We start from the raw sequence: 42,309 nt of genomic DNA on the forward strand, positions 1-42,309 counted from the left end.
GGGGGGGGGGGGGGGGGGGGGGCCGGGCGGGGGGGGGCCGCCGGGGGGGGGGGGGGGGGGGGGGGGGGGGGGGGGGGGGGGGGGGGCCCCCCCCCCCACCACCTTCTGTCGACAGTTGATCAAGTTCGCGATCTCGGGGCAGGCGGCTTGGTGATCTTCGTCGACCAAGGAGGGCGTCTCACCACCGTGACCACACCCACACGCCGAATACGCCCCCAGGACCGCCGACGGACCTTCGACCTGCGCGCGACGGCCGTGTTCTTCGGCCTTCTCGCGCTCCTGCTGAGCGGCGCCGGCTTCGCCGTCCGTTCGGCGGCCGGTGCCCTGCGGCACCGCCCGGTATGGGTGGTCGTGCTCTGCCTCGTCGTGACAGCGACCGTTCTGGTCCTCCGCAGGCGCACGGCACGGCGCAGGTTCTCCGCGAGGCGGACCGCGCAGCGCGCGGCCGCAGCGCTCGAGGAGGCCACGCACACAGCTCTCGACTCGTTGGAGACGACGGCCGCCCCCATCGCGGTGACACAGACCGCGGCCGGCTCGTTGTCGACCGGTTGCCCGGTGACGCTCGAGCGCCCCGGCGCCGACACCGAAGCGCAGCCATCGGTACCGCTCAATGCCTCCTGGAATGCCGCCGGTTGCGAAGCCGTGGACCACGCGACCGGCCCCACGGTGGCGCCTGAGACGGTGGCACCCGGGGACACCGAGGACACGCTCGACTACGAGGCATTGGACGCCGACGAGTTCGAGCGGGCGATCGCCGGGCTGTGCGAGCGGGACGGATGCTCTTCGGTGGAGGTGGTCGGGGCGCGGGGGACCTCGGCGCCGACGTCCTCGCCGTCACGCCGGACGGACGGCGCGTCGTCATCCAGTGCAAGCGCTACTGCGACAGCAACCGCTGCGGCTCCCAGGAACTGCAGCGCTTCGGCGGCACCTGTTACACCGTCCACGAAGCGGATGTCGCCGTCGTCGTCACGACAAGCGACTTCACTGCCCCGGCCGTCGAGTACGCCGAGCAGAGCGGAATCGTCTGCCTCAACGGCGAGGCCCTTCGGGGCTGGAGCAACGGCATCGGACCGGCTCCCTGGAACGTGGCGCCCCCGGGGCACTGGCACTGAACCCGCCAGGCACGGCCTGCCCGGGCACACTACGCAGGTGCCGACCGCGTGATGGCCACCGCAGAGGATCGCGGCACGTCTGGCCGGGCCGCGCGACGGGGCCGGGGCGCGCCGCCCCTGAGATGTCCCCCATCTGTCCCTGATATGTGTCAGGAATCTTTGACAGGTACCCACGGGTACTGTCAGCTTCTTCTGACAGGTACGACGGGAAGGGGCCACGATGCCCGACGTCCCGCCTCCGGCAGCGACGGGCGACGAATTGCTGAAGGTGCTGTCCGCGCTGGGCAACCCGCACCGGATGCGGATCGTCGCCGCGTTGCTGGAGCGCCGGAACTACGTCAGTGCGCTGGCTCGGGAGATCGGCATCAGCCGCCCGCTGCTCCACATGCATCTGCAGCGCCTGGAAGCGGCGGGACTGGTCGTCGGCACCCTCGAACTCGCCGAGGACGGCAAGTCGATGAAGTACTTCGACGTCACGCCGTTCGCCTACGAGTTGACACCCGATGTCGTGGCCCGCGCGGCCACCACGCTCACCGAGGCCGCGAAGACCGGGGCCGAGAAAGAGGAAGCGAAGTGAATGGGGAACAGGTGACGCTCGCCGAGAGCGCCGACACGTTCGGCGCTCTGGTCGGAGCCGTCGGCGCGGCCGGGGTCTTCACCCTGCTCATCGTGATCGTGTGGCAGGTCGCCGCCACCTGGCGGGCCCGGATGCTGGCCGCGCGGGAGGAGCAGTACAAGGACCTCGCGGCGAGGTACGCCCGGCTCCTGGAGGACACCGTGGAGTTGCAGCGCCGGACGGCCGAGGAGCAGCGGCAGGCTCTGGACGAGCTGACGAAGACCCGGCTCGCGGTGTCCTCGATGGAGAAGATGATGCGCGAGATCGAATAGCGCCGCGCGGGCACCGAGAACAGACGTACGGCCGGGAGCGGCAACTCCCGGCCGTACCGGGAAGAACACACCGTTCGAACACACCAACCCGCACGTCACGGCAGGTCCTCACACCTGCAAGCGCCGTGATGCGGGTCCCGTGCGCCCCGACGCCGGACGTCGAGACGGACCGGCGGCGCGCTTTCCCTACGTGAGGAGACTACTCATGCGTGCACTGCTCCAGCGTGTCGCCCGCGCGCCGGGCGGCCGACGCGGCAAGTGGCTGGTCCTGCTGGCCTGGCTGATCCTCGCCGTCGCCCTCGGTCCCCTGGCCGGCAAGCTAGGCGAGGTCGAGGATTCCGGGCCCAACGCCTTCCTTCCGCGCGGCGCCGAGTCCGCCCGGGTCAACACAGAGCTGCAGAAGTTCCGTACGGACACGGTGATGCCTGCCGTGGTCGTCTATACAGGTGACGGGGACACCCAGGCTGCGGCGGCGGCCGATCGGGGCGCCTTCGCGCGCCATGTGCCCGCGGGCCTGGCGGTCTCCGCGCCGATCCCGTCCGAGGACGGCAAGGCGCTGATGACGGTCGTCCCGCTGAACCTCGACGACGACCTCACCGGCACGGTCGACCGGCTGCGTCAGGTGGCCGGCGCCAACGCGCCGCCCGGAGTGGACGTGCGGGTCGGCGGCCCGGCGGGCTCCCTCACCGACGCGGTGGCGGTCTTCGACGGCCTCGACACGACGCTGCTGCTCGCCACCGGCCTGGTGGTGGCCGTTCTGCTGCTGCTCACCTACCGCAGCCCGGTCCTGTGGCTGCTGCCCCTGCTGTCGGTGGGCTTCGCGGCCGTCCTCACGCAAGCCATCACGTACCTGCTGGCCCGGCACGCCGGACTTCCGGTCGACCCACAGAGCGCGGGCGTGCTCATGGTCCTGGTCTTCGGCGTCGGAACGGACTACGCCCTGCTCCTCATCGCCCGCTACCGCGAGGAGTTGCACCGCCACAAGGACCGTCACGAGGCGATGCGGATCGCGCTGCGCCGCTCGGGTCCCGCCGTACTGGCCTCCGCCGCGACCATCGCGGTCGGCCTGTCCTGCCTGGCGTTCGCCGACATCAACTCCTCCCGCTCGCTGGGGCTGGTCGGCGCGGTCGGTGTCGTGTGCGGCTTGCTCGCGATGGTGACGGTGCTTCCGGCGCTGCTCGTCGTCACGGGCCGCTGGGTGTTCTGGCCGTTCGTCCCGCGCCACGGGACACCCACCCGCCACGCGCGCACGGTCTGGTCCCGGCTCGCGGCCGCGGTCGCCCTGCGCCCGCGCCGGTCCTGGCTGATGTCGGTCGCCGTCACCGGCGTCCTCGCGATCAGCGCGCTGGGCATCACCATGGGCCTGACACAAGCGGAGACGTTCCACACCAAGCCCGAGTCGGTCGTGGCGCAGGAGAGGATCTCGGCACACTATCCCTCGGGCGCCTCCGACCCGGCCGACGTCGTCACTCGCACCGAGCGGGCCGCCGAGGTCAGGGCGGCCGCGGCGGCCGTGGACGGGGTGGCCCGCGTCGAGAACGACACCGAGCACACACCGGACGGCGACCTCACCGCGATGTCCGTGGTGCTGCGGGACGCGCCCGACAGCCGGGCGGCCAAGGAAACGATCGACGAGCTGCGCGAGGCGGTGAACCCGCTCGGCGCCCTGGTCGGCGGCACCACGGCGGAGAGTCTCGACACCCAGCGGGCCGCGGACCGTGACCTGACGACGGTCGTCCCGATCGTGCTCCTGGTCGTCCTTGCCGTCCTGATCGTGCTGCTGCGGGCCCTCGTCGCCCCGCTGTTGCTCCTGGGCACGGTGGTGCTGTCGTACTTCGCGGCACTCGGCGCGTCGAACCTGCTGTTCGAGCACCTGCTCGGCTTCGCGGGTGTCGACTGGTCCCTGCCGCTGATGGGCTTCGTGTTCCTGGTCGCCCTCGGCATCGACTACAACATCTTCCTCATGCACCGCGTGAGGGAGGAGACCGGGCGGCTGGGGCATGAACGGGGCGTCGTGGAAGGCCTGATCAGCACCGGCGGCGTCATCACCTCGGCGGGTGTCGTCCTGGCCGCGACCTTCGCGATCTTCGCGGTGCTGCCGCTGGTGACGATGGCCCAGCTGGGCGTGCTCGTGGGCATCGGCGTCCTGCTGGACACCTTCCTCGTACGGACGGTCCTGGTTCCCGCCCTCGCCCTGGACCTGGGCCGCCGCTTCTGGTGGCCGGGCCGCCTGTCCCGCGCCCTGCCCCGCATCGACGGGGACGGCCCCGTGGGCGCCTCCTGCACGGGGCCGCGGGAACGCCGCCACGAGGTCGCGTAGTGCGATCACGGAACCCGGCAGGCGGCTCTCCTCGGCCTCGGACGGGACGCCACCAGGCCCATCTTTCAGAGCGTCAGGCCGGCTCCGCCGCGGCTCGTCACCTGCGGCCGTGGAGTCCGTGACCGGTGGCGCCGACGCGTGTCACGGCCTCGGCGGGGCCGCCCGCGGACGGGATCGGTCGGCATCCGTTGCCGGAGCGCGGGCGTCGGCGGAAGGACCCGCCGCCCGGAAAGGGCCAGTCATCCGTCGGCGGAGCCGGCCTCGAAGTCCGCCTCGCCGATGGGGCGCATCCCGAAGGCAAGTGGCGGCGGCTGTCGGGACGAGGTCCAGGCACCCGCCGCGGCGGGTGCCCCTTGCCCTCGCGCTCACCCGGAGCCGAGGCACAGCGGAACCTTCGGCTGCGTGTCGGACTTCTTGAAGAACGATGTGAGGCTCTCGCTCTCCGCTTCGACTTTCGCACCGGCCGGCAGGAGCTTGCGAAGCGCCTTGAGCACCTCGGACGAGATCGACAGACCCACCCCTGCGCCGACCTTGGCCTCCAGCTTCGCCGATCTGCAGCGCGCCAGCGGGGCGCCGAACGCCGAGCCGTTGGTCACGCCCGCGTCCACGACGAATTTGGCATAGGGCCCGGCGAACGCCGCGGGGATGCCGAGGCCGAGCTGGAACTTGGCCTCGACCGCGGCGGCGACACCGCTGGCGCCCACGGAGACCCCGCTGATCGAGTCCATGATGGACTTCTCCACGGTCATGCTCGGTGTCACCGTCCTGCCGTCGACGATGCCGAGCGGGCCGTCCAGCCGCCACCGACCGCCCGCGGTCACGGTCGTGTTGTCGCCGCTCAGCGCGGTGGCGACGACGAACTTCCAGCTGTTGCTGTACATCAGCGGCTCGCCCGGCAGCACGGGAACCGTCAGCTCGACGGGGATCTCCACCCGGATCCTCTTGTTGTTGTCCGCACCGTCGGCGGCCCCCGCGGCGATGTCGAGGGAGAAGGCGTCGACTCCCTCGACCACGAAGGTGGAGCCGGACCCGAGCCTGCCGTTCGCTATCGAGACGTCGGAACGGACGCGCAGGTCGCCGGTGTGCAGCGCGAAGTCGATGAACAGCTTGAGGCCGGCGCCGACCTCGTGAACGATCTTCAGTCCCAGTTCTCCCGGTGATGCCACCGGCTGCACCTCCCAGTCCCCGTAGCTCCAGGTGACGTTGTCCTCCCGGGCGGGCGGCAGGCCGGCCCCGTCGGCCGACGCGATCCGGGGCCGTCCCACGGTGACGACCGCACCCGACCGCCGGGACGTGAAGGCGGGTCGTGCCAGGGAGGAGGCCGGGTCGGTCGAGGGGGACGCCGCGCCCTCGCCGCCCGGCGGGACCGAAACGGCCCCGGGACGGTCCGGTACCTCCTGGTACAGCGTCTCGCTCTGCTCGATCCTGCGGTCGGTGTGGAAGCGCGCGTCGCGGAAGACCTCGGTGAGCGTGACCGGCGCCAGCGTCACGGCGAGATCGTCGCCTGCCGGCCGCACCTCTACGACCCGCCCGGCCGCCCTGCTGCTGGCGTACATGACCTTGCCGACCTCGATGCCGGCCGCGCCGCCCGCCTGCCCGTCGATCGTCCAGGTCAACCCGTCCGCGCCGGCGGACCGGATGGCTCCCGGGCCGCCCTCGATCAGGACCACGTCCGGCTGGTAGGTGACCGACCCGTCCTCGACCGGTCCGGCTCCGTACGTCAGGGCGGCGGCGGTGGCGTCCTCGCCCTCCGGCATGTTTCCCGTGGCGGCCGGTGGCTCGCGGTCCTGCCCGGTGCCGTCGGCGGCCGAAGTGCAGCCGGCCAGCATCGCGAGGGCGAGAAGGGCTCCAGCCACGGCGGCGACGCGCCCGTGCGGAGTCCACCGGGTGTCCCACCGTCCCCCGGCGACGATCGGCGCCCGCAGCGCCTGGTCCCTTGTCACAGCCGCTCCGCGACGTTGCGTGCCAGCTCCTGGAGCGGCTCACGGTTCTCCGCGGGATCGTTGAGACGGACCAGCCGGATCGCCACCCAGGTGGTGGACTTGCGGAAGAAGACCGCGTTGTCCTCGGCGTACGCCTCGTCCCCCACGCCGGTGACCGGCGTGAACTTGTGCCCCAGCTCGCGGTCGATGTCGTAGAACTTCTTGGCGCCGTCGCCGAGATAGATCTCCACCTGGGCCGACGGGCCGGTGACCGGCCCGTTGTACGTGCATCCCGGACTGGTCCCGGGATGCTCGACGCCCGCCTCGAGCGGCGTCTTCACCACCGCCTCCGCGTCCTCCTTCGGCAAGAGCTCGCAGGCCTTCACCGCCGTCCCTGCCGGTGTGTCGCCGGGAGCCTGGGGACTCGACGGCTCGGCGTCGGCGGGGGATGCGGGTGCGGTCGCTGTCGCCGTGACCGTGACGGTGGCATCGGGGACCGGGGCGCCCTGGGCACACCCGGTCACCGCGGCCAGCGACAGGGCGACGGCCGTCACCGTGCGGCGCATGACGGATTCACCCCCTCTCAGATCCGGTCGCGGAGCAGACCGACCAGCTTGACTGCGGTCGACCGGTCGTCACCTTCCGGACCGGTGACGACCTGGACCTGACAGTCGCGATCGCCCGCGGCGAAGCGGGCGATGCCGCCGCCGAGGAAGCGGATCCCGTCGGGCCCGGGCTCGCTGACGACGCCGGGTTCGTCCTTGATCTCCCCCGAAGCGGCGGTACCGGGTCCGCCGACGCTCACGGTGACCGAGTGGTAGGTGTCCGGGTTCTCCCAGCCACACACGCTGTCGCCCACCCCGGAGGTGGGCCGGCCGCCGTCGTTCCTGCCGATGATCGGCGTGACCTCATCGGGCTTGAGCAGGGTGCAGGCGTCGATCTCCGTGCTCTCCCCGCCGCCGGCCGTCGTGGCGGCGGCGGAAGACCGGCCGCCGGAGTCCTTGTCGCCGGAGGCCGGCGCGGCCGGAGAGGAGTCGCAGGCCGAGGCCGCCAGGGCCAAGGACACGATCAAGAGTGTTGTCAGGGTAGTGCGCTTCACTTCTGTTCCCCCCATGGGCAAAGCAGTACAGCCGGGTTGACGCGGTGGCCCGGCCAGCCGACCTCCGCCATGGCCTCGGCCACGACATCGGCGTCCGGGCCCTCGACGATCGCCAGCACGACCTCGTCGGCGGGCAGACGCACCGCGGCGACCAGGCGTACCCCCGGGGCGGTCGGCGAGGGCGGTCGCCCCGCGGAGCCGCCACCGGAGTCGTCGTAGCGCTCCACCGCGAAGACTGGCCTGGTCACGACAGTGACGCTAGGCCGTTCAAGAGGGGCGTCGAATCGGGTGTTTCCCTATCCGTCCCGCCTTCCGTCACGCCGTCCATGGCGCGGCATCCCCTCGCGCTGCTCACGGCAGCGCCGGGTGTGGCTGGTGTGGCGGGCCGTGGTGGGAACGGCCGACCAAGCGGGGAAGGGCCCGGCGCCATGGCGGACGACGACCGGTGACCTGGAGGACGGATGTTCTCCCGCCGGAACGAAGGGTCCCTACCTGTCCGTCTCGCCGCGCCGTGCCATCGCCGCGCCGAGCTCGGCCCGGCTGGCGATCCCGAGCTTGTGGTAGACCCGGGCGAGATTCGCCTCGACGGTCTTCGGGCTGATGAACAACGCGTCCGCGATGGCGCGGTTGGTCTGTCCCCGCGCGGCCAGGTGGGCCACCCGCTGCTCCGTGGCGGTCAACTCCCGTGAGGACGGCGTCCGGCCGGCGCCGATCCGCGCGAGTTCGGCCCTGGCGCGGCGTTCGAACGCGGCCGCGCCGATCGCGGCGAACTCGGCGACCGCCTCCTCCAGTGCGCTGCGCGCGAGACGCCTGCGCTTGGCCCGCCGCTGGACCACGCCCGCCACCAGCAGGCAGCGGGCTCGATCCAGCGGAAGCAGGTGCGGGGGCACCGCCGCCCTGGCCTCCTCCAGTCTGCCGACCGCTTCGGCGGCGTCCCCGCCTTCGGCGGCGGCCAGCAGCGCTCTGCTGCGCGCGAGACCCAGTGTCGTCCACGGCCTGGGCAGGCGCTCATGGCGCTCGACGAGCCGGTCGAGCACGCGGCGGGCGGTCGCCAGGTCACCGACGGCGGCACACGCCTCGATCCAGTCCGGCTCGAACCGCTGCGACAGCGGCTCCGCGAGCCCCGCCGCGTCCGCCTCGGCGGCCAGCGCGCGATACGTCTCTGCCGCGTCGTCCGCGCGCCCGTCGGACAGGGCGGTGAAAGCGGCGAGTCCGAGATGGATGCGGCGTGCCCACGGGTCGTCGACCGCCTCCGCGCGGCGCAGCCCCGCTTCGGCCACCTTGCGGGCCCGCTCCACGTCGCCCCTGTGCGCGTCGACCTGACCGGCCAGCATGGTCTCTCCCACGAGCCCGGTGCCCAGTTGCTCCCCCAGCTCCCGGGCCGCCGTGATCGTGCGGGCGGCGTCGTCGTACCGGCCGGCCACCAGTTCCGTCTCGCCGAGGTGGCACAGCAGTTCGTGCTGCCACGGTTCGTCGCCGAGCGCGGTCGCCTGGTCGAGCATGTCGTGCAACCGGGTCCTGGCCAGGTCGTGCTCGTCGATGGACCTCCACCAGACCGCGGGGATGGTGCCGGCCAGCCACGACGGGCGGTTCTCCTCCAGTGCCAGGGCGCGGTCCAGCAGCTCAAGCCGCGGTGAGTGACCACTGCGGATCTCGTTGTAGAAGAGCTGCAGCATGGATCCTGACAGCAACTCGGCATCCCCGGGTGCCGTGTCGGCGAGGAGCTTGCAGGCGGCCTCCGCATGGCGCCGGGCTCGTTCGGGCGAGTCGTGGAACATGCTCAGATAGGCATGGATACGGCCGGCCAGCGGTGAGGCGGCCGAGGCCGCGGCCAGCGCCCGCTCGCCCGTCTCAGCCGGGACGGCGAGCGGTTCGTCGGCGCTCCAGGCGACCTCCGCCCGCAGCAGCAGCGCCTCCGCCAGCCGGTCGCCGCTGCTCTCCTCGGCGACCTGGTCAGCCGCCGTCGCCGCTGCCCGGTAGTCGCCGCTGTCATAGAGGCAGCGGGCCGCTGCCAGCCGGCGGCGGCCCTGATCCGCCGGGGAGTCGGGCGGCGTCAGCCGTGCCGCCTGCCCGTAGAGACCTGCGGCGATCTGCGGGGCGCCACGGCGCCGCTGCCGTCCGGCCGCCGCCTCGAGTTCGGCGGCGACCGCGGCGTCCGGTGCCGTCGCGCACTGGGCGAGCTGGCGCGCCCGCTCGTCCGGATCGGCGACGACGTCGGCCAGCCGACGGTGCAGCCTGCGACGTAACCCCGCCGCCATACCGGCGCGGACCGCGGCGGCGTAGAGCGGGTGGCTGAAGTGCACCGTGCTCTCCGTGACCGACAGCAGCCGGGCGTCCTCGGCCGCGTCGAGGTCACTGAGGTCCACCCCGGCGGCCTGCAGATCACGCAGATTCGCCACGGACAGCAGAGCGGCGAGCCGGATGGCTTCCCGGCACGCCGCCCGCAGCGCGCTCACCCTGTCCGCCAGCATGCTGGTCATCGTGGCCGGGAACGGCAGGTCCTCGGCGGGTGACGGCAACTGGGGCAACCGCAGCACGGCGCGCGCCAGTTCCATCGCCAGCAGCGGGTTCCCTCCGCAGTCGCGGACGATGCGCGACAGCAGCGGACGGCTGAACGTCACCTCCAGCCGGTCGCGCAGTACGTGGTGCAGCGCCCCCGCGCCCAGTGGTCCCACCTCGATCCGGCACAGGGGGACGGCCAGGCGATCCAGGTCCAGCGGTGTCCGTGTGGCGGCCTCGCTGCGGGCACTGACCAGGATGGCCCAGCCGTTGATCCGGCGCAGGGCGTAGTTCAACGCCCGCTCGCTGGCGGGGTCCAGCCACGGCGCGTCGTCCACGGCGACGACGACCCGGGGGTTCGAGGCCGCGGCAGCGTCGAGCAGGGACCGCGTCGCCGCGGCGAGTGCCCGCTCGTCCACGGCGTCGCCGACGCTCGCGGTGAGCAACGCCGCCTCGGCCGCGGCCCGTTGCGGGCCGGGCAGATCGGCCACCTGGGCGGCGAGTGGCCGCAGCAGGTCGGCCAGGGCTGCCAGCGCCAGGGAGGACTCCGACTCCGCCGGCGCGCACGTCAGCACCAGCCAGCCCGCTTGCCGTGCCCGGCCCAGAAGTTCGCGCCACAGGACGCTCTTGCCTATCCCGGCCGGCCCGGTGAGCAGCACCGGCTCACTCCGGACGAGTGCCCCCCACGCCTGCTCCAGCACGGCGTCCCGACCGAACACCAAAGCCACGGGCCCAGCATAGTGTCTGAATACGTACTACTGCTCGACGAATCGTCGTGCCGGGCCCGCGTTCCGCGGCATGGAGGTCACCTGGTTCCGGGACGAGGCGTCAAGCGGGCGCTGACGCCTGCCCGTCTCGCGCGGTCGGTGTTCGTGCGGTGCGTGACGCCGGGCCGCCCCCGCGGCCGGGGAGCTCGCAGCCGGCGCGTGAGGCCGCGGTCAGGTCAGGTCAGGTCAGGTCACCGCCGGGTGCGTCAGCTCGACAGTTCCAGGAGGCGTCGCATCAGCTGCTGTTCCTTCTCGGCGGTCTCGTGAACGATCTTCGACGCGCTGTGGAGGGATTCCCGGGACGACGAGACTCCCGCCTCGTGCAGCAGTCCGGCCACCTCGGTCCATTTCTTCGACACCTCGCGGTAGGCGTCCGAGGTCTCCTGGAATTCGTCGATTTTCGTGATCTCCGCGGTCTCCGCCAGGAATTCGGCCCACATCTTGCGGAACAGACCCCCGCCCGTTCCCGCATCCTCCATGATCGTGTGAATCTCGGAGAGGCTGTCTGCGGGTGACTCGAGGTCGTCGAGCCACTGCGGCATCAAGTCGGCGACTTTGTGCATGCCCTTGTACCCGAAGTTGGAAATCGGCGGGTTCAGAAAGTTCTCCGCCGCCGTTTTGATGCCTTTGCGGGCCGCTTTCCCCAGATCCGGAAGGCCGCCCTTCGGGAGGCCGAGGGTGAAGGCGCGGTTGCGCGAACTCATCGGGCCGCGGGGGTTCCGCGCGATCGCGAGGGATTCGCCGGAGGCCCATTGCAGGCCGAGCGGCCGGGTCTCGACCAGAGCGAAACGGTCGTCGTCGTCGTATCCGACGCAGGCGACGTAGTGTGCCGCGAACCGGAAGTCGTCGGTGGAGTAGTCGAGGCAATAGCGGTCGAGCTTGAGTCCGACGACGGTTCCGGAATCAAGCTCGGCCAGCAGATGATCCTTCGCCCGCTTCGCCGATGACGTCTCGTGAACGGACAGCCGGAGTTTCAGCGTATTCGCGAGATTCTCCGTGAGCGTATCGGGCTTGATGCGGCCTCCGACGAACGGAGTCGGCATCTGCTTCGTCCGCCAGTAGATGAACGAAAGGCCGCCGGCGAGCCCGAAGACGAGGGGCTCCGACAAGTCGAGCTCTCGCTGCCGCAACAGATTCACGAGTGTGGTCGACTCGCAGTGTTCACCGACGTACGGATCTGCTTCTAAAAGCGACACCTGTTCACGTCTCCCTTCCATCGCGTAGAGCGTAGCGCAACCTTCTGCAGTTCGATTGCGGACGCCAAGATCAGGAAGACGTTCCCGCGCTCACATTCGCGACACCAGGAAGTTGCCGAGGAACAGGTGATCCATTTCCGTTTTGAGGAAGCAGGACAGAGCGTCCGCGGGCGAGCAGACGATGGGTTCGCCGGCGACGTTGAACGAGGTGTTGATCAGGCAGGGAATCCCGGTCAGCTCGTTGAACTCACGCAGCAGCCGGGCGAGCAGGGGGTTGCTCTCCTCGGTGACCGTCTGGATCCGTGAGGTACCGTCGACGTGACAGGCGCCCTGGATCATGTCCTGGTACTCGGGCCGCACCGGAACCACGAACGTCATGTAGGGCGAGGACTTCTTCTTGCCGAGTTCGAAGACCTTGGGCGCGAGGTGCTCCAGCACCACGGGGGCGAAGGGGCGGAACTGCTCGCGGTGCTTGATGCGTTCGTTGATGATGTCCTTGATGTCGGGGAACTTCGGGTTGGCGAGGATGCTGCGGTTGCCCAGGGCACGCGGCCCGTACTCCATGCGCCCCTGGAACCACCCGATGACGCATCGCTCCCGCATCAGTGTCGCGGCCTGTCCCGGCACGTCCCCGGGGTCCAGTTCGCGCCAGACGACCTGGCCGGCGTACTGCTGGAGGGCTGCCCGCATGTCCCGCTCGTCATAGCTCGGGCCCAGGTACGGCGACGGGCTGATCCGGGGCGGTGCACCGGCCTGTCCGCAGGCGAACAGAGCCGCCCCGATGGCGACGCCGACGTCGCTGGCGCCGAAGCTGACATCCATGTCGGTGAAGCGTGAACGTTCCAGCAGCTTGCTGTTGTTGACGCAGTTCAGGGCGAGTCCCCCCTCGAAGAGGACGCGGGGGAGGTCGCTGCGGCTCTCAAGCGCCCGGATCTGGCCGGCGGTCACCGTCTCGAGCATGTGCTGTGCGGCACTGGCCACACGTACCCGGTAGTCGAACTCCTCGCGGCACTGCTCGTCTCCGCCGAAGATGCGGTCGAAGAGTTGGTAGTAGGCGGGTACGGCGTTCGCCGGGTAGGGAGTCCTGTAAGTGCCGTCCGGGCACACCTCGACCACGTGCTCGAGGAACGGGTTCGGCTCGGGCGGCGCAGCGTATCCGGCCAGTCCCATGACCTTGTACTCGTCGTTGTTCGGCACGAATCCGAGGTAGCGCGTCACCACGGAGAAGAGCATCGCCAGCGAGTGCCGGGAGTCGATCGTCATGTCGTCGAAGATCTTCACCTCGCCGTCGCGCACCTCACCCGTGATCGACGACAGCCATTCGGCACGACCGTCGCTGACCAGGAATGCCGCGTCCCCACCGCCCGAGAGGTGGTACCCCGTCATCAGATGCGCGAGGTGATGCGGGACCCGCACCAGCTTCTCCGGGTTCAGCCGGTGGCCCGTGTGCTCAAGGAAGTCGGCTTCGGTCGCGGCCTCGCTGAACATCGCCGCATGCGTTTCCGCCAGCCGCTGCAGGCGCGCGAACTTCTGCTCGACGGACGCCGCCGGATCCTCGGTGATCTCGGCGATCATCTTGTTCACCACGTCCTGGGAGAACTGCCAGGAGAAGGCGAAGGTGTCGACGTCGTCGAAGGATATCCCGGCCGATTCCAGGCACCAGCGCATCGCGCCCGCCGGGAAGCTCGACGTCTTCTTCTCCCGATTGAGCCGTTCCTCCTCGACGGCGGCGACCAGTTTCCCGTCGACGACGAGGGCGGCGGACGAGTCATGGCCGTACAGCAGGTGCCGGTCGATGCCGGTGGCACGGAAGAGGCGTCCGAAGATTTCCGCGGACTTGCCGAACCCGTTGTAGCCCAGAACGATCATGAGGAGCTCCTTCCGCTATGGCCAGATCGTGAGGTAGTCCGAGATCACGGCAGACCGCCGGAAGCCCGGATCGAGGACCGCGCCGGTCAGATCAGCCCCGCTGAGGTCGGCGCCGTCCAGGTTCGCGCCCACGAGGCGGCAGCCGTTCAGCTCGGCCAGGATGAGGTACGCCTCGCACAGATCGGCGCCTTCCAGGTTCGCGCCCCGCAGATCCGCGGAGATCAGATACGACTCGGTCAGCACGGCGTCGGTGAAGTCGGCGTCGGCGAGTTCGGCGCCCTGAAGGTCGGCGCCGTGCAGGACCGCCTTGCGCAGGTCGGGCCGGAAGGGGCCCTGCGCCCGGCGCAGGCGGGCGTGCTCGTTCCAGCGTCGGGGCCCTTGGAGCAGTACGGTCTCGTCCTCGGTGGGCATGTCCGGACCTCGCGTCTACAGAGGGGTGAGCGCGCTCAGCGCCCGCTTCTCGACGTCCATCGCGGAGCGTGCCGTGTCCGCCACGGCGTCCACGAGCGCCTTGAGATCGCCGCGCGCGGTGAGGGTCCCCGCTGCCAGCAGTGCCGATCCCAGGTTCGACCACAGCCGGCCGCTGTCGAGGAACTGTCCGGCCGCCTCGGCGTAGCGTGCCTCGCCGGTGCTGCCGGCGACGCTCTGCAGATAGCGGCCGATCATCGGGCGGAACAGCCCGCCGCCGGTGCCGAAGGACTCGATCTGCCGTCCCAGATGGAGCAGCTGACGCGCCAGCGCGTCCGTCCGCACCACCTGGCCGGCCAGGTCCACGTCCTCGACCTCACCGTGTTTGGACTGCGGCCAGGACGCCGCCGTCGTGGCCAGCAGCTTCATCCCCGGGATTCCCAGGTTCCGGCTGCCCGGCTTGAGGACCTCGCGACACAGGGTGCGTACGGCCACGGGACCGACGCGGTCCAGCTGCGGGGTCCGTCGCGGCGCGCCGAAGACGTACACCTTCCAGTCCGGGTTGAGCGGCGGCGAGTTGCGGCTGGACCGGGCCGCCTGCAGCTCGGCCGTACTCACCCGGACGGGTTCGTCGAACGCCGGATCCGACACTTCGAACGCGTCGTCCCCGAGGGGGCGGACCACGTTGACGAAGTACCCGCCGAAGGAGGAGCGCCCCTTGAGACCCCAGTACGGAAGCAGGCCGAGGTCCACCCGGGCCATGACGGCCGGCGCCGACTCGAGCAGCCTGGCCAGGCCCGCCCCGGACTTCGGCGTGTGCGTGACGACCTCGACACCCATCAGCCGCGACGCCCTGAGCGGCATGATCGCCTGCTTGCCGACGACGATGTCCGGCGCGTCACCGTTCGCCGGGAAGAACGAGAAGCCGAAGCCCCCGTCGAGCCCGAACACGATGTCCTCGTCCGCCTCGTATCCACCGGCCGCGAGTACGGCGCACTGGCAGGCCGACTCGCAGTGGATGCCGCGGCGGTGGACGTAGCGGCCGGTCGCGTTCATCACTCACCCCTGTCCCAGTTCCATCAAGGACCGGCGCAGCCGCGGGTCCATCTTCTCCACCGCGTACCGGAACGTGTCGCGGGGCATCTCGGTGTGCCAGGTGCGCAGGAACTCGGCCACCTCGTGGGGATGGACCTCGGCGGTGACCTTGAGCAGCCAGCCCGAGCCCTTCTGCACGTAGACGTCTTCGTCGTGCATCAGCCGGGCGCAGTTGCCGAAGACGTGCGCCGTCGGCAGCTCGAAGACCGTCCGGCCCACCTTGCGCCGGACGAACTTCACGACAGCCACGTTCGCCGCGCGCCTGACCCACGGGGAGGCGGATCCGGTCCAGCGCCGGGTTCGCGGGATCAGCTCCAGGTGCCCGAGGAAGAACGGATACAGCAGCTTCAGGCACATGTCGTCGCACTGCGCCCAGTTGGAGACGTACGTCTGGAGCCAGTGCTCGCAGCGGTCCAGCAGTTCGTCGCCGAGCCCCGTCCTGGCGACCTTGTGCAGGACCGCGAAACCCAGGAGCACCTCCTCGTGGTACTCGGCGCGCGCCAGCACCTCCTCGGCCAGGAGCAGCCGCGCCGCCGCGGGGGTGTCGCGCCGCTCGCGGAAGTAGTCGGTGGCGATCTCGGTGACCGCGGCGTTGCTGACCCCCAGGGCCCGGATCTCGTGCGGGAAGTACCGCCGCATGCGCACCGCGAAGTCCGGGTCGGCCCTGGCCGCGAGGGTCTTCGCCAGTTCGCCGGCGGCGGCGTGAACATTGGTCACGGGGCGCCGATCGTGAGTTTGAGCGGCTGGGTGGGCAGCGGCTTCGGTGCGCGTTCCAGCCGGGGCTTGCCTTGCATGACGTACTCGTACTCCTGTTTCATGTCGGCCACGGCCTGGATGGTGTCCTTCGAACGGTCCGTCAGGTTCTGTCCGCCCAGGCCCCACCACAGGTACCAGTTCTTGTGGCTGAGGTAGGAGTTGCGGACGAAGTCGAGCGTGTCCCGGTCTTCGAGGATCGCCGGCTCCACGTAGAAGGCGGGGACGAAGGTGCCCTGCCCCTCCTCGAGGATCCCGGCCTTGACGGCCTGGCGCTGCAGCTTGGTGCCGCTGAGGATCCGGATGCCGAGGTTGGCGTAGATCTGGGCCGGGTTGAGGTAGCGCTCGGTGAAGCGGATCGACTCCCTGAGCGCTTCCGGGGTCTCCCCCGGGCCGCCGAGGAAGATGCAGTGGGTGTGCTCGATCGGGCTGGCCGTGAACAGGCGGTCGATCTCCAGGACCCGTGCCATGTCGAAGCCCTTCATCAGATCCGCCAGGGCCTCGTCGGTGAGCGCGTCGGTACCGAGGTCCACCCGGATGCAGCCCGCCGCGTGCAGCAGATCGACGAACTCCGGGGTCACCGCGTTCGGCGTCAACTGGCAGTACCAGGGCACGTCGAGCTTGGCGCGGATCATCTCCTCGCACACCTCTGCCGCGTACTCCATCGGGTAGTTGAAGGTCGCGTCGACGATCTCGAACTCCCGCACGGCCGGGTTCTCCGCCATCGCCCGCTGGATCTCGGCGACGACCTCGGCCGGCTCCTTGAACCGGTCCCCCTTGCCCTCGGTCTTGCGGATGATGCAGTAGGAGCAGAACAGCTTGCAGCCCCGCTTGGTCTGCAGGGTCTCGATGGCCGGCTGGTGATCGCGGCTGAGGTCGGAGGCCGCCGAGACGCCCTCCTCGAAGTACCGGGGGTCGTACACGGACCGGTCGGGCTCCAGCGCGCCCAGGTCGAACGCCTGGCTCGACTGGTTCTGGCAGAACTTCCCGTTCTCGTCGAGGTAGCACAGTCCGGATATCGACTCCAGCCGCCCACCGGACTCGAGGTAGTCCAGCAGCTGCACGATGCCGGCTTCGCCCTCACCCGCGATGCCGTAGTCCGGCCGGGCGTACTCGAAGAACGACAGCGGCTCGACCGAGAAGCCCGATCCGCCGAGGACGACCTTGGCGCTGGTGTACTTGCGTACACACTGGACGATCTTCTCGGTCATCGGGCCGAAGAAGACCGGGTCGATGAACGTCAGGTTGTCCAGGTTCCGCACGGCGACGCCGACCACGTCGTACGTCTCGGTGGTCAGCTTCTCCCGGACCGCCTTGAGCTCGCGGGACTCCCAGAGCAGGTCCAGGACGTCGACGTGGTGCCCGGCGTGCTTGAGCGCGGCGCTGATGTAGGCCATGCCGATGGGCAGCGCCGGCCGCGGCACCCGGATCTTGTTGGTGGAGATGAGCAGTACGCGCATGGGCCTTCACTCTCGTCAGGACTGCCAGTACGTCTCCGGCTGCAGGTCGCCGCTCAGGGTGGCCTTGGTGCGGTAGCGGCGCATCCGGTCCAGGTCGACCTCGACGACACCGACACCCGGCTCCTTGCCGAGGTCCACCATCCGTTCGTCGCCGTCGACGAAGTCGAACCGCTCGGCCTCGAGGAAGAGCGGGTCCGCCAGGACCTGGCTGCGCCCCATGTAGCCGAACCCGGCGTACAGGTTGTTGCCGATGCCGGACGCGAACGCGACGATGCACTCGGCGTCCACGGCCCTGACCGGCAGGCGCATGTTCGCCACGTACGCGAACATCTCCGGCACCAGTGCGGAGCACACGATGATGTCGACGCCACGGCGGCAGTACTCCCGCGCGACCTCCGGGAAGTTGATGTCGTAGCCCTGCATCAGGCCGATGCGCCCGAACTCGACGTCGAAGACCGGGTACTGCGATCCGCCGGAGAGGTAGCGTGCCTCCAGCTCGTGGCAGTGCACGCGCCGATAGTGGCCGAGCATCGTTCCCTCGGGGCCGCACAGGACCGAGGTGCTGTAGTACTTGCCGTCGTCGCCGCGTTCCAGCAGGCCGGCGACGATGTGCACGCCGGCCTGCTTCGCCTGCTCGCACAGGAAGTCGGTCTCCGGCCCGGGTATCGGCACCGACACCTCCGCGACCTCCAGGATGTTGCCGGAGGTGGAGAACGCCTCGGGCAGGCAGACCAGGTCCGCGCCCTGCCCGACGGCCTCACCGATGTAGTGCTCGGCGCGGCGCAGGTTCTGGGCCGGCTTGCCGAGCTTCGACTCCATCTGGACGACGGCGATCCTTGTCCCGGGCATCACATGCTCACCGGGGCGAGGGGACGCGAGGAGATCACCAGGCCGAGGTCCTCCTCGGCGACCTGCCAGTCGGCCAGCCCGGCCTCACGGAGCAGTTCGGCCGCCTCGTCCCTGGTGTAGGCGGCCTGCAGGGAGCGCATGAACTCGTCGCCGCCCTCCTTCACGAACTGCAGGATGAAGGTGATGTGCCCCTCCTCGGCGTGCCGGTTCATGTCCTCGATGATCACGACGCCGTCGGGCTTGCAGATGCGGGCGCACTCCTTCAGCGTCTCGACCGGCCTGCGCCAGCGGTGCAGCGAGGAGAACGAGAACACGATGTCGGCGGAGTCGTCCGGGAAGGGCAGCCGGTTCAGCTTGGCCATCTCGAACTCCACGTCGCCGGCGCTGTTCGCCCACACGGCCAGCGTCAGGTTGTCCTCCGCGACGTCCACGAGGTTCTGGTTCTCCTCCACCCCGGACACGGCCAGGTCGGGCAGCTTGCCGGCCACGTGAAGGGAGAGGAGGCCGGTGTTGAAGCCGACTTCGACGAGGTCGGTCATCCCCTCGCGGACGTTGGCGAGGATGCGGTCGCTCGGCCGCTTGTACGCCATGAGCGCGGAGCGGCGCATGCCGAGGTCGTAGAGGCGCACCTTGTCGATGTCGTCGTGCGGTGACGGCTGCGGCACTCGTTCGCTCAGGTTCAGCAGTCGGGTCTCAGTGGTCACAGCCGGCCTCCTCGTCCTTCGGCCGCGTGGTGAGCTGCAGGGGAATCGGCTGGCGCGCGATGAAGTTGGAGATGTCGGCTCCCAGATGCTGCGGGTAGCGCCGGTACTCCGGCGAGTAGAACGCCTTGGAGATGTTGTCCAGGTAGTACCAGCCCTTGGGGCCGGTCACCTCGATGCCGTGCTCGTCGGCGGTGACCAGTTCCTTCTCGATCAGGTCGTCGATCTCGGCGCGGAACATCTCCATGAAGTCGACGCCGTGGATCCGGCGGAACCGCTCCCGGTCGACCCGTCCGGCCTTGACGCCCAGGACCATCGAGCGCCGGATCGACTCGGCCTTGGTGATGTGCTTGCCCATGGAGATCGGCAGCCGGCCCTCCATCACCGTCTGGATGTAGCGGCCGATGTCGGGCTCGTTGAAGTACCAGTGATCGCGCAGGTGTCCGGTTGCGGTGGGGCCGAGCGGGATGATGGGGATGTCCTCGCTCCACGACGTCTCGCCGTACTTCGGCTGGTAGCCCGGCTTGGCGAAGCAGTCGCCGTAGTAGCCGAGGAAGCCGTTCCTGGACAGCTTCTCCGCGGCGAACAGGAACATGTCGTCGACCACGGCCTTCTCCGGCACAGGCGGCAGTTTCCTGCGCTTGGTGGAAACCTGCGCGAACTCCATGTAGGTGTAGAACGAGATGCAGGTGACGCCGAGGTCGATGGCGACGTCGAGACTGTGCTCCCAGCTCTCCATCGTCTGCCCGTTGATGCCGTGCATCAGGTCGATGTTGATGTTCTCGAACCCGCAGCGGCGCAGCAGCCGGATGCTCTCCTTGAGCATCTCCGGGTCGTTCGGGCGGCCGATGTTCTTCAGTTCCTCCGGCACGAAGGTCTGCACCCCGAGGCTGATGCGGCGTATCCCGCGTTCCAGCAGGGTGGTGGCCTTGCGCTCGGTGATGTCGACCGGGGTGGTCTCGATGGAGAAGTCCGCGCCCTCCTCGACGTTCAGGCTGCCGAACAGGTGGCCCAGCAGATCGTCGAGCTGTGGAGCGGTCAGCGCGGTCGGGGTTCCGCCGCCGATGTAGCCCAGGGTGATGACATGGTCCTGGATGTACGGCCGCCCGGCGTAGTTGGTGATCTCCGTCTTCAGGGCGTCCAGGTAGGTGCGGGTCAGGTCCCGGTCGGTCTGGTGCTTGATGTACGGGCAGCTGAAACAGAGCCGGTTGCAGAACGGGATGTGGACGTACACGCCCATGGGTTTGGCGGTGAACACCTCCTCCTCGTTGACCGGCACGTGCTTCGTCGGGTACTGGCGCACCCACTCGCTGTCGCGCTCGGGGTACTCCTTCCAGAACGGCATGCTCGTGGTCGTGGTGGTGATGCTCATGCGAGGTCCTCCGGTTCGACTTGGTCGACGATGGAACGGACGACGTCCGCCAGAGTGGGCTGGAAGTAGGACGCGGAGCGCAGGGCGAGGCCGGCGGCGTGGGCCCGGGCGACGAGCCCGGCCAGAGTGCCCTGGTGGTCGCCGTCGGACAGGTCGAGCCGCACGCCCTGGTCGACGGTGCGGACGGCACGGACGAGGCCGCTGGTCCGCGCCTCCTGCCCGGCCCATTCGTGCAGCCGTGCGAGGTGCGCGTCGGTGAATGCCTCGAGGATCAGGCTGGAGCGCTCGCCCCATCGGGTGACCGCGTCGAGCGAGGCGTCCTTGATCTGGCGCCCCTGGTGAAGCACCACGACCGAGTCGGCCAGCGCGACGAGTTCGTCGCGGTGATGGCTGGCGAACAGCACGCCTACGCCGTCCTTCTTCAGGCTCCCCAGCAGCTCCAGCAGCGTCTCGCGCGCCGTCGGGTCCAGGCCCGTGGTCGGCTCGTCGAGGATCAGCAGATCGGGGCGGTGGGCGACCGCGCAGATGACGTGCAGCTTGCGCTGGCTGCCGCCGGAGAGGCTGCGCACGTACTGATGCCGGTACTGCTGCAGTCCGGCCAGGGTGACCAGCTCCTCGTACCGGCCGGGGTCGGCCCGCCGGAGCTTGAGCTGGTGCTTGACGTACGTCTCCACGCTGACGCCGTCCGGGAGGTCCTTGGCCTGCTGGACGTACCCGATGTGACGGCCCACCTGCCCCCAGCGGCGGGGCGGGGTGCCGCAGATGCGCACCTCTCCGCCGGTCGGGCGCAGCAGTCCGGCGACGAGCCGGATCAGCGTGGTCTTGCCGGCGCCGTTGGTGCCGATGATGGCCACGCCCTCGCCGGCGTCCACCGAGAAGGTGAGGGAGCGCAGGGCGAAGTCGGGGCTCACCCGGTGCTCCAGCCGGGAGACCGCAAGGACCGGCGCCGTGCTCGTCGTGTCAGCCATGGCCGATCCTCCTGCGGAAGGCCCAGGCGGCGACGGAGAGGGCCAGGAACGAGTAGGCCACCGCCAGCACCGACGCCCCGGTGGCGGAGACGTCCGGCGAGGTGGCGGCGCGGAAGATGTCGACGTGCACCGAGAGGGGAAGCTTTTCGAAGACCTCGCCCAGCGTCCCGAGGTTGTCGAGGGGGAAGAAGATCCCGGCGAAGTACATGAGCGGGATGACGATGATGTTCACGACCGCCGGGAAGGAGATCTCGTTGGTGTACGTGGCGATGAGGATCCCCAGTCCGGCGAAGGCCGTGCACGCGGTGAAGAAGCCCAGCACGAACAGCGGTACCGACTCGATCCGGGCGTCGAAGACCCCGACGCCGAGCAGGAGCACCAGCACGAACTGGAACAGGCACTTGAGCACCACGCCGACGATCCGGGCGAGCAGGAACCCGGAGTACGACAGGGGCGAGAGGATCAGGTCCTCGATCGTGCGGCGGTTGCGGTCGATGATGACCGTGTAGCCGACGGTGTAGGTGCAGCTGAACATGATGCCGGCGCCGATGATGCCCGGGAAGACGAACCCGAAGTAGTTGGCGGCCGTCGGCGCCGGGCTCACCATCTGGTCGGTCGCCGCCCCGAAGGCCAGCACCATCGACACCGACGTCAGCAGGGTCGAGACCGCGAACAGGCGGTTGTCGAAGAACTGTCGCATGTCCATGACGACGAGGCCGAGCACGTCGCCGAGCCAGCCGGACTCCGGCTGCATACGCGTTGCCCTCATCAGGCGCGCCCCCCGTGCGTCGTGGTCCAGGTCGAGCGCAGGTCGTCGTGGAACGGCAGCCCGGCGCGGACCTTGCGCCGCTGCCTCCAGTGGACGTCCGCGTCGATCACCGTTTCCTGGCTGCCCGGGGCCGCCTCGGCGAGGATGTCCGCCTCCGGGTCCTCCCGGGCGTCCTGGACCAGACCGTCGACGATCATGCTGCGTCCGACGTAGGTCATGTTGGCGAAGCGGTTCTCGCCGACGCCTCCGGCGAGAACCAGCGCGCACTCGTTGTCGGCTGCCCGCGCGCGGCACAGGGAGCGCAGCGGATGCGAGAAGGGACCGAAGAGGTTCGCCACGCAGACGATGAGGTCGGCGTCCTGGGCGAGGTACTGCCGGCTCGCCTCCGGGAACCGCAGGTCGTAGCTCACCAGCAGGCCGATCCGCCCGACGGGTGTGTCGATCACCTCGCCGGGCGAGCCGGTGGAGACGTAGTCGGACTCGCCCGCCCACACGCAGGCGCGGTGGTACCAGCCGAGCGGGTCGCCGCCGGGACCGACGAGCACGGCCGCGTCGAAGACGTCCCGGCCGGCCGACAGCAGCACGCCGGCGGCGATGTGGATCCCCAGGGTGCGGGCCTGCTCGGCGAGGAACTCGACGACCGGACCGTCCTGTGCTGTCGCGTCGGCGCGCAGGGTGGGGAAGTTGAGGCCGGTGGCGAATGTGGCCGGCAGGCACGCCAGGTCGGCCTCGCGTTCCTGCGCGACGGACAGCAGCTTCGCGGCCCGCGCCAGGTTCTCGTCCCGCTGTCCGGGCTCGATCCGCATCTGCAGGGCGGCGAGCCGGGTCCGGGCGCCACGGAAGAGGCTCATCGCGGCGCCGCCTCGGCCGCGACGTCCCGACAGGCCCGTTCCAGCTCCGGAAGGAACTCGTCCACCATCTTCGGTGTCACATGCCGCGTGACGACCAGCCGCAGGGTCTCGCCGAATCGCTTCGAGGTGGAGACGATCCAGCCCCTCGACTCCAGCAGCTGCGAGATCCGGACGGCGTGCGGCATCTTGACCACCACGATGTTCAGCTGCGGTTCGGCGAACAGCTCGTGCCCGGCCGCGCGCAACCCGTCCACCAGGTACTTCGTCACCTCGTAGTTGGTCCTCGTGAGGTCGCGGAAGCCGTCACGCCCGAGGTGTTCGAGTACCGCGTAGGTCGACACCGCGGCGGCGCCCGGGCGGGTGCCGAGCAGGGTGTTGTGCACCGGCGTGTCGATGAAGAACGAGTCGACCGCGAAGCGTCCGGCGTCCTGTGCGCCCCGGAACAGGACCGCCCCGGCCGGGACGTTGGCCAGTCCGTACTTGTGCGGGTCGATGGTGATCGAGTCGACGCCTTCGACGGTGAAGTCGAACTGGGGCAGATCGTGGCCGAGTTCGCGCGCGAAGGGGATGATGAAGCCGCCGGTGGCCGCGTCCACGTGCAGGTGCACTCCCCGTCCCGCCACCATCGGTCCGATCTCGTCGACCGCGTCGACCACACCGAACTCGCTGCTCCCCGCGGTCGCGACGACCGCGACGGTGTGCTCGCCGACGCGCCGGGCCACCTCACCGGCCGGCAACCGCAAGGAGTCGTCGACCGGCACGACCACCGGGGTCAGCCCCAGCAGGCCGAAGACCTTGGTGAAGGAGAAGTGCACGGTACTGCTGACGACGACTTCAGGCCGGTCGGTCAGCCTCCCCCGGGCGCGCGCCGACTCCCGGGCCACCAGCATCGCGATCAGGTTCGCCTCGGTGCCTCCGGACACGAGGCTCCCCGACCCTGCGGGGTTGCCCAACAGGTCGAGCAGCAGCTCGACGACCTTGCGCTCGATCCGCTTGGTGCCGCGGAAGATGCGCACATCACCGAGGTTGGTGTGGGCCGCCGCGGACGCCATCTCCACACCCAGCGGATGAGGGTCCGTGCAGATGGAGTTGAGCACCCTGTCCCACGGCACGTCGTCCGCCATCTCCGTCGCGATCCGCCGTCGTACGTCGGAGGCGGAAGCACCGGCGTCTCGCATCTCAACTCCCCTGCGCCGTCAGGTCCGTGTACAGCTCCGTCCGGCGTGCCCAGAGCCCGAACCAGAGGGTCTGCTGGAAGCGCAGGTCGGGTTCGCGCAGGTGGCGGATCCTCGCGACGTCCCAGGGCGCCTCGATGACGCCCTCGTCGGTGCCCGCCTCGGCGACGAATCCCTCGGGCACCGCCACGGCACTGCCCCCGCCGCAGCGTTCGCTCAGCGATCCGGCGAACGCGACCGCGACGGTGTTGAGGGTCGCGATGCCCCACACCGCGGCGCGCTGCGAGGCCTGCTGCGTGCCGTCGAGGGACCCGGCGACCAGCAGCAGTTCGGCGCCGGCCAGGCATTCGATGCGTGGCGGTTCGACCAGCCAGAAGTCGGGGCCGAGGAGCACACCGACGCGGCCGGACGGCGTCTCGACGACGGGGAAGTCGTCGCCTGTGCCGGTCGTCCCGTCGTCGAGGACGGGCCGCTCGACCCGGGCGCACTCCGCTCCGTCCGGGTCCAGCAGCCGGGACACCTGCGTCAGGGCGCCGCCCGGCCGTTCCTCCGCCCACGAGCCGGTGAGCACGTAGGCACCGCGGGTCCGCGCGAGTGCCGTCAGACGGTCCAGGCACTGCTCGCGCAGCGGCAGGGGCAGCGCCTCGACGTCGCCGCCGGTGGTGAACGCGTTCTCGGGGAGGACGACGAACGACGCCGCGTCGGTCACCCGCCCGTCGAGATCGTCCAGTACGGCGGACGCGGTCGCCTCAGGGGTCGCCCGGCGGGCGTGCTGCGCTACGAAGATGGTCACGGACGAGTCCCCTCATGAGTGCTGGTCGCGGCGACGGGCCGGCCCCGGTCCGGGCCGCCGCCCCCGGTCAAACTCGCCCGCAGTTCGGCCGCGAGGTCCCGGTCCGCTCCGATGTACGGGGTGAGCAGCGTCTGGTAGGCGCCGGGCCTGCGCAGTCGCTGCCAGCGGCGGCCGTCGCCGTGCGCGGGCTCCTCGATGTCGACGACGAGAGTCTCCGGCTCGTCGCTGCCGGCCTGCGCGATCACGCCCTCCGGGCCGGCGACCAGGCTGGTGCCGGCGAAGTGGATCTCCACGAGCCGGTCCCCGCGCTTGCCGCGGACGACGCCGACCGAGCTCGCGTAGACGATGTTGACGTCGTTGAGGTACGCCGCCGTGCGCAAGGCGTTCACCATCAGCGGCTGGTTCTGGCCCAGCGTCCCGCCCGGTACGAAGATCGTGCGGGCCCCGGCCAGCGCCAGCAGCCGGACGACCTCGGGGATCCAGAAGTCCGAGCACACGGCGATGCCGATCCGCCCGAACTCGGTCGACAGGACGCCGAGCGAGTCCGTCTGGCGGCACACCACCATCTCGTTGCCGAAGGCGTGTGCCTTGACGGCGCGTCCGGTGATGACGCCCTGCCGGCCGATCAGCAGGGACGTGTTCCGGTACATGCCGTCCTGCATGTCCTCGACGAGCGAACCCAGCAGGATGTGCGTGTCGAGTTTGCGGGCCAGTGCCTGGAAGCCGTCGACGACCGGGCCCGGGATCGGGGTGTCGGTCAGCCCTTTCAGGCCGTCCTGCCCCGGCATGTACCACGGCGGGCCGAGCAGGAACTCGGGAAAGCACACCAGGTCGATGTCGCCGCCACCGCAGGCGTCCTCGATCGCCTGGTAGGCGTTGCGCAGGCCGTCTTCGTGACTGTCGACCCACTGGGTCTGTACTACCGCTACCCTCATGCGTCTTGTCTCCTCGAGATGCCACCGGGTGGATCGGCCGCGGCGGCTGCGTGCCGCGGCCGGGTGCGGGTCATGGAGTGGCGGTACTCCAGTCCGTTACGCCGACGACCGTGACCTCTGCCTCGACCCCGAGCGCGTCGCCGATGCCGCTGCGGATCGCCCGCCGCATGGCGCCCACGTCGACCGCTCGGGGGTCGGCGACGGCGCAGGTCACGTGGAAGGTGCCGTCCCGGACGACGCAGTCGAAGTGCGGTGCGAGCCTTCTGTGGCCGAACACGACCCGCTCGACGTCCAGCGCCGAGACCAGTCCGTCCGGACCGCGTATCGCCGACGCCGTGCTGCCGAGCGGTACCAGGACCCGGCTCGTGGAACCGCAGTCACAGCGGCGGTCCGCCGGCCACAGCTCGACCACCTCACCCGTCGGGGCGCCGTCCAGGAGCAGTTCGCCGCGCAGTCCGCCGCGGACCTCCGCCCGCAGCCGGTGGTCGCACAGGTGCAGTGCGCCGTGGTCGCAGGCGACGGCGACCGTCGGTGTCGACGGTGTCCCGTACAGGGTGGAGGTCCTCGCCGCCCAGGCGGTGGCCACGCGGTCGAGGCGCTCGGCGGAGCAGGCCTCCCCCACGCAGACGATCGTCCGGATCGTCGAGTCCGCCGGCCGCCTCCCCAGGGACACCGCCAGGCTCGCCAGCTCCGCGGCGAAGCTGGGCGAACACACCAGGGCCGTCACCTCGTACTGCTCGATCAGCCCGAGCAGGCGCGGCATCGGGCAGATCGTCCCGCTCGTCCCGACGCTGATCACCGAGGCGCCGACCATCTCGATCACGCGGTCCACCTCAGCGCCGATGAACGACAGTTCGTACGGCACGGCCGAGACCACGACGTCGTCCACGGTCAGCAGCCGGCCCAGCGCCAGCGTGAGGTCGATCTGGTTCCGTATCCACTCGTCGCGGGTCAGCACGATCGGCTGCGATCCGCCCGAGGGGTCGACCCGTTCGCCGTAGCGGGCGCTCGCCGGGCGGTGGACCTCCGCCGTGCCGGAGGCCTGCACCGGAGCCTGCACCGGGTCTCGGGTGTCGCGGGTGAGCAGGTGCAGGAACTGCTCGTAGTGCGTCGCGATGGACGCGGTCGTCGTCACCTGGCCTCCGCTTCCCGGGCGAATCGGCGCCACCCGTAGTCGTCGAGAGCGCTGTCGCCCTGCTCGGCCCGCAGCAGCGGCCGGCGTTCCGTGCCGGTGTCCATGTCGACGTCGACGACCGTCGCCAGGACGAACTCGTGGTCACCGATCCGGTAGGAGGACTTCAGGCTGCAGTCGATGGTGCCGAGGGCACCGGACAGCCGCGGGCAGCCGTTGGCGGACGGCGTCCACGACAAGGCGTCGAAGCGGCTGTCCGGTCTGCTCTGTGAGAAGGCGTCGGACACCGCGCGCTGATCCTCGCCCAGGATGTTGACGCAGAACCGGCCGGTGTCCGCGATGGCGTTCCAGCTGGTGCTGCCCGAGCGCACCAGGAATCCGATCAGGGCGAGCTCGTCGGAGACGACCGTGAGCGAGCCGATCACGAGCCCGTACGGTGTCGGCCCGTTCCGCTCGGACTGCCGTGCCGTGCCGGCGACCACCGTGACGGCGCGCGGCAGGAGCTCGCCGATGACCCCGAGGTCCGGCGCCGCACCGGGCCGCCGGCCGTCTCCGGGGCCGGGCACCGGCATCGGCGCACCGGGTTCGTCGCGCAGCCGGCGGACGAACCGGCCGGTCACGCTGGCCGGGTTGTCCGCGAGTTCCTCCGGCGTCCCGCTGTGCACCACCCGGCCGCCCTCGCGGCCCGCGCCGGGCCCCAGGTCGATCACCCAGTCGGCGATGGAGATCACCTTCACGTTGTGCTCGATGACCACGATGGTGTTGCCGGTGGAGATCAACCGCTCGAACAGGGCCAGGAGGTGGCGGATGTCGGCGGTGTGCAGGCCCCGGGTCGGCTCGTCGAAGATGAACAGCGTGCGGCTGCGGCGCTGCTTGAGCAGCTCACCGGCCAGGTTGAGCCGCTGGGCCTCGCCGCCGGACAGCGTGGTCGTCGAGCAGCCGAGCTGCAGGTAGCCCAGGCCGAACTCGCTGAGCACGCCGAGTGCCTGGACGACCTTGGGGCTGCTCGTGGCGTCGAACCAGCCGAGTGCGTCCTCGACGGTCATCGACAGCACGTCGTGGATGTTCTTCTCGCCCAGCCGCACTTGGAGGACGTGTTCCTGGAACCGGCGGCCCTCGCACTCGGGGCAGACGATGAACTCGCTCTTGAACAGGGTCATCTCGATCTCGGCCAGCCCCAGTCCCTTGCAGGACTCGCAGCGCCCGCCGGCGACGTTCGGACTGAATTCGCCGCGGCCGAGGCCGCGCTCGACCGCCTCGGCGCTGCCGGCGAACGCGTCCCGGATGTGGTCGCTGATGCCGATGTAGGTGACGAGGGTGCTCCGGCTGGAGCGGCCGATCGGGCGCTGCTCGACGTAGATGACGTCGTCGAGGGCCTCGGCTCCCTCGATGCCGGTGCTCTCGGCCGAAGCGCCCGCCGACCGCTGGGCGACGGCCCGGGAGACCGCGGCGTGGAGGCCGGCCACCAGTGAGCTCTTGCCCGCGCCGGACACGCCGGAGACGCAGGTCAGCGCGGCGAGCGGGAACTTCGCGGCCTGGTCGACCACGTTGTTGCGCGTGATGCCGCGTACCTCGAGCCACGCCGCGTCGGCGAGGTCGGTCCTCGCGCGCGCCGGCGCGTCGGACACCATCGCTGTCGCCGTCGGTGAGTCGGCGGAGGTCAGCAGGTCGGCGAAGCGGCCCTCGAAGACGATCTCGCCACCGCGGGACCCGGCCCCGGGTCCCAGCTCGACGATCCAGTCCGCGGCGCGGATCACCGACTCGTCGTGCTCGATGACGATGACGGTGTTCCCCAGGTCGCGCAGCCGTCGCAGGGAGTCGAGGATCCTCCCGGTGTCGGCCTCGTGCAGACCGGCGGTCGGTTCGTCCAGGACGTACATGACCCCGGTCAGGTCGCTGGCCAGATGCTGTGCGAGCAGCAGCCGCTGCAGTTCACCGCCGGAGAGGGTGGTCACCGGCCGCCGCAACTGCAGGTGCCCCAGGCCGACGTCCTCGATGTTCGCGCTCTGCTTGACGATCGCGGCGGCCAGCTCGCGGACCTGGGCCGGCAGGTCGCCGGAGGAGAGCCCGTCGCGCAGGCGAGTGATCGAACGCGACAGCTCGTCGCTCTGGAAGTCGGGAAAGGTGTGCCGGGCCACCGTCGCCTTGAGCGATTCGGGGCGCAGCCTCCCCCCGTTGCACCCGGGGCAGACCTCCCGTCCGAGGTAGTTGGTGAAGGCGTTCTTGCGGGCGGCCGACGACGCGTTGCGGTACGCCCGTTCCAGGAAGCCCAGGATGCCCTCGAAGCGGAAGTCGTTGGTGACCTTGCGGATCTTGAGCGTGTAGATCGTGTCCGAGCCGTGCAGCACCCGCTCGGTCTGCTCCGGGCTCAGCTTCTCGAACGGCACGTCGAGGTCCAGGCCGATGTCGGCGGCCATCGCCTCGAAGGCCTTGCGCACGTTGGGAACGGCGAACGTTCCGGGGTCGGCGCCGTCCCAGATCTCGGTGAGTGTCCTCGACCTGTCCGGGATGATCTTGTCCAGGGAGAAGCCGACGAGTTCACCGATGCCGTCGCACTGGAGGCACTTGCCTTCCTTGCGGTTCGGACTGAAGTGCTTCGCGGAGTGCGGTTCGGCGAAGCAGCCGCAGTCGTCGCAGAACAGGTCCGCACCGGTGGGGCCGAGACAGGCCGGGCAGACCGGTCGCGAGCCGGCGCCGAACAACAGCCGGTACAACCCGTCGAGTCCTGTGAGGGTCCCCACGGTCGAGCGGGGGTTGGAGTAGCCGCCGTCGCGCTGGCGCAGGGCCACCGGTGGCTGGGTGCCCGCGATCCGGTCGAACTGGTAGTCGCCGTCGCCCATGTCGAGGGACTTGCTGGACAGGGCCCCCAGGTAGAGCGTCTTGGAGTGCTCGAAGAGGGTGTCGATGACCAGGGACGACTTACCCGACCCCGAGACGCCCGCGGCGACGACCAACTTGCCCTTGGGAAAGGAGATGTCGACCGACTTGAGGTTATGGGTCGTGACTCCCTCGAGCCGAATGCTGTCGAGACTCATGTGGTGTCGTTCCGCCCTTCGGCCAGGTTCCGGGCCTGGTTTTCGCAGCGCTGGAGGTCGGGATACCGCGCGTAGAGCATCGAGCGGACCCGGGCGGGATCGCCGCGGTTCCACGTCTCGTACAGCTCCTGGCGCATGCCGAAGCGGTCGACGGCCAGGTCGGCGGCGAGACGGAAGATCCGGGACTTCTCGTCGACGCCCATCTCACGCCCGCACATGTACGTGTCCAGCACCGCGCGCAGCCCGGACGTCCCGAGATCCGCCTCCGAGGGCTGCATGATCAGACCCGAGGCACCGATCTGCCGGATGATCTCCGAACCCCGCGTCGAGAAGCGGCCGGCCACCGCGTCGAGCGCGGCCGTCGAGCCGGGGGCGAGCAGACCCGAGGAGGTGGGCCGGCTCTCGGCGTCGATCGCGGCCAGGCCGAGCCGCACGAGCTCGACGTACGAGGTGAGTTCGCCGAGGAGATCCGTGACCTGCCGGAACTTGTCGACGCCGATCGCCTGGGCGAGCAGCGAGGCGACACCGAGCATGGTGCGCAGCCGGTGGTAGTAGCGCAGCTGGCCGGTGTAGAGCGACCACTTGTTGAGCTCGCCGAATCCGCGGACGGCCGCCTGGGAGTCGTCGAGCAGGAAGACCCGGTTCATCGGAATGAACACGTCGTCGAAGACCAGCATGGCGTCCTGCTCGTCGTAGCGCGCCGCAAGGCCGCCGGAGCCGTCGGCGTACGACTTCCGGCACAGGACACGCAGGCCCGGCGTCGCCAGTGGAGCGGCGAACCAGCAGACGTAGCTGGGGTCCTCTCGCAGGTAGTTCGCGGGCGAGAGGTAGATGAGCACCTCGTGGGCGTACGGCGCCAGGGTGGCGATCTGCTTGGCTCCCCGTACGACGATGCCGTCGGCGCCGCGCCGCACCACCCTCAGGCCCAGCTCCGGCCGTTGGGCGGGGGTCGAGGAGCGGTCGATCTGCGGGTCGCCGAGGCCGTGCGTCAGCGTGAGGTCGTTCTCGCGGCAGTAGTGGTAGTAGTTCTCCGCGTTACGCCCGAACTCGGGTTCGACCTCGGCCAGCTGGAACCGGTAGTCGTACAGGCCGACCACGACGTTCGACATGAAATCGGGTATCCGGGAGAGCTGGCCGTAGGAGGCCCGCGCCCACCGGTGGGAGTTGGCCCACTTGCGGCTGAGGTCGTCCCGGTCGGCAGGCGCCAGGTACGACAGGCTGACGAGGTTGCCGGAGGCGTCCGACCGGTGGAGCATCTCGTCCGCGCGGTCGGGCAGGTGCTGGGCGTCGTACAGGGCGGCCAGTGTGGACAGCATGGGCCGGAAGCCGGGATCGCCGGTCACGTCGACCCGGCGTCCGTCGCACCAGACCTCCCGCTCGTCCTTGAGGCTGGCGATGTACTCGGCCCCTCGCCAGGCCCCGGCGGGGGAGATGGGCACAAGGGTGGTCTCTTCGGTGGGCATGACGCTGTCAGAGGCCGTGGGTCCTGTGGTGGTCACCGTCCGCCCTCCTACGGGTTCCGCTCGGCCGCACCCGACCGGAAGGGCTGGTAGCTCTGCTCCTGCACCTGGGGGAAGTACTCGCGTGTCGCCTCGCCCACGACCCGCATCAGCTCGGAGTCGAGGGAGCTGGGGTCGGTGATGAGCTTGGCCAGGGGCGAGTCCGGCACGGCGTTCGTCAGAGGGGTCCGGCGTGCGCGGTGGATCGTGGCCAGTGAGTGCTGGGCGTTGGCCGCGTCCCGCATCTTGTAGACCGCCTGGGGCCCGTCCGGAATGCCGATCATGGACTTGGTGCCACCGCTGCCCAGGCAGTTGCGGGGCATGTGCAGATGCTCGTGCCGCCACTGCTGGTGGGCGGAGTGCAGCTTGAACGCCTGGTCGACCACGGTGTGCCGCAACCATGCCTCCGGGTCGTCGTGGCGGCGGGCGTCGATGTCCCGGACGGTCTCCTCGAGCGAGGACTCGCCGAACGAGCGCAGCCAGGCCTCGAGGTCGTTCCACATGTGCTTGAACAGGTCCCGGAACATGTGCTGCTTGATGGACAGGGAGTGTGTGCCGCTCGCGGGGCCCAGGTTGGTCCTGAAGCCGTGGTACTCCCCGGTGGCCAGGTGCTCGGCCATCACCCGCTGTGCCTCCACCACCGGGTCGAGCAGCTCCCGGCAGGCCGTCAGGTGCTGCGCCGCCCGGCTCAGAGCCGAACCGCGGATCGCCCGGATCGCGACCTCGAGGTGGTCGTTCGCCTCGGCGCACAGAATCTCCGGGACCTGGTGCAGGGCGACGAACTCCCCGTGCAGGGTGCCCGCGTTCAGCTCGGTCGCGGCAACCGCCCGCGCCAGGGTCTCGGCGGAGATCAGCTCGTCGGTGCTCCGGCTCACCCCGATGGGCACGGCGGTGAGATCGCTCTCCCACTTGGTCGCGTCGTGGCAGCCGGTCCGGATGCCGTGCAGCACGCGGTACAGCGAGTCGTCGATGCTCTTGGTGGCGATGGTGGAGCGGGTCAGCTCGGGCGCGCCGGCCAGCAGCGAGCCCTTGGCGACGTCCTCCAGTCCGCGCAGCGCCTCCACGTAGGCCGCGTAGCCGGCGGACTCGGAGATGCCCACCACCGTGGTCCCGGCGGCCACGCCGGCTCCGAAGACGCCGCGCGCGCCGAACATCACCGTGCCGAGCCGGCGCAGCAACCGGTGGAACCCGACGGCCCACTGGACGTAGCGGGAGGCGGCGGGGATGTCGTCGGCCAGCAGGCACTCCTGGGTCCTGCCGGCCAGCCGGGCCAGGTTGAGCAGGCAGACCTCCGACGCCTGCAGGACGGCGCACACGGTCGAGTCGTAGCTGCCCTCCGGCACTCCGCGTGCGGCCCGCGCCTCACCGAGCAGGTCGATCCGGTGCAGCTGGTCGTAGCTCTCCGCCACCGGTCCCAGCTCGGTCATCTTCCGTCCGCCGGCGCACATGTCGGCTATTACTGGATCGTCCAGGCTTGACATTGCGCCATCACTCCTCGCTTGGTGCCGCTGAGTACCGGATCGATTCGGTGGGGCAGGATTCGAAGGCGTCGAGGACCCGTTCGAGCTCGTCGGGGGTCTCGGGCTGTTTGCACACGTAGTGGACGTCGTTGTCGAGATCTGCGTCGAAGTTGTCGGGCGCCAGGTCGTTGCAGAGCTTGCAGTCGATGCATGTGTCATCGATCTCGAAGCGCCCGTCGATCGGAATGCGCGTGGGAAGCGGCAGTTCAACCCTCACCGGCGGTCCCTCCTCCCCCGTAGGCACTGAAGTTGCGCATCGTCGGTTTGGCCGAGGTCCGCAGCGCCGTCTCGAACCGGTCGGTGTCCAGCGGGCCGAAGCGTGTGGACGCTCCGAGTCGGTCACGGACCCCGGCCGCGATCGATGCCCGAGTCGCCTCGTCGAGGCTCGACGGCGGCAGGGCGATCTCCAGGACGTCCCCGTCGATGTCGAAGGCGAAGTAGTACGGCGCGGTGGTCATGGCGCCGAGGACGATGTCCTCGATCTCCAGCTGGGAGGTCCAGCGGTCACCGACCGGGATCCGGTCACCGATCCGGCCGCGGTGCTGCAGCCGGCGCAGCGGGGAGCCGCAGGGGCACGGCGCCGCCTCGATCCGGCAGACGTCACCGGTGCGGTACCGCAGCAGCGGCATGGCCCGGCTCGCCAGCGTCGTGACGGCCAGCTCGCCGACCGAGCCGTCCGGCAGCCGCCCGCCGGATTCCGGATCCACCACCTCGAAGAACGTCCGTGTCTCGACCAGGTGCAGTTCACGCTCGCGGCAGAACATGGCCAGCGTGTTGGTCTCGGTCATGCCGAACATCGAGTACGCGACGGCACCCCACTGGTCGGCCAGGCGCCGCTTCTTGGCCGGCGACGCCCCCTCCCCCGCCATGAGGATCTTCGAGACGGCGAGGTCGCCGCGCGGGTCGATGCCGCGGCGGCGGGCGATCTCGCCGAGGAACAGGGCGCGGGTGCCGGAGCACACCAGGGTGGTCGCGCCCGAACGCAGCAGGGCGTCGACCATCCGGTCCGGGGTGCAGGACGGCGAGGCGGCGCCGAGCGGCACGATCGTGCAACCGAGTATCTCGACGGCACGGTCGAGGTCCTGGCCCACCCCGGCCAGCTCGTAGGGGACGGCGATGGCGGCGACGTCCCGCTCGTCCAGCACGGCGGCCAGCAGCCCGGCGACGGTGAGGTTGTTCTCCAGCCAGTCGGCCATCGTGAAGAACGCCGCGATCGGGCGCCCGTTGCCGGTGCCGGAGCTCTCGTCGAACCGGATCACCTCACGCCGCGGAACGGCGAGCATGCCGAGGGGGTAGGCGGCGGAGAGATGGTCACGCCTGGTGAAGGGGATGGCCTCGAACGCGTGCGGGCGACCCCGCGCGGCCGCCCGGGCGACGTCGGCCGGGACGAAGGCGGCGTAGAACGGTGAGTTGCGCCAGGCGTGCTCCACGGCCGCGGCGAGCGCCTGTGCCGCCCACGTGTCGAGTGCCTGCCGGTCCAGTGAGGTGACCGCGGCGACCCTCCGCGCGATGTCGACGCGGGAGACGAGGGTGTCGCGCAGCCTGCTGCGCGGGTCGTGGCCGGCCGGCCGGGCGAGCGTGGTCATCGGGAGGCCTCCTCCAGCCGTGCCATCGCCGTCCGTTCCTCGGCCGCGAGGCTGTCGGTGATCGACGCCGCCTCGTCGAGTGCCTGCCGGCAACCGGCCTCGTCGGTGTCGCGCAGCAGGTTCGCCACATCCGTCCAGCGCTTGGCGATACGGCGGTACTCCACGGCGAGTTCGTCGTAGGCCTCGATACCGGTCAGCTCGTGCGCCTCTTCGAGGAACTGCGCCCACAGCGTCCGGAAGAGTCCGCCGCCCGTGCCGCCTTCCTCCATGCTGGTGCCGACGGCGGCCATCGCCTCGACGGGCCGGTCGAGCCGGTCGTGCCATCGCCGCATGAGCGAGCCGGCCTTCGCGATGCCCTTGTAGCCCATGTTGGTGATGGGCGGGGTGAGGAACTCCCGGGCGGTGGCCAGGATCGAGCTCTGGCAGGCCTTGGCGAGGATCGACTCGTCGTAACCGCGCGGGTCCACCCGCACCGACAGGTTGCGCGAGGACATGGGCCCCTTGGCCGACCGCGCCCGGGCGAGGCTCTCCCGGGAGGTCGACTGAACGCCGAGCGACCGGGTCTCGACGACGACGAACCTGTCGTCCTCGTAGCCGATGCAGGCGACGTAGTGCGCGGCGAAGTGATGGTTCTCCCGCGCGTAGTCGAGGTGGAAGCGGTCGAGTTTGAGTCCCACCACATCGCCCTCGTCGAGCGCCTTCATCAACGTGGCCTCGGCCCTCGCCGGCGAGGTCGTCTCCTGCGCCCGCAACTCCAGGGCGAGGGCGTCCGCCACGTTGCGCATGAGGTGGTCGGGCTTGACCCGGCCGGCGAGGAACGGGTTCGGCATCTGCTTCGAGTGCCAGTACAGGAACGACAGGCCCTGTCCCAGCCCGAAGATCAGCGGCTCGCTCAGCTCGATGCCGTGGTTGCGGAGCATGTTGAGCAGCGCGGTCGACTCGCAGTGCTCGCCGGAGTGCGGCGAGATCTCAATGACCGCCATCGCCGTGCCCCGTTCCGCCGCGCGGCGCCTCGTAGACGATCTCGAGCACGGAGCCGCTGTCGTTGTTGCGCAGGTGCCCGTAGGTGTGGCCGAGTTCGTCCGCCTCGGTGAACGCGATGTTCTCGAGGTGGTCGACGTCCCGGTCCAGGACGTCCAGCAGGTAGCGGACGTCGGAGTCGGTGTGCACGTCGATGGCGACGTGCGACATGAGCCGCCCCCGCTCGCTCGCCGGGCGGTCCGCCCAGGGGCCGAACCGGCGGCAGGCGAACATCTCGATGACTCGCCCGTCGGCGAGCACGATCGAGTTCCACCATCCCGGCGTGCCGTACTGCCGGGGCGAGATGTACGAGGGGCCCATCTCGACGGTGGTGACCGGCCCGGACGCCCGGAGGTCGTTCAGGTAGGCGTTCCAGGCGAACACCTCGTCGTCGCTGTCGTAGTCGCCCATGTAGACGCCGACGTGGTTGACCCCGGCGAACTTCTCGACGACGTGGTCCGGCGCGTATCCGCACCAGGCCGAGAGGTACTGCCCGCAGTCGAGGTCCCGCCAGGTGCTCGACGTCCGCAGGAGCTCCTCCCAGGAGTGGCCGAAACCGGCGCGGCCGGGAAAGCGCCCCTCGCGCGTGGCGGTGATGGCCGGCGAACTTCCCGCGAGTGCGGTCATGGCGTTCCCTTCCTGCCCGTGATGACGATCCCCATCTGCACTTCCGTCACGACGGCCGTGTCGAGCGCGGTGCCCCGCAGCAGTTCCTCGATCTCGCGCTTGACGTACGAGGACCGGATCGAGGTGCGAAATCCCGGGCGCATGTCGGCCGCGATGTTGGCCTTCATGAACTGGAACGTCGTCCGGTCGATGTCCCGGCGCAGGTCGGAGACGCAGTACCGTCCGCCCGGCCTGAGGACGCGGTGCATCTCCGCCAGGGCGGTCACCGGGTCCGCCCATTCGTGCAGCGAGGAGGCGCTGATCACGTGATCGAAGCGCCGGTCCTCGAACGGCAGGGCCAGGACTGTGCCGCATTCGTAGGCGCACCGGTCGGCGACGCCGTACCCGTCCGCGTTGGCGCTCGCCCGCCGGAGCATCGCCGGTGAGATGTCGAGGCCGACGAGCCGGGCCGACTTCTGGGCCTGGGTGATCCACTCCAGGCCCAGATAGCCCGGCCCGCAGCCCAGCTCCAGGACCTCCCCGGAGTCGATCTCCGCCGCCAGGATGTCGTCGATCTTCTCCTGGAGCCAGCCGTTGTCCCGGATGTGACGTTGCATCTCGTCGTACTTGAGGGCCAGTTCGTCGCCTTGCAGGCCCTCGTCGGTCTCCGGCACCCGGGCGGCGACGGTGCCCCGTGCGCTAGCCACGGTCCGGCTCCGGCCGCCGTAGTCCCACTGCTACACCTCTCATCGTGGCGCTCCCCATGTGCACGTCGGAACGGTCGTTGCCCGTCAGGAGATTGACCGAGGATCTGAGCGACTCGTCGATCGAAGGCTCGCCCGGATACCACCAGCCGGCGTCCGCCATCACGACGTTCGGTGCGACGGAGTCGGAGATCTTGACCGTCATGCGCACCCCGCGCGCACCGGCCCGCGTGAAGAGGTCCACTTCCTCGCCGTCCGACAGCCCCTCCCGCTTCGCGGTGTCGGGGTGGACGGTCACCCGTGCCGTGGTCTGGCTGCGGGAGGTGGTCGGCAGTTGGTGGAACTCGGTGTTGTAGAACTGGCGTGGATGGGCGCTGGTCATCACGTAGGGCAGCGCCGGCTCCGGCTCCGGCGGGCGCCGGAAGACGGGGAACGGCTCGTAGCCCATGGCCCGCAGCCCGTGGTTCATCAGGTTCACGCGCCCGGACCGGGTACGGAATCCGCCCTCGCGGTACTTTCGGTACCGCTTCTCGTTCCGGATGTATCCGATCTTCGTGAACTGTTCCCAGGTGAGCTCGATGCCGGCGAGTTTGGCGTCGAGAGCGGCTTCCAGCGAGGGGAAGAAGTGCCGGCTCAGGCCGAGCCGCTCGGCGAGTTCGAGGATGATCTCCTCGTCCGAGCGGCATCCGTCGACTGTGGCGATCTTCTGCCGTGCCGCGATGTACGAGTTGAACTCGACCACCTGGTCCCGCTCCAGCCAGCTGGAGGCCGGCAGGACCACGTCGGCGTACCGCGCGGTCGGCGTCATGAACAGGTCGCACACCACGACCAGGTCCAGCTTGCCGATCGCCTCGCGGACCAGATCGGTGTTCTCGTGCGAGGCGAGGATGTTGCTGCCGAAGATCACCATCGAGGTGATCGGGTACGGCGCCCCGGTCACGACGGCCTGGTGCAGGTCTCCCGGCGCGACCCAGCCGGACATCGAGAGGATCCTGTGCTTGTCGCCGCCGATCCGCTTCATCGCCTGCTCCCGCGGCAGCAGATCCGGGCGGGGGAAGGCACGGCGGCCCTCGATCGGCATGGGTTCCCAGATGACGTCGCCACCGGGGGCGTCGATGTTTCCGCAGATCGCGGCGAGCAGCGCGATGGCGCGATGGGTGTCGAAGGAGTTCTCGTTCTGCGACAGGCCGGTGCCGGCCTCTATGCATGCCCGTGAGGCGAGGGCGTAGGAGCGCGTCGCTGCGTGGATGAGCTCGGGTGTGAGCCCGGTGGTCCGCGCGACCCACTGGATGTCGTACGCCTGGACGTGCTCGGCGAGTTCGTCGAACCCGGAGGTGTGCGCGGCGACGAAGTCGCGGTCGTACCAGCCCTCGTCGATGACGATCTTGATCATGCCCAGGGCCAGGGCGCAGTCGGTTCCCGGCTGGACGGCCAGGTGGAGGCCGGAACGGGCGGCGGTCTGCGTCCGGCGTGGATCGACGGTGATGACACGGCTGCCCCGTTCCACGGCGCGCAGCAGTTTGACCCCGATCACGCCGTCCGAGTGCGTGCTCGGCTTGTTGCTGCCCCAGAGCAGGATGACCTCGGGATCGCCGTCGTAGTCACAGAACGTGAAGGCTCCGTACGTCATGATCGAGGCCATGACCCGCGGGTAGAAACAGACGTGGGCCGGGCCGACCACGTTCGGCGTCCCGATCGCGTTGGCGAGTCGGAACACCCACTCCTGGTAGTTGCGGTCGGTTCCCTGACCGAGGACGACGGACTCGGGCCCGTGCCGGCTGATCGTCGCCGTGAGATCGTCGGCGATCCGGTCGAGGGCGGTTTCCCAGCTGACCGGCTCGAACGTTCCCGAGCCGCGCGCACCGGTGCGTATCAGTGGCGTGGTCAGCCGGTCCGGGCTGCGCAGCAGGTCCAGTGACGCCTTGCCCTTGATGCAGAAGTAGCCCTCGCTCGTGGGGTTGTCCGGGTCGCCGTGGATGTCGGTGGGTACGCCGTCCACGAGTTCGACGATGGCGCCGCAACCGCCGTGGCACATACGGCAGACGGACTTCACCCGGGTGACGGTCACACCGACTCACCTGCCCGTTCGGCGGCCGCCACGAGCAGCCCGTCGAAGAGGGCCTGCTCGGCGTCGGCGATCGCGTCCAGCAGGGCCGCGACGGCTTGAAGCCGACTTCGCCCGTCCGCACCGGGGTAGTCCATCAGCATGTCGACGGCCTGGTCCCACTGCCGCTGCACGTCGCCCAAGCCCTCGATGGCCGCGTCGAGTTCGCTGTCCCCGGACCGCTGCCGCGCCTCCGTGAGGAACTCGCGGTAGAGCTTGCGGAAGTTCGCTCCGCCGGTACCCGCGAACCGCCAGAAGCGGCCGACCGCCGGCACCACTTCGTCGGGGGAGGCGAGGGTGTCGCTCCATCCGGCGATCTCGGAGGCGGCCCGCCGCATGGCGCGGAGGCCGAATCGCGGTCCGCGGTCCTCGGTCATCCTCCGAGCGGTCAGCCGGATGGCGTTCCAGATCTGCTCGCGCAGGACCTCATCGGTGTGGGTGGTCAGGCGCGCCGGCAGTCGCCCGACGTACAGGTACAGGTGGGGCGAGGGCATGAACCCCTCGTCGGAGGCGCGGGCACGGCGCAGCGATTCCGCCGGAAGCCTCTGCGCCCCGCCCTGCTGCTCGGTGTCCACGACGTGGGCGTGGGTGTCGTCGAGCCCGTACAGCGCGATGTAGTGCGATGCGAAATGGCTCCGGGACTTGAAGTAGTCGAGGTGGAAGATGTCGACGGACACTCCCACGACATGTCCCGCCTCCAGCAGCTCCGCCGCCGCCGCGTGTGCCGATTCCGCGTCGGGCGCCCGCGACTCGCGCAGTTCCACACCCAGGGCCGAGCAGGCGTTGCGGGACAGCAGGGCGGGCTCGATCCGGCCGGTGAGCATCGGCGTGGAGCGACCGGGATCCGGAGCGTCCCAGTACTGGAAGTCGATTCCCTGCCCGAGGCCGAACAGCATCGCTTCGGAGACGTCGACGCCGGCATGGTGGATCATGTTGCGGAGGGTGGTCGTCTCACAATGCACGCCGAGCTGGGGCTGAAATGTCGCCAAGCGCATATGGCTTCCCAATCGCAAGGTGCGAAGATGCCGTGAACGGTGGTGCGGCTATGCGTCGAGCAGAACTTCGTCGTAGCCCTGCAGATCGAGGAAACCCGAGCCACTGGCCAGGATCACGATCACCGGTGCGAGGTTCTCCGCGTCGGCCTTGGCCGCGACGTCCAGGGCCGCGGCGACCGCGTGAGCTGCCTCGGGGGCGAGCAGCAGGCCCTCGGTCTGCAACAGCAGCCGGCCGGCCTCCAGAGCCGTCTGCTGGTCGAAGGCGACGGCGTCCAGGACGCCCTGGTGCCGGAGCAGGCTGACCAGGGCGGAGCTGTGATGGTTGCGCAGGCCGCCGACGTGGGTGGGCGGTGGGATGAAGCTCTCCCCCATCGTGTAGCCCAGCACCTCGGGCGTGAAGCCGCCGAGGTCGGTGCGGCCGTACTGGTAGACGCCCTGGGTGAGCCGGGGCGCCGCCGTGGATTCCGCGGCGAGGAAGCGGAGGTCCGCTCCGTCGGCCCTGGCCCGCAGGTGAGGGCCTATGAGACCGCAGAGATTGCTTCCGCCGCCCGAGCAGGCGACGAGGTGGTCACCGCGCCCGTCGACACCCAGGTCCTCGCCATGGATGTCCTTGAGCTGCTGCGCGACCTCGAGCCCGAGCGACGTCTGATGGAGGTAGACGTGTGGCATTCCGCTGCCGGCGAGATACGCGGCGGAGGGATTGCCCAGTGCGTGCTCGATCGCGTCGCTGATGGCGGTGCCGAGACTGCCGGGGTGGCCCGGGTTCTCCCCGAGGATCTTCCGTCCGATCGCCGTGTGGGGCGACGGCGACGGCCGCACCGAGGCCCCCAGAAGCTCCATGTAGTGACGCCGGTAGGGCTTCTGGTCGAGCGAGCACTTCACCATGAAGATCTCGGCCCGCAGACCGAACATCCGCGCGGCCAGCGCGACACTCATTCCCCATTGACCTGCCCCCGTCTCGGTGACGAGAGTGGTCCGCCCCTCCTCGGCCGCGTAGTACGCCTGGGCTATCGCGGTGTTCAGCTTGAAGCTGCCGCTGGGCAGGACGTCTTCACGCTTCAGGTAGATCCTCGCGCCCGTTCCCAGATGCTTCTCGAGCCGGCGCGCCCGGTGCAGCGGGGTCGGCCGACCGCATTGCCGAAGCCATTCCACAACCGGTTCCGGGATGGCGATCCACTGCTTTTCGGAAGCGTTCTGTTCAATGAGCGCCCGGGGTCGGATCCTTGCCGCTATCTCTGCGGCGCTGGGGCTTTTGGAATCCCGGACCTCGGGCATGGGGCCGGGAAGATCGAGCAGGAAGTTGTACCAATGCGCGGGCATTCCCGGTAAGGAATGCCCGTCAGGAACATCGGGTCGGGACACGGGCGATTGGTCAAGACCTGTGCGGCCCGGGCTGTACGAAGTCACATTCCCCCCAGCTCCCCCGCTTCAAAAAAAATTCTGTGGGTCAGCGTACAAACCGACCGAGGCCCACGCAACTGTTTGAACATCAGGTCGAAAATTCAACAATCGCGCGCTTCCTGCATTGCCGCTACAACGGCACGGTCCATCCAGGCGGTTGATCAGATTCCGGAAACCGTCGGCCAGAAACTCAGGCGAAATCGCCGGAGATTCCGCACGGAAGGCGTCGCCGGCAAGGGCGCGGGCGTGACTCGACGCAGCTTATGCGTCAGTGTCACGAGAATTGATGCGTTCCGTCAACGACTCCGCCAGGAGCTGCCAGCTCTCGGCATGGTGCCGTGCCAGTTCCGCGATCAGCGGCGCGCAGTGGATCGGGAGGCTGCCGGCCATCGCCGCCCAGTCGTGCGGCTGCGTGGCCGAGGGATCCAGGGTCCGCAGCAGTTTCCTGCCCACCTCGGTGAACCGCAGCGAGGGATCGGCCCGCAGGCGCCGGACCGCCAGTGACAGGTCCGCGCTCGCAGGGTGCGTCCCGGGACGTTCCGCGAGCGCGGGGTGGCCGGCCGCGCCCTCACGGACCGGGCCGCCGTTCGGCTGCGCCGTGGCCGGCGGTGGCTCTCCCCGCCCTGCGCGCGCTCGCTTCCGGGTGTCCTTCGCCGTGGTGAGCGAGATACCCGCGGCGCGCGCCACCTCCTGCGCGGAGGCGTCCGGATTCTCGGCGAGGTACCTCAGTGCGCGACTACGGCCCTCGGCCGCCGCCAGCGGGTAGGCCACCCCGTCACGCCCGAGCCGCACGGCGGGGGGGGGGGGGGGGGGGGGGGGCCCCGGGCCCCCCCCCCCCCCGCCGGCGGGAGGTCTTGGAGGCCACCTGAGACCCCGCCCCCCCCCCCCGGGCCGCACCGCCGCTGC

At 70.0% G+C, this 42,309-nt stretch carries 36 protein-coding genes and 1 pseudogene; 4 read left to right on the plus strand and 33 right to left on the minus strand.

Annotation, left to right across the window (positions count from 1 at the left end):
* Positions 1-186: 186 nt before the first annotated feature.
* The 4 genes and pseudogenes from ACGF8A_RS28800 (at position 187) to ACGF8A_RS28815 (ending at position 4,320) form a co-directional block, all read left to right on the plus strand.
* A pseudogene (locus tag ACGF8A_RS28800) lies at positions 187-1,112 on the plus strand (restriction endonuclease).
* 220 nt (positions 1,113-1,332) lie between these two features.
* Complete coding sequence (locus ACGF8A_RS28805; protein WP_393113126.1) at positions 1,333-1,689, plus strand: ArsR/SmtB family transcription factor; 357 nt, start codon at positions 1,333-1,335, stop codon at positions 1,687-1,689.
* Positions 1,686-2,000, plus strand: a complete 315-nt coding sequence (locus tag ACGF8A_RS28810; RefSeq protein ID WP_393113127.1) for a hypothetical protein — start codon at positions 1,686-1,688, stop codon at positions 1,998-2,000. The genes ACGF8A_RS28805 and ACGF8A_RS28810 overlap by 4 nt, the downstream gene beginning before the upstream one ends.
* Before the next feature lie 205 nt (positions 2,001-2,205).
* Complete coding sequence (locus ACGF8A_RS28815) at positions 2,206-4,320, plus strand: MMPL family transporter (protein WP_393113128.1); 2,115 nt, start codon at positions 2,206-2,208, stop codon at positions 4,318-4,320.
* A 365-nt stretch (positions 4,321-4,685) separates the two neighbouring features.
* Here ACGF8A_RS28815 and ACGF8A_RS28820 read toward each other — a convergent pair whose 3' ends face one another.
* From ACGF8A_RS28820 to ACGF8A_RS28980, 33 genes are all read right to left on the minus strand, one after another.
* The gene (locus ACGF8A_RS28820) at positions 4,686-6,263 is read right to left on the minus strand and encodes a hypothetical protein (RefSeq protein WP_393113129.1); all 1,578 of its coding nucleotides are present in this window, start codon (positions 6,261-6,263) and stop codon (positions 4,686-4,688) included.
* Positions 6,260-6,808 (minus strand): DUF3558 family protein, encoded by a 549-nt coding sequence (locus ACGF8A_RS28825; RefSeq protein WP_393113130.1) that lies wholly within the window; start codon positions 6,806-6,808, stop codon positions 6,260-6,262. The genes ACGF8A_RS28820 and ACGF8A_RS28825 overlap by 4 nt, the downstream gene beginning before the upstream one ends.
* 17 nt (positions 6,809-6,825) lie before the next feature.
* On the minus strand, positions 6,826-7,308 hold the full coding sequence (locus ACGF8A_RS28830) for a hypothetical protein (protein ID WP_393113131.1): 483 nt from the start codon (positions 7,306-7,308) through the stop codon (positions 6,826-6,828).
* Between the two features lie 29 nt (positions 7,309-7,337).
* Positions 7,338-7,589 carry a hypothetical protein gene (locus tag ACGF8A_RS28835; RefSeq protein WP_393113132.1) on the minus strand — a complete coding sequence of 84 codons (252 nt, stop codon included), beginning with the start codon at positions 7,587-7,589 and terminating at the stop codon, positions 7,338-7,340.
* A gap of 240 nt (positions 7,590-7,829) precedes the next feature.
* Positions 7,830-10,568 (minus strand): AAA family ATPase, encoded by a 2,739-nt coding sequence (locus tag ACGF8A_RS28840; protein ID WP_393113133.1) that lies wholly within the window; start codon positions 10,566-10,568, stop codon positions 7,830-7,832.
* A 245-nt stretch (positions 10,569-10,813) separates the two neighbouring features.
* Positions 10,814-11,824, minus strand: coding sequence for a BtrH N-terminal domain-containing protein (locus ACGF8A_RS28845; RefSeq protein ID WP_393113134.1), 1,011 nt, complete (start codon positions 11,822-11,824; stop codon positions 10,814-10,816).
* A gap of 69 nt (positions 11,825-11,893) precedes the next feature.
* Positions 11,894-13,672 carry a carbamoyltransferase gene (locus ACGF8A_RS28850; RefSeq protein ID WP_393113135.1) on the minus strand — a complete coding sequence of 593 codons (1,779 nt, stop codon included), beginning with the start codon at positions 13,670-13,672 and terminating at the stop codon, positions 11,894-11,896.
* A 15-nt stretch (positions 13,673-13,687) separates the two neighbouring features.
* Positions 13,688-14,083 carry a pentapeptide repeat-containing protein gene (locus ACGF8A_RS28855; RefSeq protein WP_393113136.1) on the minus strand — a complete coding sequence of 132 codons (396 nt, stop codon included), beginning with the start codon at positions 14,081-14,083 and terminating at the stop codon, positions 13,688-13,690.
* A gap of 15 nt (positions 14,084-14,098) precedes the next feature.
* The gene (locus tag ACGF8A_RS28860) at positions 14,099-15,136 is read right to left on the minus strand and encodes a DUF4872 domain-containing protein (RefSeq protein ID WP_393113137.1); all 1,038 of its coding nucleotides are present in this window, start codon (positions 15,134-15,136) and stop codon (positions 14,099-14,101) included.
* Between the two features lie 3 nt (positions 15,137-15,139).
* Positions 15,140-15,892 carry a DNA alkylation repair protein gene (locus tag ACGF8A_RS28865; RefSeq protein ID WP_393113138.1) on the minus strand — a complete coding sequence of 251 codons (753 nt, stop codon included), beginning with the start codon at positions 15,890-15,892 and terminating at the stop codon, positions 15,140-15,142.
* Positions 15,889-17,388, minus strand: a complete 1,500-nt coding sequence (locus ACGF8A_RS28870) for a B12-binding domain-containing radical SAM protein (RefSeq protein WP_393113139.1) — start codon at positions 17,386-17,388, stop codon at positions 15,889-15,891. Before ACGF8A_RS28870 ends, ACGF8A_RS28865 begins: the two co-directional genes overlap by 4 nt.
* A gap of 15 nt (positions 17,389-17,403) precedes the next feature.
* Positions 17,404-18,237 carry a carbon-nitrogen hydrolase family protein gene (locus tag ACGF8A_RS28875; RefSeq protein ID WP_393113140.1) on the minus strand — a complete coding sequence of 278 codons (834 nt, stop codon included), beginning with the start codon at positions 18,235-18,237 and terminating at the stop codon, positions 17,404-17,406.
* Complete coding sequence (locus ACGF8A_RS28880; RefSeq protein ID WP_393113141.1) at positions 18,237-18,941, minus strand: class I SAM-dependent methyltransferase; 705 nt, start codon at positions 18,939-18,941, stop codon at positions 18,237-18,239. The genes ACGF8A_RS28875 and ACGF8A_RS28880 overlap by 1 nt, the downstream gene beginning before the upstream one ends.
* A complete protein-coding gene (locus ACGF8A_RS28885; protein ID WP_393113142.1) occupies positions 18,931-20,310 on the minus strand; it encodes a coproporphyrinogen-III oxidase family protein in 1,380 nt (459 codons plus the stop codon). The genes ACGF8A_RS28880 and ACGF8A_RS28885 overlap by 11 nt, the downstream gene beginning before the upstream one ends.
* Positions 20,307-21,278, minus strand: a complete 972-nt coding sequence (locus tag ACGF8A_RS28890) for an ABC transporter ATP-binding protein (protein ID WP_393113143.1) — start codon at positions 21,276-21,278, stop codon at positions 20,307-20,309. The genes ACGF8A_RS28885 and ACGF8A_RS28890 overlap by 4 nt, the downstream gene beginning before the upstream one ends.
* Positions 21,271-22,047, minus strand: a complete 777-nt coding sequence (locus tag ACGF8A_RS28895) for an ABC transporter permease (protein WP_393113144.1) — start codon at positions 22,045-22,047, stop codon at positions 21,271-21,273. The genes ACGF8A_RS28890 and ACGF8A_RS28895 overlap by 8 nt, the downstream gene beginning before the upstream one ends.
* Positions 22,047-22,898, minus strand: a complete 852-nt coding sequence (locus tag ACGF8A_RS28900) for a carbon-nitrogen hydrolase family protein (protein ID WP_393113145.1) — start codon at positions 22,896-22,898, stop codon at positions 22,047-22,049. Before ACGF8A_RS28900 ends, ACGF8A_RS28895 begins: the two co-directional genes overlap by 1 nt.
* Positions 22,895-24,076 (minus strand): tyrosine decarboxylase MfnA, encoded by a 1,182-nt coding sequence (gene mfnA / locus ACGF8A_RS28905; RefSeq protein ID WP_393113146.1) that lies wholly within the window; start codon positions 24,074-24,076, stop codon positions 22,895-22,897. Before mfnA ends, ACGF8A_RS28900 begins: the two co-directional genes overlap by 4 nt.
* A 1-nt stretch (position 24,077) precedes the next feature.
* The gene (locus tag ACGF8A_RS28910) at positions 24,078-24,866 is read right to left on the minus strand and encodes a carbon-nitrogen hydrolase family protein (RefSeq protein ID WP_393113147.1); all 789 of its coding nucleotides are present in this window, start codon (positions 24,864-24,866) and stop codon (positions 24,078-24,080) included.
* Positions 24,863-25,801, minus strand: a complete 939-nt coding sequence (locus ACGF8A_RS28915) for a carbon-nitrogen hydrolase family protein (RefSeq protein WP_393113148.1) — start codon at positions 25,799-25,801, stop codon at positions 24,863-24,865. The genes ACGF8A_RS28910 and ACGF8A_RS28915 overlap by 4 nt, the downstream gene beginning before the upstream one ends.
* Positions 25,802-25,871: 70 nt before the next feature.
* Positions 25,872-26,936: a hypothetical protein gene (locus ACGF8A_RS28920; protein ID WP_393113149.1), complete on the minus strand. Its 1,065-nt coding sequence runs from the start codon at positions 26,934-26,936 to the stop codon at positions 25,872-25,874.
* Positions 26,933-29,968 (minus strand): flavin reductase, encoded by a 3,036-nt coding sequence (locus tag ACGF8A_RS28925; protein ID WP_393113150.1) that lies wholly within the window; start codon positions 29,966-29,968, stop codon positions 26,933-26,935. Before ACGF8A_RS28925 ends, ACGF8A_RS28920 begins: the two co-directional genes overlap by 4 nt.
* Positions 29,965-31,467, minus strand: coding sequence for a 4-hydroxyphenylacetate 3-hydroxylase N-terminal domain-containing protein (locus tag ACGF8A_RS28930; protein WP_393113151.1), 1,503 nt, complete (start codon positions 31,465-31,467; stop codon positions 29,965-29,967). Before ACGF8A_RS28930 ends, ACGF8A_RS28925 begins: the two co-directional genes overlap by 4 nt.
* Before the next feature lie 11 nt (positions 31,468-31,478).
* The gene (locus tag ACGF8A_RS28935) at positions 31,479-32,894 is read right to left on the minus strand and encodes a hypothetical protein (RefSeq protein WP_393113152.1); all 1,416 of its coding nucleotides are present in this window, start codon (positions 32,892-32,894) and stop codon (positions 31,479-31,481) included.
* Between the two features lie 61 nt (positions 32,895-32,955).
* On the minus strand, positions 32,956-33,204 hold the full coding sequence (locus ACGF8A_RS28940) for a ferredoxin (protein WP_361304668.1): 249 nt from the start codon (positions 33,202-33,204) through the stop codon (positions 32,956-32,958).
* Positions 33,194-34,573: a phenylacetate--CoA ligase family protein gene (locus tag ACGF8A_RS28945; RefSeq protein WP_393113153.1), complete on the minus strand. Its 1,380-nt coding sequence runs from the start codon at positions 34,571-34,573 to the stop codon at positions 33,194-33,196. Before ACGF8A_RS28945 ends, ACGF8A_RS28940 begins: the two co-directional genes overlap by 11 nt.
* A complete protein-coding gene (locus ACGF8A_RS28950; RefSeq protein WP_393113154.1) occupies positions 34,570-35,556 on the minus strand; it encodes a BtrH N-terminal domain-containing protein in 987 nt (328 codons plus the stop codon). The genes ACGF8A_RS28945 and ACGF8A_RS28950 overlap by 4 nt, the downstream gene beginning before the upstream one ends.
* Entirely contained in the window at positions 35,543-36,220 is a 678-nt protein-coding gene (locus ACGF8A_RS28955) for a hypothetical protein (protein WP_393113155.1), read from the minus strand. The genes ACGF8A_RS28950 and ACGF8A_RS28955 overlap by 14 nt, the downstream gene beginning before the upstream one ends.
* Positions 36,217-36,906: a class I SAM-dependent methyltransferase gene (locus tag ACGF8A_RS28960; protein ID WP_393113156.1), complete on the minus strand. Its 690-nt coding sequence runs from the start codon at positions 36,904-36,906 to the stop codon at positions 36,217-36,219. Before ACGF8A_RS28960 ends, ACGF8A_RS28955 begins: the two co-directional genes overlap by 4 nt.
* Positions 36,899-38,971 carry a molybdopterin-dependent oxidoreductase gene (locus tag ACGF8A_RS28965; RefSeq protein WP_393113157.1) on the minus strand — a complete coding sequence of 691 codons (2,073 nt, stop codon included), beginning with the start codon at positions 38,969-38,971 and terminating at the stop codon, positions 36,899-36,901. Before ACGF8A_RS28965 ends, ACGF8A_RS28960 begins: the two co-directional genes overlap by 8 nt.
* Positions 38,968-40,002, minus strand: coding sequence for a BtrH N-terminal domain-containing protein (locus ACGF8A_RS28970; protein ID WP_393113158.1), 1,035 nt, complete (start codon positions 40,000-40,002; stop codon positions 38,968-38,970). The genes ACGF8A_RS28965 and ACGF8A_RS28970 overlap by 4 nt, the downstream gene beginning before the upstream one ends.
* A gap of 48 nt (positions 40,003-40,050) precedes the next feature.
* Entirely contained in the window at positions 40,051-41,322 is a 1,272-nt protein-coding gene (locus ACGF8A_RS28975; RefSeq protein ID WP_393113163.1) for a TrpB-like pyridoxal phosphate-dependent enzyme, read from the minus strand.
* 342 nt (positions 41,323-41,664) lie between these two features.
* Positions 41,665-42,195 carry a hypothetical protein gene (locus tag ACGF8A_RS28980; protein ID WP_393113159.1) on the minus strand — a complete coding sequence of 177 codons (531 nt, stop codon included), beginning with the start codon at positions 42,193-42,195 and terminating at the stop codon, positions 41,665-41,667.
* Between the last annotated feature and the right edge of the window lie 114 nt (positions 42,196-42,309).

The organism is Streptomyces sp. NPDC047706 (assembly GCF_043204795.1).
In the GTDB taxonomy this organism is placed as follows: Bacteria; Actinomycetota; Actinomycetes; order Streptomycetales; family Streptomycetaceae; genus Streptomyces.

Bases quoted from the DNA above. Each gene is read 5' to 3' on its own strand.
- ACGF8A_RS28970 (WP_393113158.1), bottom strand. From the start codon at position 40,002: ATGCGCTTGGCGACATTTCAGCCCCAGCTCGGCGTGCATTGTGAGACG.
- ACGF8A_RS28845 (WP_393113134.1), bottom strand. From the start codon at position 11,824: ATGGAAGGGAGACGTGAACAGGTGTCGCTTTTAGAAGCAGATCCGTAC.
- ACGF8A_RS28815 (WP_393113128.1), top strand. From the start codon at position 2,206: ATGCGTGCACTGCTCCAGCGTGTCGCCCGCGCGCCGGGCGGCCGACGC.
- ACGF8A_RS28975 (WP_393113163.1), bottom strand. From the start codon at position 41,322: ATGCCCGCGCATTGGTACAACTTCCTGCTCGATCTTCCCGGCCCCATG.
- ACGF8A_RS28895 (WP_393113144.1), bottom strand. From the start codon at position 22,047: ATGAGGGCAACGCGTATGCAGCCGGAGTCCGGCTGGCTCGGCGACGTG.
- ACGF8A_RS28935 (WP_393113152.1), bottom strand. From the start codon at position 32,894: ATGACCGAGCTGGGACCGGTGGCGGAGAGCTACGACCAGCTGCACCGG.
- ACGF8A_RS28900 (WP_393113145.1), bottom strand. From the start codon at position 22,898: ATGAGCCTCTTCCGTGGCGCCCGGACCCGGCTCGCCGCCCTGCAGATG.
- ACGF8A_RS28915 (WP_393113148.1), bottom strand. From the start codon at position 25,801: ATGAGGGTAGCGGTAGTACAGACCCAGTGGGTCGACAGTCACGAAGAC.
- ACGF8A_RS28805 (WP_393113126.1), top strand. From the start codon at position 1,333: ATGCCCGACGTCCCGCCTCCGGCAGCGACGGGCGACGAATTGCTGAAG.
- ACGF8A_RS28850 (WP_393113135.1), bottom strand. From the start codon at position 13,672: ATGATCGTTCTGGGCTACAACGGGTTCGGCAAGTCCGCGGAAATCTTC.
- ACGF8A_RS28870 (WP_393113139.1), bottom strand. From the start codon at position 17,388: ATGCGCGTACTGCTCATCTCCACCAACAAGATCCGGGTGCCGCGGCCG.
- ACGF8A_RS28890 (WP_393113143.1), bottom strand. From the start codon at position 21,278: ATGGCTGACACGACGAGCACGGCGCCGGTCCTTGCGGTCTCCCGGCTG.
- ACGF8A_RS28825 (WP_393113130.1), bottom strand. From the start codon at position 6,808: ATGCGCCGCACGGTGACGGCCGTCGCCCTGTCGCTGGCCGCGGTGACC.
- ACGF8A_RS28955 (WP_393113155.1), bottom strand. From the start codon at position 36,220: ATGACCGCACTCGCGGGAAGTTCGCCGGCCATCACCGCCACGCGCGAG.
- ACGF8A_RS28925 (WP_393113150.1), bottom strand. From the start codon at position 29,968: ATGAGTCTCGACAGCATTCGGCTCGAGGGAGTCACGACCCATAACCTC.
- ACGF8A_RS28875 (WP_393113140.1), bottom strand. From the start codon at position 18,237: ATGCCCGGGACAAGGATCGCCGTCGTCCAGATGGAGTCGAAGCTCGGC.
- ACGF8A_RS28885 (WP_393113142.1), bottom strand. From the start codon at position 20,310: ATGAGCATCACCACCACGACCACGAGCATGCCGTTCTGGAAGGAGTAC.
- ACGF8A_RS28855 (WP_393113136.1), bottom strand. From the start codon at position 14,083: ATGCCCACCGAGGACGAGACCGTACTGCTCCAAGGGCCCCGACGCTGG.
- mfnA (WP_393113146.1), bottom strand. From the start codon at position 24,076: ATGCGAGACGCCGGTGCTTCCGCCTCCGACGTACGACGGCGGATCGCG.
- ACGF8A_RS28860 (WP_393113137.1), bottom strand. From the start codon at position 15,136: ATGAACGCGACCGGCCGCTACGTCCACCGCCGCGGCATCCACTGCGAG.
- ACGF8A_RS28950 (WP_393113154.1), bottom strand. From the start codon at position 35,556: ATGGCGGTCATTGAGATCTCGCCGCACTCCGGCGAGCACTGCGAGTCG.
- ACGF8A_RS28945 (WP_393113153.1), bottom strand. From the start codon at position 34,573: ATGACCACGCTCGCCCGGCCGGCCGGCCACGACCCGCGCAGCAGGCTG.